Origin of the sequence: Maritalea sp., assembly GCF_051251695.1 — a bacterium.
Taxonomy (GTDB): Bacteria; Pseudomonadota; Alphaproteobacteria; order Rhizobiales; family Devosiaceae; genus Maritalea.
In genome coordinates this window covers 1-57671 of record NZ_JBPOEU010000006.1, presented here as the reverse complement: position 1 = coordinate 57671, position 57671 = coordinate 1, and the positions used below count along the sequence as shown (strand labels likewise).

Below are 57671 nucleotides of genomic sequence, written 5' to 3'. Positions count from 1 at the left end.
ATTGCCAGCGCAGCCCAAAATAGGAAGGACAATAAGACAACGCCCTGCACAATCATTAGCAACGAGATGCGAAAGCCGCTCATTTCGATGGCGAGTTCGTCAAACACAACAACGGTTTGCTGCATAATGCCGAGTGTATAAAAGGCAACAATAACCCAACCCACAACCGCAACAATGCGCGACAATGTTTGGTTTTTGATCATTCTGGAGGCAAATGAAATGACCACCCATGACGTCGCCAGACTAGCAATCACGGTAAGCAAAAATGAGCGACTATCCCAAGTGCTGACGCGCAATATAGATATGCCGAGCCAAAGCAAAAGCACAAATATCACCCACCGCGTGCGCCGCAGCACAACCGCCATCATACGCAACCGACTGCCGTCGAGCGACATGGCACGCACGCGTTCTTCCAGCTTTGGTTCGACTTTTGACGCTAAATATTTGGCCAGAATAAAACAACTTAAGGCCACAGATATTTGTACTGCGCCCCAAAATAGGTGGGTTTGAGTCAAGGACAGGCCAAAGATTTGCAAGAAGTTGTTTAGCATCAGCAAAACCTGGGCAGTCAAAGGGCTAAAATCACTCATGATTTTACGTTACTCATTTCTTGATGTTTCGGCATAATATTCAATTTCATCACGAACCAGTTTAGTGCATAATTGGGTCACAAGACTATCAGTTTTAGGACATTATTGCTTCATGACACATATTGATACGTCCGAAAACAACGATCAGATCGGCTTGCAAAGGTTTTCGCTAACCTTAGATGGCCATGGCCACGCCCACCATGATCAAACGGCTTCCTCACCACATCAGCTGGATCCGCCTAAAAAGGGATCATTTCACTGGGTTCATTTTTTGCGGGACAGTGCTGAAACACGTGCCGACCTGCTATCGATTGTAAAAGACAGTGTGGTTGTAGATGCGCTTACGGCCCTTGAAACGCGACCGCGTTGTACCGTGCACAGCAATGGCGCGCTTTTGATGCTGCGCGGCATCAATATAGAGCATGGGGCTAGGCCAGAAGATATGGTGTCGATCCGCCTTTGGATTACCAGCGACGAAGTTATCAGTGTCGGCCAAAAGCCACTTAGAGCACTAAACGATTTGGTGGCCACTATTTCGCGCGACCAAGCCCCCCGCTCCCCCGGAGATTTGGTTGCAAAGCTTGCGTTGCGGCTTGTGGACGAAGTTGAACCGCTGGTTGCCGATATTAACAGCCAGGTCGATGACCTTGAGGAAGTGGTAATTGACGCTGAGGCCGGGGCATCGCGTGGCCAGCTTGCAGAAATTAGACGCATGTCGATACTTTTACGCCGCTACATGCTGCCACAACGCGATGCACTGACAACATTGCTGATTGAAGACTTGGCATGGCTAAAAGAACGTGATCGCGGCAGATTGCGCGAGGCGGGCGAGCGCGTGAATAGATTGGGAGAAGATTTGGACGCGATCCGAGACCGGGCACAAATCGTTCATGACCAACTGATGGACAAGCGGGCAGAGACAATGAACAAACAAATGTTTGTGCTGTCCATTGTTGCAGCCCTATTTTTGCCGCTGGGTCTGTTGACCGGCCTGTTGGGCATCAATGTGGGTGGAATGCCCGGTGTTGATAGTCCTTGGGCATTCTCCGTTGTTTGCTTTTTGATGGTCGTTATAGGCGGTTTCCAATTTTGGTGGTTCAAAAAAATTGGAATGTTCTAGGGCCTATTTCACCATCAAAGGCTAGTGACCCAGCCCACCCATCAACACGTATTTAATGTCGAGATAGTCATCTAGGCCATAATGGGAACCTTCTCGGCCTAAGCCAGATTGCTTTACGCCGCCGAATGGAGCTTCCACGGCAGAGGTTACCCCTTCATTGACGCCAACAATGCCGCATTCTAAAGCCGCTGCAACGCGCCAAACACGACCAATGTCGCGCGCGAAGAAATAGCCAGCGAGACCAAACTCACTGTCATTCGCTAGCGCAATCACGTCTTCTTCCATTTCAAACTTGATCAGCGGGGCGACGGGGCCAAAAATTTCTTCTTTCAAAACCCGCGCATTCAGCGGCACATCACGCAACACCGTCGGTGCATAATAAAGCCCACCCAACTCGTGACGCTGCGCACCAACAATGGCCGAAGCGCCTTTTTCCAACGCATCACCGACCAGTTCTTCGACTTTGGTCATTGCATTTTGGTTGATGAGCGGTCCTTGAGTTACACCCTCGTCAAAAGCATCGCCCACTTTTAGGGTTTCGACTTTTTTAGCGAACGCTGCTGCGAACTGATCATAAATCCCGGCTTGAATATAAAGCCGATTGGCGCACACACAGGTTTGTCCTGAGTTGCGGAATTTGGAATTGAGCGCACCTTCAACAGCGGCGTCCAAATCTGCGTCATCAAACACAATAAAAGGCGCGTTGCCGCCAAGCTCAAGTGAAAGCCTTTTAACGGTGTCTGCACCATTACGCATAATATGGCGGCCCACATTGGTGGAGCCAGTGAACGACACTTTAGCAATATCAGGATGAGTGGTGAGCACGTCACCAACGTCAGAAGTTTGAGTAGTCGGCAGTATATTGATAACCCCTTTGGGAATACCCGCCTCTTCGGCCAAAACAGCAAGTGCCAGAGCTGACAAGGGCGTTTCAGGTGCCGGCTTGATCACAATCGTACACCCAGCAGCAAGGGCCGGGGCGACTTTTCGCGCAATCATTGCATTGGGGAAATTCCAAGGTGTTATTGCAGCGACGACGCCCACCGGTTGCTTCATAACAACAATTTGCGTATTTGGCCGCGAAGCTGGAATGACATCGCCATAGGCCCGGCGTGCCTCTTCAGCGAACCATTCAATATAGCTTGCCCCATATGTGATTTCGCCCTTAGCCTCTGCAAGGGGTTTGCCTTGCTCTTTGGACAAAAGCGCACCGAGTTGATCGACATTGGCCAAAATCAAATCGTTCCATTTTCGCAAAATATCGCAGCGTTGCTTGGCCGTTTTACCCGACCACATTTTAAATGCTGTTTTTGCGGCGGCGACAGCATTGAGCGCGTCAGCTTTTGTGCAATCTGCAACATCTGCCAAATGCTCAGAATTGGCCGGGTTGAGAACGGCGAAGCTTTTGCCTGAGGACGCCTTGACCCATTGCCCATCAATATAGGCGCCTGTCATTTTGAACTTTGAAGCAATATCCAACATAGAAGAACCTTTCTCAACAATTGAGCCATTTGGGAATAGCTTGCGGAACTGTTGAAAGAAAACCAAGAAGATGAGCAGCGTAGCGCCGCAAAATAGCGCTGTCACGCCCCATCAGATATATTTAAATGAAATATCGATGATCATTTTGAATAGGTCATTCACAAAAAATCATGACCAACTCAATTATTGGTTTGCATTTTATGTTGATGCTACCTGGTTTACCGTCAATTGATATGACAATTGATCCAAGAGCCACCAAGGTTCGTAAACACCTTAATGAAGGAACAGTGGAGTTAAACGATGGACGTAACAAATTCTAGCAGAGTGATAAAAATTGCGACATGGATCACATTCTATGTTGTAACGATTGTTGCCGCCAGCAGCGCCGGTCTTTGGGACATCAAAAGCTATTATGCGCAGCTAACCGCTCCCTCATTCGCACCACCAAATTGGGTTTTTGGACCGGTTTGGAGCGTGCTCTATGTTTTTGTTGCTACCGTTGGATATCGTCTGGTCTTTATGGCAGATGATAGTTTGAAACCCTTGCTCATTGCATTGTGGACATTGCAATTTGCTTTGAACACCATTTGGACACCGGTGTTTTTTGGTGCAAACAATTTGGGTGTGGCACTTATCTACATCCTGTCACTGGACATCGTGACCCTAGCGTCTATTTTGCTTTTGTGGAAGCGGGACCGGATAAGCGCATATTTGGCGATCCCCTATATGGCATGGATCAGTTTTGCTAGCCTGTTGAACGGTTCATATTGGATGTTGAACGGCTAGCCTCGCAAACCAAAAAACTACATTGCCATGTCGCTGATTACCGGATTGCCTACTGCGAGCAACTCCAGTACTTGAGCGGCTGGCATTGGGCGACCGAATAGGTAGCCTTGGCCGATATTGCAACCAAGCTTTTGCATTGTTTTCAGTTGTGCTGCGGTTTCAATTCCCTCGGCAACAATTGTGGTTTCAAGACTCTTGCTGAGTGCAAATAAGCCACGAACAATTTTGCACATTCTTGGACAATCGTTAGACTCTTGAACAAAAAGTTGATCGATCTTGATCTTGTCGAAATCGATCTTTGTCAAACGCGAAAAGCTTGAATAGCCGGTTCCAAAATCATCTAAAGCTATTTGCACGCCTGCTTTTTGCAAATCAATCAAATTCTCCATTGCGGTATCATGGTCTTGAACGAAACAGCTTTCTGTCACCTCGAGTTCAAGGCGATGTGGCGGCAGCCCGCAGTCGCCTATCTGTTTGAGGATGCGCTCGCCCATCAACCGATCTCGCAACTGGGATGCGGACACGTTGAATGAAAGCGTTTTATCGCTAGGCCAATTGCGAGCATCGATGCAAGCTTTGGTCAACAAAGTCTCGGAGAGTTCCAAAATTTGCCCAGATTTTTCAGCAATTTCGATAAACTTGCTCGGCGGTATGAAGGAGCCGTCCTCTTGCTGCCAACGTGCAAGCGCCTCAAAGCCGACGATTTGCTTTGTCTTCATGTCGATATAGGGCTGGTAATGCACCGACAATTCATCATCACGAAGCGCTCTGCGTAGTTTTTGTTCTATAAGCGAGCGCTCGGTCATTGCAAGACCCATGCTCTCACTGAATAACTTGAAACTACCTTTAGACTGCTGTTTTGCTTCGTATAAAGCAGCATCAGCGTTGGTCAATGCAGCTTCAATTGACTGGGCATTATCAGGCATCATTGCAATACCAACAGATACTCCAACTTCCATCTGATTGCTGACGAGTTGGAATGGCTTTGCAATCACATCTAGGATTTTTTGAGCTGCAAGTTCAGCTTCGGCGCGGTTGGCGCCTTCCAACACAATCACAAACTCGTCCCCGCCCAGTCGCACGACAGGGTGATCATCGAACGACCATTTTAGACGGTCTGCTATTTGGACAAGTAACGCATCACCACCTGCATGGCCCAGTAAATCATTTACAGTCTTAAACCCGTCCAAATCGAGCATGAGAACAGCGTGTTGTTGATCTGAGTATTCGAAATTTGAAAATTCTGACCGCTTAGACAACTCAACCAAAAACTGTCGATTGGGGAGTGTCGTTAATGGATCGTGCTGGCCAAGCCAAACAATTTCGTTTTCAGCATTGCCACGCATTTGAACTTCATGCCGAAGGTCCGCGAGGCGGCGCCAAGCAAAAATCAAACTGCCAAAACCGGCTATAATTATTCCCCGGGCAAACTCAGCTAAGTGGTATACTTCCATTTGCCCAAACATTTTGGAAAGCGGGCCCAAAACTTCCCATTGCGCCAAAAAAGCCCAAACCGCGGCAACAATCGTCGTGATCACTAGAGCGTCAAATCCTGCACGACCCAAAACTGGTTCTTTGCCCTTTTTCATCTCGTCGCCTTTTTCTTCTGCCCCAAGCCACCAAAATAGCTTGACCAGCTTAACAATCACGAAAATGCCGATTGCGAGCGCCTCATTTTGTTCAAGATAGTTAAAACTTTATGTATTTTGATGTTTTTGATCGTAAGCGTGTGCTCAACATTAACGCATAGATGCCAAGGTCAAACTGTTAGACTTTCGGGTTGAAATTGTGCCTACAAACAGATCAACTTACAAACCAATCGAATCCAATTCTCACAAAGAATGGCAGTGATAATGTCCAAAGATCTAGCTGAAACCGGCCAGTTTCAAACCTACCTTGCCAAAATGGGCGCTGGTTTGGATGCGTTCGTAAAGTTTGAGAACGGCGACGCCCTAGATCCGGACCGTAACTGGCAGCAAAGCTTGAACGAACCTCTCCCCGAAAAAGGAACCGGGATCGACAATATAGCGCAGCGGTTGGTAAACGAAGTCATCGCCAACGGATCAGCCATTGCTCGACCTGGCTTTACGTCCTTTATTACAACGGGTGGCACAACGGCATCGGCTATCGCATCGGCCGCCGCGTCAATTGCATCCCCACAGCGCTATACACTGAACGCGTTCAACTTTCTGGAAGAACTTTCGCTGAACTGGCTGGCTCAGTTATGTGGGATTTCTCACATGAAGGGGCTATATTCATCCGGCGGCTCAGTTGCCAACTTGGTTGCTTTAGGCGGTGCGCGCCAATGGGCGTTTGAGCAAGTAGGGCACGATGTCGCCGCACATGGTGTTGATCGCAAAACACGGCTTTACGCCAGTGCTGAATGTCACCATACGATACAAAGATCTGCTGGCGTGCTTGGACTGGGGCGCAGATCCGTTCGCTTGATTGAATGCGACGAACAAAAGCGCATGTTGCCGTCTGCGTTAGAAGTGGCCATCGGCGAAGATTTGCAAAATGGGTTTCTGCCCATCGCCGTTGTTGCCAATGCAGGCAGCACAAACACCGGTGCCATCGACCCGATCAAAGAAATTGGCGAGATTGCCCGCGCCAACAAAATTTGGTTTCATGTGGACGGCGCTTACGGCTTGCCAGGCATATTGGATGACCGCATTGCCCCTTTATATGAAGGAATTGAGCTAGCGGATAGTGCGATTGTCGATCCTCACAAATGGCTTGGAGCGTGTGTTGGGATTGCGGCGACTTTTGTGCGGGACCGCGAGATATTGCATCGCGCGTTCACGCAAGAGCCAGCTGACTATTTGGAAGGCTCTGTTGATTATCAAGATGGTGCCAATGGTCCAACCCATTCGATGGATGACTTTGGCGTGCCCTATTTCGATTTTGGGGTTGAGCTGAGTGCCCCGCCCCGTGGTGTTGCCGTTTGGGCAATGCTCAAAGAAATTGGCGTTGATGGCATGCGCCAACGCATCCGCAGACACAATGATATGGCGCAACGCGTTGCAGAGCGCGTGCAGGCAGACGATCGGTTGGAGTTGGTGTTAGAACCAAGCCTTTCAATTTGTTGTTTCCGTTACATTGCCGAGGGGGTCGAAGACCTGAATGTTTTCAACCAACGCATTCACCGGCGGCTTGTGCGGGGGAATGCGTTTATTCCAAGCACCACCAAAGTTGATGGCAAATTGGCGATCCGGCCTTGTTTTGTTGGTGCGCGTAGCGAAACGGGCCAGGAAGATGGGTTGGTTGATGAGGTTTTGCGCCTTGGCGACCAGTTGATGGCAGAGCAAGAATTGTAGGCAGGTGACGAGCGTTAACCTTCGGCAAAGTCGAGAAATTGCGTTTGCTCTAGCAATTGTGATCACAAAAACTGGAAAAGCGGTTGCGCAGCTTTCCAATGGCTTTAAATAGAAGCCAGCAAGCTACTTAATATATGTATTTTTTGCTATATATATTGAGGACTGCGCTAAAATGTGAATAATTGACCTGCGTCATGTTGCCGGATCGGCAGATCGATATAGATTGGCTAGTAAGGAGAGCAGCTTAGTGCTCCCAGCCATTTGAGATAGGGGTATCAATAGATGGATTATCGCGGACTATTTGAGGACGCCATTGATACTTTGCGTCGTGAGAAACGCTACCGGGTATTTGCAGACTTAGAACGCATTGCTGGGCATTTTCCCAAAGCCATTTTCCGCGACCATGCCGACAATGCACGCGAAATCACGATCTGGTGCTCCAACGATTATTTGTGCATGGGGCAGAATCAAAAAGTCATTACGGCCATGCAGGAAACGGCTGGAAAGCTTGGCACTGGGGCTGGCGGTACGCGCAATATTGCTGGAACCAATCGCCCGTTGGTGGAACTCGAACGCTCCCTTGCAGATTTGCACCGTAAGGAAGCCGCGTTGGTTTTCACTTCAGGTTTCGTTTCTAACGAAGCCTCGATCTCAACCATTGCACGTCTTATTCCGGACTGTCTTGTCCTATCTGATCAGCTCAATCACGCATCGATGATCGCTGGTGTGAAACAGTCCGGCATGGAAAAGAAAATTTTCCGACATAATGACATGGCCCACCTGCGCGAATTGCTTGAAGCCGCAGGTAAAGAACGGCCCAAAATGATTGTGTTTGAATCCGTTTATTCAATGGATGGTGATGTGGCGCCCATTGAGCAAATTGCCGATTTGGCTGAAGAATTTAACGCCCTCACTTACATTGATGAAGTTCATGCTGTTGGCATGTACGGGGAACGCGGTGCAGGGATATGCGAACGCGACGGGTTGATGCATCGGATTGATATTATTGAAGGCACCATGGCCAAGGCGTTTGGTGTTATGGGCGGCTATATTACAGCCAACCAACCTATCGTTGATGCAGTGCGGTCTTATGCATCAGAGTTTATTTTCACCACGGCATTGCCCCCTGCCCTTTGTGCAGCGGCGCGTGCTTCGATTGAACATTTGAAAACTTCAAGTGTTGAGCGCGAAGGTCAACAACGGCAGGCACAACGCGCTAAAGAAATTTTGACGGCAGCGGGTTTGCCTGTCATGCCGACCAATACGCATATTGTGCCGGTGATTGTGGGTGACGCGCGACGTTGTAAAGCGGCCAGTGATATGCTTTTGGATAAGCACAATATTTATATTCAACCGATCAATTATCCTACTGTTCCAAAAGACACAGAACGTTTGCGGATTACCCCAACGCCGTTGCATACGGACGAAATGTTGTTTGAATTGCGGGATGCCTTGCTCAGCGTTTGGCAGATTTTGGATCTGCCGATGAATATGGATACTTCACAGCTTACGGCCCAAGCGCTGAATTCTGGTGATTTGGTGTTACCTACCAACGGCGGCTAGGTTTTTGCCGCTGTTATCACGCGCCAGTTTTTGATAATTCAGCCAAGCAATTCATGGCCACATCCACTTTTTCCACCGGAATAAAAAGATGATCATGATGATAACCTGCGACCACGTTGCATGGTACACCAACTTGCGTCAGCCTATCTGAAATAGCCGCCATAAAACCAACTGCCTCAAGCGCCGAATGCACATATAGTGTGATTTTTTGACAGACAAACTCATGCTCAATATTCGCAGCAATTGCGTCTTTTTCGAGCAAGATAAGCGTTATGCCCTCATCTTCGACAAAGCTCATGATGGGCGTCAAATCAATGCCTGCAAATTTGTCTTGAGCGATTGTTGCAAATGCATAGCGTCGAGGTGAAAGCTGTGGGCTCATCCCCTTAATCAAGCTGCTTAAATCATGTATTGCTGAGTTGCTCATCGGGCAATCCCTTTTTGTCGGGTCGTCCCGGTTCAAATAAAAACTGCCAAGTCGTCCCAACAGCAACTCCAGTTTGCGCAAATACGCCCAAAATTTCAAGAAAAAAGGGTGGCCATGGACCACCCTGCATGTTCGTTTTAGCCACACCCTGAAGGGGGAGTTTTTTAGCTTGTGAGGACAATGCGAACAAGATCTGCTGTATTGCGCGCGCCCAGTTTTTCCATCACCCGCGAGCGATGAACCTCTACCGTGCGTGGACTAATGCCCAATTCACGCCCGGCCTCTTTGTTCGACTGACCATTGGTTATGAGCTGAAGCACTTCGCGTTCGCGTGGGGTCAGTTGATTAAAGCCGCGCACTTCAACCGGTCGATGAAATCCGGTTTGAACCGCACCAATATGGACGTCCCGTCGCAGCGCATCACGGACGGCGCGCACCAACCGTTCTGTGTCGATGGGCTTAATGATGACGTCCGACGCTCCCAATTTCATCGCCTCAACCGCACCGCCCACATTATCACTGTCAGACAACATAAAAATGGGTGCGCCCGTGCGCATCGACTTTATGCGTACGACTGTGGGCAATGTGTCCTCGCTATCGACCTTCATATTGATAATGATGACATCGGGTAGGCGTCTGTCTATTTGCGCCAACAATTGGGTGACTGAATTGGATATATGGGTTTGAAAACCTTCTAGCCGGAACAACACGCCCAATGCCTCGCAGGTCCCGTGGTCTGCATCCACAATATGGATAAGACGGTCTTTGTTTAGTGAGTTATGATAATAAATCTCAGCGGTCATATTTGCCCCCAAGAAAACAATTATAAATTGTATTTGTTAGTTCTATTTTTTGGTCGTCGCAGAACATAGTTTAGCCCCTAATATCGCTCAAAATACAAATTCTCCGCTTAAATACGATGCGGATGCACCCTGTGAGTATGATCACTCAGTGCAGTTTCGATAATTGGTCCGACAACCTGCGGATATTCACGTAAATTACATACTTTTACGTACAGGTATCTATGCCTATTTAGGTATCTTTTCCTATTCATAAATGCAACTAAAAATTGTATTTTGGCATAAATTCAACCTAAAGAGGTGTTTTTCAAGGCTTTTTAAACCTACGCTAGCAGCTGCATCTCAACCTCCATAATCAGACAGGCGCTGAAATTGATCTTTGAAAATAGCAGTTTCTTACGTCAAATTGATTCGAGATTGAGGCAATCCGTTGCTGTCGTATGGAATTCCGCCTTGAATTTTCGCTAGTAATTGCGCTGTCCCAAGAGAAAATGTTAGCGCTTAGGTCAGCGCATTAATTTGATAAGGTGTGTGTTGAACTGGAGTGATAGATTGAGCCGACAAGACAATGACCCCGCCCTGCACACCGTGGTTGACCATTTGGGGCAAGGCATTGCGATGTTTGATCGCGATCATCGGCTTGTTTTGTCCAACAATCTTTTTCAACAGCTTTTGGAATTGCCCGACGATTTGGTCCGACCAGCATCTACGCTTGACGATATTATCCGTTTTCTCGTTGTTCGTGGTGATTTTGGCGATGGCGACCACGAAGCACTTGTCGGTGCTCGCCTTGCCCAAATCGACAATAAAAACGTTAGTCTGACAGAACGCCCCGGTCACAAGGGACAATATTTTGAAGTGCGCACTGACCACCTGCCCGAAGGGGGCATGGTGATCAGCTATTCAGACATATCAAGCCGCATTGATGCGGAACGGGAGTTGGCAAAGGTCAACCAATCGCTTGAAGCGCGCGTAAAGGACAGAACACAAGAGCTTACCGCCTTAAACTCTGAACTCGAACGGGCACGCGCAAAAGCTGATGCTGCAAATTTGGGAAAAACGCGGTTTCTCGCCGCTGCGAGCCATGATTTATTACAGCCCTTGAATGCGGCAAGGCTTTATACATCCACAATGATCGAGCGCGCCCATGGCAGCGACCTGGCACGATTGGCGCAAAATATTGACGCTTCTTTAGGGGCCGTTGAAGACATCATGTCCGCACTGCTCGACATTTCCCGCATTGATAGTGGGGCGCTTAAACCTTCCAATTCGACGTTTTCCATTCAAGAATTGTTACGCAAGGTTCGGGTTGAGTTTGAACCGGCAGCGGCGGAAAAAAACATCAAGCTGCGCCTTGTCGGCGCAGATAGCGCTGTACATACTGACAGGCGACTTGTCGCTCGTGTTGTGCAGAACCTTGTTTCCAACGCGATCAAATATACGCCCGAAGGCGGTTCTGTTTTGGTTGGATGTCGCAAACGCGGAAATCGTATCCGTCTGGACATTATCGATAGTGGAATAGGTATTGATAAGGGGCAACAATCTCTGATCTTCAACGAGTTTTCCCGCCTTGAACCCGGCGCACGTATTGCATCTGGCCTTGGCTTGGGCCTTTCGATCGTGCAACGAATTTGTTCGGCGCTTAACTTGCAATTGGAAGTGGAAAGCACTGTTGGCAAGGGGTCTCGGTTTTCGATTTATGCCCGTGAAACTACTAAGGCCGCTGAACCCTATAAAGAACCAGAACATTTCGCACGAACGCTCAACAGCGAGCAGTTTTCAGCCCTGCAAATTCTTTGTGTAGACAATGAAATAGACATATTAGACGCAATGAATGCGCTTTTATCCGGATGGGGGTGCAATGTTCGCACGGCTAAGTCCCTTAAGGCGATTTCCCAATCTTCGATGTTGGAAGGCTGGATACCTGACATTGTTTTGATGGATTACCATCTAGATCAAACCTCTGGTCTGGACGCAATTCAGTGGCTACGGCAAACAATTGGTGGGCACCTGCCCGCAGTTCTGATCACCGCTGACAGAACACCACAAGTGCGCGAGTTGGCCGCCGAACGGGATATTTCTGTTTTGCCAAAACCCGTTAAGCCAGCGGCTCTTCGCGCCCTTATTGGACGCCTGACTTAGGGCGAATGAAACGCTACACTGTCCCTGGGAGCCTGCAAGCGTTCAGTCTTTCCATAGTCCCGCAAAACATTCGCCACCCGCAAGCGATAGCCCTCAAAGACCTTCGATCGGCCTTTTGATTGTGCCAGTCTGTGACTTTGCAGGTTTCGCCAATGGCGCACCGCCTCCTCATCTTCAAAGAATGACAAAGAGAGCATTTTGTTCTCGTCCGTCAGGCTTTGGAAGCGCTCCACGCTGATAAATCCCGGCAGGGTTTCAAGTTCAGCTTTCAACGCGGCAGCAATGTTGAGATAAGTGGCTTTATGTTCTTCTTTCGGCACCACCTCAAAGATCACGGCGATCATGTTGTGAGCTGCTTATGCGGCAGAGATGCACATTTGAGGAATGTTCGCTCTTCGCGCAAAATGAACTTCTCCTTCTGCGCAAATTGATAATTCTCTTTGCCGATTGGATGCTTTGCCAACCGCGCTCGATATTGTTCGTAGGCTGCGAGATCTTTGATCGAATACACACCATAAGCCAACGTAGAAGAACCTTCATGGGGTGCAAAATAGCCGATCAGATCTGCACCGCACTCGGGAATAGCTTTCCCCCAATTTTGGGCATATTGGACAAATTGGGCGTGCTTTGTTGGATCAATTTGATATTGAATAAAACATGTAATCATTTTGGTACCTTTCAAATTCTCCCCGCTTATTCCATATTGAACTACCCTGATGCTTCGGCTATGATCGAACTATGAAAGACGGACCAGATATATCTCGCATTGGCCAACTTATTGGCGATCCAGCACGTGCCAACATTCTTTGCGCATTGATGAGTGGCAAGGCGTTGACCGCGACCGAATTGGCGCAGGAAGCAGGCGTAACGCTGCAAACCACCAGTGGACACCTTGCCAAACTGTTTGATGGTGGATTGGTGCGCCAGCGCAAACAAGGACGGCACCGCTATTACTCGTTGCCCGATGATGATGTGGCTAAAGTGCTGGAAAGCCTGATGCATTTGGCAGCAAGCCGCGGCCATTTGCGCACGCGGACCGGCCCTCGCGACCCACAAATGAGGAATGCACGGGTCTGCTATGACCATTTGGCAGGCGATAAGGGTATCCAGCTTTATGATGGTTTAGTTGCAAATGGTTATTTGCTTGAAAAAGATGACGATCTGGATTTAACCGAAAACGGGCGTGCATTTTTTACCCAATTTGGCATTGACCTCAACGTCATTGGCAACAAGCGACGTCCCCTTTGCCGACAATGTTTGGATTGGAGCGAACGACGCACCCATCTGGCTGGCACATTGGGCAAAGCGATATTGGACCAAATCTATCAACGCAAATGGGCAAAGCGTGAGCCGAGCTCGCGCATTGTCACTTTTAGCGGGCAAGGCCAAAAAGCTTTTAGAGATTGGTGTTCTGTCAACGGCTAGCCTTTAGGCACGGCGTCGATTTGACCTTGTTCCAATTTGGATGCAGCAATTACAGCCTGTGTGCGACTATCAACATTTAGCTTTTGCAAAATCGCGGACACATGGGCCTTTACCGTGGCCTCTGATACGGTCAATTCATATGCGATTTGCTTGTTCATCAAACCATCTGACAACATCATCAACACGCGCAATTGTTGCGGTGTAAGCGTGGCCAGTCGCTTAGTGTAGTCTGCGATTTCGCCATCTTCTTCTTCAAAAGTAAAACCATCTGGCACCCAAATGCCGCCATCCAAAACTGTTTTGATGGAGGAATGGATTGTGTCTGGTCCGACAGATTTTGGTAGAAATCCGGATGCACCAAGATCGATCGAACGGCGAACTGTTGCGCTGTCGTCACTTGCGGAACAAACCATCACCGGCACTTCTGGGAATTGCGCGCGCACAAGCAAAAGACCTGAAAAGCCGCGCACACCGGGCATCGCAAGGTCCAACAGCACCAAGTCGCATTCGCGGTTTTGCCCAAGCAAATTGGTCAGTGTTTCTAAATCGCCTGCCTCTTCAATTGTACAATCAGCGCCGTTTTCGGCTTCAATTGTTTGGCGCAAGGCCGCTCGAAATAACGGGTGATCGTCAGCGATAATGATGCGATTTACAGGCATTTAGCTTCCTATACGGTCATTCTAAATCTGGTGTAGCGCAACAATTGCGGGAGAACAAGTCACGCCACCCTGTTTCAGGCTCGTGACATGCTACTCGTCCAGCGTGGCCTCAGCTTCAACCATACCGGCGATAATTTTTTCAACGCGTTCTAATTCTTGTAGACTAATATCTATGCTCTCACGTCGCTGCTTGAGCAACAGGCGTTGCGATCTGATTTTGGCGAGCGCTTTTCGCATCTGCCTTTCGTTGCCGTCGCGCAATTCATAGCTTTCCAAGAACGCCTGAATTTCGCGGATGGTCATGCCGATTTGTTTGCCGTTTAGAATGAGACGGAGCTTGGTTCTGTCCTTGCTCGAATAAAGACGTTTTTGCCCCACGCGCCGGGGCTTGAGCATTCCTTTGTCCTCATAAAACCGCAAAGCACGATGCGTAATGCCAAAAAAATCGGCCAAATCACCGATTGTATATACGTGTCCACCGCCGACATTCGCTGACATCTCGTTCCTCTATGACGTTGGATTGTTCAATTCGATGATCAAAAACCTGATCGGTCTTTGGCATATTTTGCACCGTTTTGACAGTTATGTGACGAAACTGGGGCGATTATCTTCAATTTGCACAAGGAATTAACAGCTTCTTTACCATGTTCGCTGAATGGTAGGTGCGTTCGAGAACTAGATATCAAGGCGCAGAATTTGTCGCCGATAAGTGGATAGAAAATGCCAAGACGCCGTCCTCAAAATGCCTTAGGGCAACAAGCAAGCCGTTACAACAACGCCCCCCAACCTTGGGACGCGCTAAAGAACGAGCTTGAGGATTTGCTGGGCCAAGTTCAAGACCAGATCACAGAATTTGAAGGCGACAGCCCTTATGAGACGACGCAAAACATTGATGTCGCCCGCTCAATGAGCGGGACCGAACAAATGGAATTGCGTCGGCAAGAAGCATTATTCAATGTTCAGACTGCTGTTAATCGGTTGGGTGGAAAACAAGAAAAGCCCAAAAAGAAGAAGAAAAAGAAAAACCAGAACGCTGTCAGGAACAGCAACAGCAACAAGCTAGACGACGCAATCGCACAAATTCGCGCTTCGACCCAACAGATCGACGCCAGTGAACTTGCTGATGCGCGCCATTTGCGGTCTACTTCTCAGCCATTTAGACGCGAAGCTGCACGGCCTGACCGTCCACCCCAAAATCAGGACCGTCAAACGCAGAATATCGCTGAATTGACAGGGCAAATTGAGGGCCTGCACCGCAGCGTTCGCGATCTGGCTGGCCAGATGCCGGCTGGCGACAGCTTTTCGCGCATTGAAAACCAAATTAGTCAGCTGAGCGCCAATATTGGTGAGCATCAGACCCCACAAGCCGATGCGCTAAGCGATCAACTAGACAATCTACAATATGCACTTGAGCGCCTTGCAGAACTACAGGTTCGGCAAATTGGCCATATCGAACAGCTCAAAACATCAGACACGAACCAAGACAGCCAAGCCGGACAAGAGCGAATTGAAAAAAGCATCCGCGCGATTTATGAAAAGTTTGATACTTTAGAGCAAAGCATTGATCGTCCCAACTCCAGCATTGAAACAATCGCCAAAGGGATTGGCAGCATCGCGCGTGCAGTTGATGGCATGCAAAAACACCATGATCAGGACCAAAGTTACGCTCAAAATCAAGCTATTTTGGCACAAATCGAAAGTGTCTCGCAGCGTCTTTCAGCCATGGATCAAGGGCAAAACGGCAGCTTAACCGGTGATGTTAAACGTGAAATGCAAGGGTTGCGCGGCCAGCTGGTTAACGCACTTGAGCCGCGCTTTACCGCCCTTGAAAGTCGGCTAGATGACTTTGCCACACAAGGTGGACTTCCCAATATCGCTCCGGACCATTCTGATTTGTCTGCTCGGCTTGAGGAAATGGAAGACAGAATAACCCAAGCCATTTCAGGTATTGCTGATATTCAATCTTCAAATTCAGGAAGCGATGGTTCAGACAAAACTGTTTCGGCCCTAAAGGCGATGGAAGCACGATTGAGTGAAACACTCAGCCAAATTCATCGCACGGGATCACAAGTGAGTGCGGGTGATGATGTAACGCCGGTTGCCCTTCAAGCCATGGAACAGCGCATTTCAGACGCGATAGAGCGTTTACATGGGCAGTTGCCGAACGACAGCGCTGATAGATTTGATGGTTTACGCGCCATTGAAAACAAGTTGACAAGCAGCCTAAAACGGCTTGAAACGCTTTCGACCAAATCGATATCTGCACAACCCCCAGCGCTACAAAACCACATTGCGCCAGCCAGAGTTGTTGCGGAACCTGAAATCAAAACGGCGCCAAAGCCAATTCCAACACCTCAAAAAGTTACCGAACCAGCGGTTTCTGACGAGTTGGTCGCGTCGGCAAAACCAAAATTTGTACCGCTTAGTCAGGCGAAAGACACGCCACCCTTGCCAAGATCCTCATTGGCAACTGCACAAGCTGAAACACCTGCGCCGATGCCAGTTGGTCGAGTTGAGCCGGAAGTGAGAACTGCTCGCGAAGAACCCACCCAAGATCGTTCTCGTGAGAGCTTTATTGCAGCCGCGCGACGCGCATCATTGGAACGGTCAAACGAAGCTGAACCCAAACCAAATGGTGGTTTATTGGGGCGTGCTCTTGAGCGCATCAAGGCGGTTAAAACACCCAAACCGGACACCGATGACGCTGAAGCTTTAAACGAAACCACTTCCAAACATGAACCTCAAATTGAGCAGCCTCCGGCAATAAAAGAGCACTCACAGAGCAATGAGCAAGTCGACGAGCGCGCTAAAACGCTTTCAGTAGGGCCTGAACCTGCGCGACCTCAATCACTTGCTAAAGCGCCAAAGCCGCGAAGCACATTTGAATCGGATGATGATGATGACCAAGACACGCAGGAGCTTTTAGACGCACAAGGTCAAGAAAGCTTTCTAACGCGCAACCGCCAACCGATTTTGCTGGCGGCTTCAGTTGTTGTCATTATTGCGATGACCGCAAACTTGGTTTTGGACAAGGGCACAACAGACTCTACCCAAGAAATCCCTACCGGTTTAGAATCTGCGGACGTAAGTGAAGCACCGCGACAAATCAGTCTGACTGAGGTGGAAACAGCATTGAATGGGCAGCAAACCATGCCCAACGAAATGGCTGCGCTTACCGATATGGCAAGTTTGAGTGATCAAGATATCGCTCTAACAGCGCCAACACCGCAAATCGTTGATAGCTCAACAATTACAGCAAGCATTCCGAAGTCCCCTATTTCCGTTTCCATGCCAAATGAAGAAGTCGGGCCAGTTGCATTGCGTGAGGCCGCAGCAAATGGCGACCCCCGCGCTCAATATGAAGTGGCGATGATCTATTCTGAAGGCAAAGCCGTTGCCAAAGATTCTCAAGCTGCTTTCAAATGGTTCGAGCGCGCAGCGGCCAATGGCTATGCGGCAGCGCAATATCGTCTGGGCACGGCATATGAACACGGCATGGGCGTTGAAAGAAATTTAGAGCAAGCCAAATTATGGTATTTGCGCTCTGCTGAAGCAGGCAACCGCATGGGTATGCATAATCTCGCAGCGCTGAACGCCAGTGCGCCTGATGAAGAACGGGATTTCAATGCTGCTGCACGCTGGTTTGAAGAAGCGGCTAAACGCGGCGTTTTAGATAGTCAGTTTAATCTTGGTATGCTCTACGCACGCGGATTAGGTGTCAGCCAAGACTTCGGACTATCGTATAAATGGTTCTCAATCGCGGCCCAAAGTGGCGACAAAGACGCGGCGAAAGCGCGTGATGACGTTGCACGCTCAATCGACGCAGCGCAAATGCAGTCCATAAAACAAGAACTTGAGAAATGGCAGTTTACCCCGATCAATTTGATCGCCAATTACGCCCCGATAGGGACGTGGTCAAAGTCGTTCAATCCCGGTGAAGAAATCGGCGCGCAAAAGATTGTCCTTAATGTGCAGATTGCCCTAAGCAAATTGGGTTTTGATTTGGGCAAGCCGGACGGTGTGATTGGTCCCAAAACCCGTGAAGCGATCCGTCAGTTTGAACGGACCCTTGGAATGGGTGAAAGTGGCAAGATCAACCCGCGTCTTCTTACGGTTTTAAGCAGCCAGCCAGTATAATTCGGCTGGGTGAACGCGCTATTTGGTTTTCTGGGGCTAATAGCCCATTTTCCGCGATTGACAGGGCAATAACTGCGGCCTAAACCCTGATGCAATCGAGCGCAATTAACCGGGATGCTCTGCCGTGCAACTTTATTTGCCCATCGCTGAAATCTCACTCAACATATTCATGTTGATTGGGCTTGGCGGTGCTGTTGGTTTCCTATCCGGTTTGTTTGGCGTTGGTGGCGGTTTTCTGCTCACCCCAATGTTGATTTTTTCTGGTATTCCTGCACCCGTTGCCGTTGCTTCTGTTACAAGTCAGGTTGTTGCGGCTTCAACGTCTGGTGCCCTTTCCTATTGGCGACGTGGTGGCATTGACCTCAAACTGGCTTTTGTCCTTATCCTCTCTGGAATATTTGGCGCGTTCGGCGGCGTCTGGACCTTTGGCATTTTGCGTGCTGCGGGACAATTGGACCTCGTTATCTCATTGGGGTATTTGATTTTTCTTGGTTCCATCGGCGGGCTAATGCTTGTGGAAGCCATCCGCTCGATGGTCAAACACAAAGCCGGTAAAACCATACCGCACAAGCTACCTGGGAAGCACAGTTGGGTCCACGGGCTACCGCTGCGCATGAGGTTCAAACGCTCAAATCTCTATGTCAGTGTTTTGCCTGTCATTATGATTGGCGTTAGCATTGGCTTTTTGGGCTCGCTTCTGGGTATTGGCGGCGGGTTCATTTTGGTGCCCGCATTGATCTATATTTTGAGGGTGCCCGGATCGGTTGTGATTGGTACATCTTTATTGCAGGTGCTGGCTATTATGGCGGCCACAACAATTTTGCATGCGGTCAACAGTCAAACTGTTGATATCATGCTGGCGTTCTCGCTGATGGTGGGTTCGGTCATAGGCGCTCAATTCGGCGCATCTGCGGGACAACATTTACGTGGCGAGCAATTGCGTGCCCTCTTGGCAATCATTGTTTTGGCCGTCGCCATACGATTTGCACTGTCTCTTTTGCTCACTCCATCTGATCCGTTTTCCATGACGGTGTTGTTAGGAAGTGTGACGTGATCGTAAGGGCCTTATTTTCAGCCGTATTTACGTTTTTTCTTGTGGCGGAAGCAAATGCGCAACGGCTGGTGGCTGCCAGCTCAGACCCAGAAATCTCAATCAACTCAACCTTTGCCGGGGAAGAAATCACGTTCTTTGGCAATATTGAAAATGCGTTTGATGGCGACGCCGAACAAGTCACCAATGATTATCACATCGTCATTGCCGTGCGCGGCCCTACATCCACACGGGTTGCCCGACGCAAAACCAATCAGTTTGGTGTTTGGCTGAATGGAGAAGAAGTTGCGTTCAACAACTTCCCTTCGTTCTTTCACCTGATTTCAAATTTGCCTGTTGATCAAATAGCGAACCTTGAAGAATTGTCGGTGAACGGCCTCGCATTTGACAGTGCGCCATTTCTGCAACCCAGAGGAGACGCGGCGAAAATCAGCGAGTTTAGCCAAGAACTTATTCGGCTGATGGAAGAGCAAGACCTTTATAAAAGGATCGACCACGGGGTCATTTTTCACTCCAACACCTTTTATTCGGCGCGGATTGAACTGCCAGCGCATGTACCGAACGGCAACTATATCGCAATCACCCACCTGTTTAAGGATGGGCAACTTAAAGCCAAAAAAGCACAACGCTTTTCTGTTCGCACCGTTGGATTTGAACGATTTCTGTCTTCGTCCGCAAAAGACCATTCATTCCTATATGGGCTTGTGTGCGTTTTACTGGCGATATTTACCGGATGGCTGAGCGGCGTCGCATTTAGGAGGTAACAGACATGTCCAATTTGCCCCTTTTTTGGTCCAGAACCGTTGCGTTTGCTGCATTGGCTGGCTGGATACCATTTCTCCTTGGCTTGTTGTTCACTCTCATACCAGCGATTTCTCCTTTTGAAAGCGTGATGTTTGAACGGGCGTTGGTGGGTTATGGCGCACTGATTTTATCTTTTCTCGGTGGCATCCGCTGGGGCATTCGACTTCAGGGCGGAGCTGGTTCGGAGCTCACCTATATTGTGGGCACGTTTGGCGCGATTGCTGGATTTGTGATGCTGTTAATGCCGGTTAGTGTGGGTCTTGTTTTGCTGACGTTTGGATTTGCTGCCCACGGGATTTGGGACGTCCTTTCCGGCATGCGCGGCCGGGTTCCCCAATCCTATGCACGGTTGCGCGCGGTCTTAACGTGGTTGGTTTGCGTAACGCTCATCCTCATCATCATTGCGAGGTTTTTCTAGTTTGATGCTTAAAAGCGAGATACGAAACGCGGCTATCCGCGATGTTATTGCTTTGCGCGAAATTTACGCGCATTTGCATCCAAATGAACCGCCAGTTTCAGAACCTGCATTTAAAAGCGCGTTGGCACATACGCTTGATGATCCCACCCAACAACTCATCGTGAGTGAACTTGATGGCGTTATCGTGGCTGTTTGCACACTCTACATCATGTCAAATTTAACGCGTGGATGCCGCCCGTTCGGGTTGATCGAAAATGTCGTAACCCACAAAGATCATCGCCGACTTGGTTTTGGCAGACAAGTTCTCGCATCCGCAACAGAACGCGCACGACAAGCAGGTTGCTACAAACTGATGTTGATGACGGGAAGTACAAGACCGGAAACGCTTCATTTCTATGAAGCTTCTGGTTTTAAGCAAAACAAAACCGGGTTTCAGGTTCGCTTTTAGCGCCCAATAAGATGTCTGCGACCTACGAGATAAATTTGATCTTTACCCAACACCGCGACCTGCATTTGACGGCGATCAATCACAGACGAGAATGCTGGATCTAGAACGTTTAAACTGCCTGTGGAAACTCCATAAGCCGGCATAATCATTCTGGTGTGATCATATACAAAACACGCCCTACGGATTGATCTGCCATTAATGCTCACCCTCGCTGCCGGGTGAAGATGCCCGGCAATTTGGTGTTCGATTTTACCTGATGGTTCATGGGACAAAATCAGACCGCCGATGGCGGCGCTTTCACTGCACCGTCCACCAAGTTCATGCTCACTGGGATCATGATTGCCGGCGAGCCAAAGCCAGTCGACAGATTGAGTTAGCCCAGCAAGTAAGTCCGCGTCATGAATATTAAGAGTGGTCGTCCCCTCGTCGCGATGAAAGCTATCCCCCAACGCAATAAGTGATTTGGCACCTGTTGCCTTGATATCACAGGCCAAACGGTTGAGCGTTGCGCCGGTATCGTATGGCGGTAAAAACTGGCGTGATTTGGCATAGGAGGACATTTTTTCCAAATGCAAATCTGCCACCAACAGCGTCTCGATTTCTGGCCAATAAAGCGCCCCGGAAGTCAATGCAAGAAGGCGCTGCCCGGCAAATTCCAGCGCGAAACCATCAAATTGTGACGCTTGTTGATGAGGCTGGGCTTGTTGGTGCAATTGGGTTTGGCTCATTTCAAGTTCATCCGATATTGCACAACACGACCAACTTCAGCAAACCCGCAGGCTTCATGCGCTTTATGCCCATTTATATTTTTGAGATCTGCATCAGACGCCAAATGAGGATAGCCTTGTTCGCGTGCCCAGTGAGCAGCCGTATCAATTAATGCTTTGGCGATGCCTGATTTGCGAAAATCAGATTGAACAAACCACCCTTCAAGATAAGCAACCGGCCCGTCGTAACAGCAGTCAGCATATGATCGTTGGGCAATTTCTGCGAAGCCGACCGCTCGACCCTCCACAATCGCCAAAAAAACAATTTTCAAGTTTGGGTCTTTGCCGCTTAGAAATAGCTTGGCTTCTTTTGCCGCGTCTTCGTCTGTAAAGCCACGAAAAAGCATTTGCCGCATCGCAGCCCATTGTTGCCACTCATCTACTTTCATTTCTCGAATTTCAAATTCAAAATTTGCCAATGACGTCACCTATCTTCCTGAAGCCTCACGCAACAAATCTTCTGCGGCTTCCGCCAACACGCTTTCACGGCCCTCCCCAAAAATCGGCTCCTTGCCAATTTCAAGCATAACAGGAACTGCAAGCGGTGAGATTCGCTCCAAGTCTTTGTGTATTATATGCTGCCGAATACGCTTTAAACAGGTGCTAAGACGTTCAATATCGAGTAATCCCCTTGCCGCATCTCGGCGAGTTGCTTGAATGAGGATATGGTCTGGTTCGTGTTCATATAAAACATTGTAAATCAGATCCGAGGACATGGTGATCTGACGCCCCGACTTTTCCTGGCCAGGATAACGACGTTCAATCAACCCCGAAATAATTGCACAATTGCGAAACGTGCGGCGCATCAGGCTGGATTCATCGAGCCATGTTTCAAGGTCGTCACCCAACATGTCTTCGTCAAACAATTCGTTTAGGGACAAACGCCCGCGTTTGAACTGCGCGCCAATATCAGTAGCGCACCAAATCGCTAAGGCATATTCTGACGCCACGAACCCAAGTGGCTGCGCCCGGTCACGTTCCAATCTTTTGGTAAGTAACATGCCCAGGGTTTGGTGTGCCAAGCGGCCTTCGAACGGATAGCAAACCATGAAATATTTGTCGGCCTTTGGGAATGTTTCAACCAACAAGCTGTCCGTACCCGGAATAGTGGAAACGTCGCGCTGAAGCCTGAGCCAATCGCTGACTTGATTGGGTAGTTTGTTCCAAGTCTCAGGTGTCGCGAGAGTTTTGCGAACCCGTTCCGCCAAGTAAGTCGAAAGCGGAAATTTACCGCCCATATATGCTGGGATCTTCGGGTTCTTGGCAAAGGAGCGCGACACATAGGCTTCGTTATCGCGCATGGCTTCAAACGCCACAATTTCACCGCCAAAAATAAAGGTGTCGCCGGGCATAAGCTGCGTGATGAAGTACTCTTCAATTTCGCCCAGCACGCGCCCACCCCGGCCAATCGGCCCGGTGGTTGCACCGCGTCGTTGTCCTTTGGATCGAACCAGCCGAACTTTGAGCATTGGTTCCTCAACAATTGTGCCCACATTCATGCGATATTGCTGGGCGATCTTTGGGTGAACAATCCGCCACGTATCATCTTCAGTTTTCCGCAATCGGGCGAAACGCTCATAGGCGCGCAACGCATATCCACCAGTTGCCACAAAATCGACGACCCGCTCAAATTGCTCCCACTCCAGTTCGCGATAGGGCCAAGCGCGGGTTATTTCATCGTATAATTGTGTCGCATCAAACGGCGCTGAACAGGCCATGCCCAAAATGTGTTGCGCCAACACATCTAACCCACCGGGCTGAGGGTCTTCGCTATCTTGCGCACGTTCTTTAACCGCTTCCTTGGCAGCTTCACACTCCAACACTTCAAAACGATTAGCCGGCACCAGCATAGCGCGGGAAGGTTCATCTAACCGGTGATTTGAACGCCCTATACGTTGCAACAAGCGCGACGAGCCTTTTGGCGCACCAATTTGTACCACAAGATCGACATCGCCCCAGTCGATGCCCAAATCCAATGTTGACGTACACACCACGGCTTGCAATTTTCCAGCAACCATGGCGGCTTCGACTTTGCGTCTTTGTTCCACGTCAAGCGAGCCGTGATGCAACGCGATGGACAGCCCATCCTCGTTGATTTCCCATAAAGATTGAAACAACATTTCTGCTTGCGAGCGCGTATTGACGAACAGAAGTGTGGTGCCATTTTGTTTGATAACCTCAAGCAGTTCCGGCACTGCATATCGAGCTGAATGCCCGGCCCACGGCACCCGGTCGTCACTCGCCAAAATCTCAACTTCTGGGTCTGCGCCACCTTCGTTTGTGACGAATACCACTTCACGTTCTGGCTTTGGTGTATGGATCCACTCGCGCAACATTTCAGGTTTTGCAACGGTTGCAGACAAAGCTGAGATCTTTAGATCAGGACACAATGTGCCAAGCCGCGCCAAACCCAACGCAAGCAAGTCGCCCCGCTTGGATAATGCCAGCGCGTGAAGTTCGTCCAACACAACACGCCGAAGCGAGCCAAACAGTTTTGGCGCTTCTTTATGCGACAACATCAAGGCCAATTGCTCTGGCGTCGTCATCATGATGTTGGGTGGATCAAACCGTTGAAGTTGCCGACGTGACGATGGGGTATCCCCGGTGCGTGTTTCGACGCGAATGTTAAGACCCATTTCAGAGATTGGGTCCATCAGATTGCGCGCGACATCAACGGCTAATGCTTTTAGCGGCGAAATATAAAGCGTGTGCATACCGTCAAAGGGTTGTTCCGCCAATTCAACAATAGAGGGCAAAAAGCCAGCTAGGGTTTTTCCTGCTCCGGTGGGGGCAATCAACAAGGCAGAACGTCCGACACGGTCCGCTTCAAGCATATCCAATTGATGTTGGCGCGGCACCCAATTACGCTGAACAAACCAATCGCGCACAACATTTGGCAGCCCCCAAGCCTGGGCAAACAAATTTGGGTCGTTCGCATTATTTGTTTTGTCGGTGCTTGTTGATTTGCGCATTGTGCCTATATTTAACCCAGATAACACATATCGCCAGCGAATTTGTTCTGGCGCAGCACAAGCTTGGGGAACAAAATGAGCAAAACTGAACAACGCGACTATGATGACGCACAAGAACCTGAACGCCGGAACTTTTTTGGTGGCAGTCCAAAGAGGGTATTCTTTAAGTTAGTAATCCTGTCTTTGGTGGTTGGGTTTGTTATGCGGGTGATGGACATTACGCCCGGCACAATATTTGGCACGCTTGGCCGCTATGTCGGCGCAACCTTTGCCGACCTTGGTAGCTTTATGGGTGATCTGGGGATTTGGTTCGGCTTTGGCGCCGCCATCGTTTTCCCACTTTACATTCTTATTCGCCTTTGGCGTCGCCTCGTCGCATAAACGAATTCAAATATACCACTTTAGGCTTGCGGGTTTTTGACCCGCAGCTAGACTTTACCTTTAGCGAATCTTTTGGCACGGCGTAATCCTCGCATTGCTATTTCCAAGGGCAAAGTCACATGAGCAAAAAGAGCCATCCGTTCAATGTGGGGCACAAAGATGTTTGGCTCATCGCGCTGCCAACAGCTGTTGCCTTTGTCACAGAGCCTCTTGTTGGCATAGCGGACACAACCATTGTGGGCCGCTTAGGCGAAGTCGACCTGCTCGGTGGACTGTTGATTGGCGGTTTGGTTTTTGACTTCGTCGCCGCCATTTTCTATTTCCTTAGACTGTCAACTACAGGCCTGACCGCTCAGGCCTTTGGTGCCCGCGATGAGGCGGCACAGGCTGCACATCTCGTACGGGCGTTGACAGTTGGTTTTGCCGCCGGACTGCTCGTGTTGGCGCTAATGGTGCCGATTGCGGAATTTGCTAGCTTCGCGTACGGCGCAAGCGAAGATGTGGTGACCGCATTTAAGACCTACTTTTATATTCGGGTGCTTGCCGCTCCATTTGTTTTGATGAATTTCGCGCTTGTTGGTTGGTTTTTGGGGCGTGGGCAAAGCTTTGTCGCGCTGATCCTTCAATTGATCTTAAACATATCCAACATCGGCCTCTCCATCGCCTTCGCATTTGGCCTAGATATGGGGATCGAAGGTGTCGCTTGGGGCACCGTTGCGGCCCAAATCATCATGTTGGTGATTGGATTTATTTGGGCCATCGTGCAACTGGGTGGGCATAGAAGCCTTTTGCGCAAACTATCCGATGCCGACCTGATGAATGTTGTTCAAATAAAGCGGCTGCTGGGTTTAAGCGGCGACATTCTTATTCGTTCGGTTTTGCTGAGTGCCGTCTTTTCGTTTTTTGCTTCGCAGGGCGCACGGGCCGGAGATGACATTCTCGCCGCCAATGGAATTCTGTTGCATTTCATGATGGTTGCCGCCTTCTTTTTGGACGGCCTTGCAGCGGCGTCAGAACAGCTATGTGGCAAAGCTATAGGCGCGAGATGGCGACCTGCTTTTGTGAGTGCAATCAAGCTCTCGTCCCTCTGGGGTTTCATTCTTTCTGGCATGTTGACGATCCTATTCATTGTGACGGGCCCCACCATTATTGACTTCATGTCGACTAGCGAAGTGGTGCGCCAAACGGCTAGGGACTATCTATTGGTTGCCGCCATCGCGCCCGTTTTTGGTGTTTTGGCGTTCGTATTGGATGGCGTATTTGCTGGCGCGACAATGGGCTCTGACATGCGCAACGGTATGATTGTTTCAACGATAATCTTTGCGATTGTCTGGGCAGTATTAACACCAATATTGGGCATTGCGGGTCTGTGGTGGGCGTTGCACAGTTTCTTTATTGGTAGAAGTTTGGTTTTCTTGGGCCTATTAAAACTGCGCATGCCTGACCTTTTTGCAAAGGTCGATGCGGGAGCTTAAAAGTCGTGAACATCTGGTCATCTACATATGCCCATCGATCTAATTCGCTAACTCGATTGCTAATTTTGGGTGTTAATTCCGCTTGAAGCAGGCTCCAATCGCTTTTACGTTGTCTTCATAAGGTGTCTTAGACATTCGTTTAGGGCGCAAAGGAGGATAAGATGAAACTCGAACAGCTAGCGCTCATTTTGGTTATTTTGGCGGCGATTGCGTATTTCGGCTTGATGTTTTTTGGCATCTTTTCGTCCGGCGCACCTGTCTGGCCGTTTATCATTTTAGCCGTAATTGGTCTGGGATTGTTGGGGCGTGTGATTTACCAACGCATGACCAATGAAGAAGACAATTATTATGAAAAGAATATCAAGGAGTAATCATTGTGATTGTGACAACGGGAATTGATGTCGCTGAGGGCGAAATTGTACGAACGATAGGCATCGTGCGCGGCAATACAATCCGGGCCAAACATGTGGGAACTGACATTATTGCAGGCCTGCGCAATTTGGTCGGCGGTGAGGTGAGCGAATATACAAAACTGATGGCCGAGGCACGCGAGCAAGCATACGACCGTATGGTGGCCGACGCAAAGCGGGTGGGTGCCGACGCTGTGATCGGGGTCAACTTCACCACTTCGATGATTACTCAAGGAGCCGCCGAAATATTGGCCTATGGCACAGCGGTTGAATTGAAGAAATAGATATCGATCATGCCAAAAATTGACATCCCAGATTGGGCTGACCACGCAGGTGCCGCCCACCCGATTTCCGGCCAAGATGATGGCCCCTATAGCGAGATCGTTTTGGGCAAACTGGCCGGGCTTTCACAACTCGGTTTGCGCCTTGAACGACTGCCTCCGGGTTCAAGCTCGTCTCACCGCCATTGGCACGAAAATGAAGATGAATTTTTGATGATGCTGGAGGGCGAATTGGTATTGGTCGAGGATCACGAAACCCTGCTTAAAGCAGGCGACTTTGCGGCTTGGCAATCTGGTTCCCCCATTGCCCATTGCTTGCAAAATCGCAGCCAACAAGATGCCACATATTTGATAGTGGGGGCAAATTCAGACCGCGACATCGTGCATTATCCGGATCACGACGTGGTCTTGCATCGTAATAACGGGATGCGCACATTCACACGAGCCGACGGCACACCAATCAAAACTAAACCCGTTAAAGGAAGCTAGTTCTGGTAGGCTAATTCGATTTGAAATGCTTTGACAATTTCAGGTGTTGGCCTTGGTAATTTGAACCAAGGTTGGCACCATAAAGATTGTCAGGGCGCTCGGCCATGCGTTCGTAAATCAGACGGCCGATGGTTTGCCCATGCTCCACCAAAAACGGCACTTCGCGAGATCGCACTTCCAATACAGCGCGACTTCCAGCACCTGCGGCGCTTGCGTGGCCAAAGCCGGGATCAAAGAAACCGGCATAATGCACACGAAACTCGCCGACGAGCGGATCAAATGGCACCATTTCAGCGGCATAATCAGGTGGCACATGCACCGCTTCGCGCGACACTAGAATATAGAATTCGTCAGGATCAAGGATAAGCTCACCGCCGCCGCGATCATACAACGGGTCCCAGAAGTCCAATATTTCGAGCGCAGCTTTCTTATCCACATCAACAACCGCCGTGTGGCGTTTTGAGCGATAACCAATCAGCCCGCCGCGATCACCGCCCTTTAGATCAATAGAGAGCGCGACGCCATTGTCCACCGGCGCGTTTTGATCAAACACCAATGTTTCTTTGGCGTGCAGGGCCTGATGTTCAGCCACATTTAGGCGCGTATCACCTTCACGAAAACGGATTTGACTAAGGCGAGAGCCTTGGCGCACCAGCACCGGAAATGTGCGTGGGCTCACTTCTAAATAAAGTTGACCCTGATAACCGGCGGGAACTGTATCAAATGCCCTGCCCTGATCAGTAATCACGCGGGTAAAAATATCTAGGCGGCCTGTCGAGCTTTTTGGATTTGTTGTTGCGCTGACGCCGTCTGGCAAATCAAGGCTTTCCAAAAGTGGTACGATATAGACGCACCCCCGTTCCAGAACGGCGCCAACAGACAAGTCAATTTCGTGGAGTTTTAGCGCGTTGATCCGTTCATGCACGGAGCTGCCCGGCCCCGGCAAAAAGCTAGCGCGCACTCGATAGGCGATGTTGCCCAACCGCAGATCTAAACTTGCTGGTTGCACCTGATCGTCATCAAACGCTATTGAAGTTTTGATGCCACCCAACGCATTTAGGTCTGCAATCATTCTCGCAGAAAAGATGCCGCTTACGCCCGCCATAGGTCTTAAATTCCACTCACTCAAGTCTCTTGCAAGTTTCTTGCAAGTTTCATGCAAATTTCTTGACCATTCTCTAGCAACATTGACGCCACGGTGCAATTGGCGTTACATCATCACTTGAATGGTGGTGATTTGGCCGGTCTGATTGCAGCCACCCTAAACAAATTGCTAAAGTCGACCATTTTGCCGGCCAAGGGGTCGGCATTTTTGTTTGGAGTACACAAATGGCTGATGCAAAAAACCCGTTGGCGGATACAAAAAATCACCGTGCCGCCACCCAGATGGTTCATGGCGGGTCTGTGCGCAGCCAATTTGGGGAAACATCCGAAGCGCTCTATTTGAACTCGGGATTTGTCTACGAAACATCAGCCGCGGCTGAAGCCCGTTTCAAAGGCGAAGATGACGGGCACATCTATTCACGTTTCTCAAATCCATCTTACGACATGTTTCAAGACCGGATGTGTTTGCTGGAAGGCGCTGAAGCCGCGCGGGGCACTGCGACTGGCATGGCGGCTGTTACCACAGCTGTAATGAGCCAAGTACGCGCTGGTGATCACGTGGTTGCATCACGCGCTCTATTTGGCGGCTGCCGATTTGTGGTTGAAGACTACTTGCCGCGTTGGGGGGTCCAGTCGAGCATTGTGGATGGTCGTGATCCTGAAAACTTTGCAAGAGCCATGCAGCCCAACACCAAAGCCATTTTCATTGAAACACCAACAAACCCAACATTGGAGTTGGTAGATATTGCGGCTGTTGCTGAAATTGCACATGCGCATGGCGCAGTTTTGATTGTTGATAACGTATTCGCAACGCCTTTGTTTCAGAAGCCACTAGAGCTTGGCGCTGACTTGGTTACCTATTCGGCGACCAAGCATATTGATGGGCAAGGCCGGTGCATGGGTGGCGTAATCTTAGGCTCAAAAGAGCTTATTGAAGCGGACATCCACACTATCATCCGCCAAACCGGGCCGACCATAAGCCCCTTCAACGCGTGGGTAATGCTAAAAGGGTTGGAGACACTAGCGGTTCGGGTTGAGCGTATGACCCAATCAGCGCATCAGTTGGCTAACTTTTTGGCAGACCATCCAAAAGTCGACAAAGTGTTCTATCCGCATCACAAATCACATCCGCAATACGAGCTGGGCAAAAAGCAGATGAGCAGCGGCTCCACCATGCTTGCATTTGAGATTAAAGGCGACCAGCAGGAAGCTTTTGATGTGGCGGATGCGCTAAGCGTGGTCAAGATTTCAAATAATTTGGGCGATGCAAAGTCAATCATTACACACCCTGCGACCACCACGCACCAGCGCTTTTCGGACGAACAGCAGCTGGAAGCTGGGATAACGCGGAAACTGCTTCGACTGTCTGTCGGGTTGGAAGACGAACAAGATTTGATTGAAGATTTCGCATTTGCTTTGGATCAGATTTAGAGCACACCAGTGAGTGACGATTTAGGGTTTACATTCCGCGCCCGGAAAAACGGCGAAGTAAAAATCAACCATAATGGGCGGTTGGCAACGACTTTGCGAGGTGACGCAGCCTCAGACTTCATCGAAGAAATGAGTGATTGCGCGTTTATTGACCAACAACAGGTGATGGCCCGCATAACTGGCAACTACAAACGAGGCAATGAGCGGTTGGCGAAAAGCCATCCGCGCAACAGCTGAGCGACTAACTCGCTAGGCGTTGGCATCATCATTTTGTAAATGGCCGAATTCCTTGTAAGCCAGCCAGATGCGTGAGATTGCGGTGTAAAAACAAGCTGCGGCAAACAAATAGGCCAGCACGGCAAAATGCTGTGGCCAAATGCACAGTACAACGAAAAATCCTATTGTTTCTGTACCTTCAAGCAGGCCCGTCGAAAAATATAAAGATTTTGATCCGCGTTGCTCAGTCGTCAGCTTGTGCTTTTCCGCCAAAATCGCATAGCCCAAAAACGTGCCCCCATTAAAGTAAAAGGACAGCAGTAGCACTGCTCCAGCAACGCCATTTGCGGCTGGATCAAGGATCACAAAAGCGACGGGAATAGCGCCGTAAAAGAAAAAATCCGCAACTATATCCCAATAGCCACCGAAATCCGTTTTTTGAGTTGCCCGTGCGACAGCCCCGTCTAATCCGTCCGCAACGCGAGAAATCAGCAATAGCCAAAGGCCAGCGCTCTCGTTACCCAACGCAATGAAAATAGCAGCCACTAAACCAATAATCAGACCAGCCAGCGTAACAGAATTTGCAGTAACTCCGGTTTTTGCGATCTGCGCACCAACCAAATTTAGGGGCCCATCGATGATTTTGCGGGCGTATCCGTCAAGCATATTTAATCCTAAGTTCGATTGGTGTTCAGCATAACATATTGTGACAAATCATATTGGTCATTTTTAAGTGAGCAAAACTTGTGCTAGGGCTTAATTTGAGCATTGGACACAAGGATCAAACCCACCGCTTATGGAAATTCGTCCCGTATTAATGATCATCGGTGCGCTGACCGCGACGCTTGGATGCTCGATGTTTTTGCCCGCAATTGCCGACGCGTTGGTCGGCAACCCCGACTGGATTGTGTTCGTTACCGCTGGGCTGATCACCACATTTATGGGTGCAGGTACATGGGCCGCAACGTTTGGCCGAGAACAATCGCTCAACGTGCGCCAAGCCTTTTTGATGACTGCGCTTGTTTGGGTTGTTCTGGCGTTTTTCGCCGCACTCCCCTTCTATTGGGCTGGGCTTGAGCTCAGCTACACAGATTCATTTTTCGAAGCTATTTCGGGCCTTACCACCACTGGATCTACCGTGATGACGGGCTTGGACAGCCTGCCGCCGGGCATTTTGTTATGGCGCGGGTTGTTGCAATGGTATGGTGGGCTTGGGATCATTGTGATGGCCATCGCGGTGTTACCCATGCTGCAAATTGGTGGCATGCAAATGTTTCGCGCAGAAGCATTTGATACGACGGACAAAATATTGCCCAAAGCTGCCCAAATCGCGGCAAGCATGACCTCAGTTTACATCGTTTTGACGATGATCTGTGCCATTTCATACTGGGCGGCTGGCATGCCTTTGTTTGATGCATTGGTGCATTCTATGACCACCGTGGCGACCGGCGGACTTTCCACTCGGGACGGATCAATCGGTTCATATGAAAGCTTTGCTATCGACTATATTGCCATCGCTTTTATGATTTTGGGCGCGCTGCCGTTTTTGCTTTATGTTCGATTTTTGCAAGGCGACCGAAAGAGCATTTTCAACGATTCTCAGATCCGTGCATTTTTCGGCACATTGGCCTGTTTTGTCATCGCCGCTGTTGCCATCCAGTATTTTAGCAACATCACCCAAGGTGAAGAAGCGTTGCGGCACGCCATATTCTCAGTGGTGTCGGTTATGACCGGCACTGGCTATGCCACCACTGATTATGGCACTTGGGGACATCAAGCCACGGCACTATTTTTCATTCTGATGTTTATTGGTGGTTGCGCGGGGTCGACATCGTGCGGGATTAAAATCTTTAGGTTTCAAGTTTTGTTTTTAGATCTCAAACAACATATTCGCGAAATCCTTTACCCCTCTGGTATTTTCGTAAAACGGTACAATGGCACCATTTTGACCGATGATGTTTCTGCGTCAGTGATGAGTTTTGTGTTCCTTTACATCGCGGCGTTTATGTTTTTGGCCCTATTACTCAGCTTTACCGGGCTGGACACGCTAACTGCCTTTTCGGGCGCAGCGACGGCCATATCAAATGTAGGACCGGGGCTTGGGGATACAATCGGCCCATCAGGCAACTTTGCGCCGCTGCCAGACATCTCAAAATGGCTTTTGTCCGCCGGAATGATTGTTGGTCGGCTGGAAATATTCACCGTTATTGTATTGTTCCTACCGCGTTTTTGGAAGAGCTAAAGGGCTCACCCCTCAAGCTCAGGGCCGCGTGGGACGGTATGGTGATCACCGCGAAGTAATCCTCGGAAACTTGGTGCGCCTTTGCGTAAAAACAGCCAACTAAAGAATGCACCGATATCGGCTCCAATGCCGATGAAGGAAGGCACGAGGAAAAGTACGAGCGTTGTCGCCAATCCTAATCCGAACACAATTGTGATGGCCATAGGGATCAAGAACTGCGCTTGCAAACTTGTTTCAAACAACAGGGGAGTTAGACCACCGATTGTTGTGAGTGAGGTCAGCAGAACGGCGCGCAAGCGATCTCGCGCGGCACCTGTTGCAGCCCGTTCCAGACTATCCCCCTCTTCGATCCGTTCTTGCAAACGGGAGACGAAAACAATCGAGTCGTTCACCAAGATACCAGCTAGCCCCAAAAGTCCCATCACAGAAATTACGGTCAGGTTATACCCCATCAAATAATGGCCCCAGATAGCCCCCACTACGCCAAACGGGATGATCAACATCACCGCAAGAGGCGCGAAATATGAGGCGAATATCCAAGAGATAATGACATACATGATCCCCAAAGCGATCAAACCGCCGAGTTGCAGATCACCAAAGGCTGCGTTTTGCTCGGCCTGTGTGCCGCCAAAACTATAGTCAACACCATATTTTGCAGCAATTGAGCCCATATGATCCGCTTCCAGCCGTTCGATAACTTCGGAACCCTGCAATATTGTGCTGTCCGTATCAGCTCGCACACTCACAACAGTTTTGCCTTCTTCGCGGTTTATCCGATTGAAGCCCTGACGATCACTAAACGAAACCACTTCGGCCAACGGCACAAAATTTCCAGCGTCTGAGCGGACCCACAAATCACGTAGGGCGGCAGTGCCAGCTGTGTTTGATTGTTGCTCAACGCGGATAGAGATTTCCTCTTCCTCTTCTGCAACTCGACGGGCAAGCCGTCCTTCAAACGTATCGCGAATTTGGGAGCCTAAACTGTCAAGAGAGAAGCCAAGAGCGCGGCCACGTGGCGTCAATTCTATAACCAACTCAGGTTTGCCATAACGCAACGTGTCAGAAATCGCCTGCACCCCATCAAAGCCTTCAAGGATGGCCTGCAATTCTTCTGAAGCTTGTTTCAGAACGACTGTTTCTGCACCGGAAAACTGAACATCAATGGCACGGCCCGGAGGGCCACCGCGCGGTTCACGCACTGAAAGACGGTCAACACCCGCAATGGTTGGCACATTCTCACGAATGGCCCGTCCAATTTCATTGGTCCGGATTGAGCGAGCTTCGGCTGGCGTCAAAAATACAGAAAGATTGGCACGGCCATTTTCCATATCCAAATATGCAAATGTTGTTACGATCAGCTGCTCGCCATCAGGGGTTAGATCGGCTTCAACTTTACGCACTGCAGTGTCGAGTTGTGTCACCAACTCGTACATGGATTCTTGAGGAACGCCGGGTTGGAAGAAGGCACTAACATTGACGGTTTCACCCTCAACAGTTGGGAAAAACTCAAACGCCAATTTGCCCGAGGGAATGAGCGCCCCACCCGTGATCGCCAGCGCAACAGTTGCGGCAACCGTGGCGTAGCGCCATTTATAGGTAATGTCTGCAAGGGTGCCAAAAATTTTCTCTTTGAAAAAATCAAACCCATTGTCAAAATTCCGGCGGAACCAACCTGGTGCTTTACGCTCACGTGGCAACGCATGGGAAAGGTGACCAGGAAGAACCAAGAAACATTCGATCAATGAGGCGATCAAAACCGCGATCACCACCATGGGCAGCGCGGAAAGGATTTGCCCAATGACATCGCCGACCAAAAGAATAGGGCCGAACGCGGCCATAGTGGTTAAACTGGCAGCGATAACTGGAGCCGCCATTCGGCCAGCACCCGCAATCGCGGCCTCCTGCCGACTATCGCCCATGGCATAGCGGGTGGCAGTGTGTTCACCCACCACAATCGCGTCATCAACAATAATCCCCAGCGTTAGCAACAGCGCAAACATTGAAATCATATTGATTGTTTGCCCGGTGAAATACATCACGCCAAGTGTGCCCAATATGGAAACGGGAATACCAACAGCAACCCAAAATGCGATGCGGAAATCCAGAAAGATAAACAGAACAACCAGCACTAAAAGAAGTCCGGTAACGCCGTTCTTGACCAACAGACCAAGCCGATCTTCGACCAATTCAGCCGCTGCATTAAACACTTCAATTTGCAGCGAGGCTGGCAATTCTTCTTTTAAGGTCGTGAGATAGGTATTCATTTTTTCAAAGCTCTCAATCGTATCTGCCGTAGCAGAACGAGAGACAGACAACTGGATTGCCCGCTGACCGCGCATAAAGCCTACGGATTGATCATTGTCATAACCATCCTCGATCGTTGCGACATCGCCAAGTAGAAGCTTTTCCCCGGTAGGTGAGGTTCGAATTTCCAAATTCGCAAGCTCGTTAATGTTGACATCTTTTGCGATGGCACGGATTTGAGCTTCAAAATCACCGTCCAGCGTACCTGACGGTTTATCAACGGTGTTGACAGAAATCGTACGCGACAGATCAGCAGTTGTTAGGCCTAATTGACGCAGTTTCGCATCGTCAACGAGCACCCGAATTTCCCGTGCGCGGTATCCTGTAAAGGTAACACGATCAACGCCAGCATCTAACAAGCCATCGCGGATGTCTCGCGCATATTTACGCAATGTCGCTTCGGGGAATGGACCGGAAATGCCTAAATCCGCAATAGGGTCGAAAAATTTTGGCCGATCAACCTCGGGTGTATCAGCGTCGACGGGCAAATTAGTGATCGCGGCTACAGCCTCTTCAACCTGCGCTTCTGCCGTGCGCATATCCGTGTCGCGTTCAAATTCTAACGTTATGGAGCCGCCACCTTCGCGAGCCGTGGACTCCATGGATTTCACGCCATCCAAAAAACGCACCGTCGGTTCAATAACTTGCAGCAAGTTCTTGCGGATATCGTCCGCGCTTGCGCCAGACCAACTTGTCGAGATTGAGATCACACCAACTTCTAAAGACGGAAAGAATTGCCGATTGAGTTTGGACATGCCCCAAACACCGAAAAGAATGATCAACACCATCAAAAGATTGGCCGCGTTCTTGTGACGAACAAATATTTCCAACAGGTTTCTGGCGCGTTTACTTGCCATCTTAGTTACTCTCCTGCGTCGTCAAGTCCTGATCGACATTATCGGCTTCAACAGGTGCTTGACCCTCGCCATTGCCGCTACCATTATTTTGGCGTTGGCCGCGTTCGCGCGCTGGGCGATCGCCGCTTTGCCTACGTTCTGCATTTTCATCACGTTGACGATTTGGCCGTGCAAACGGCGTTGGTTCGCCTTCATTGACGATGGCCACCCCTTCACCAGCTTGCGCGATGCGGCTGGTAATTATGGGCGTGGCCGCGTCGAACTGAGCTCTTGCGAGAAGGTACTGGCCATCTCGTGCGATAATTTCGACGTCGCGGCGGGACATGCGCCCATCATCATCAATGTATATATATTGATTGTCATAAATCGCTGTTTCAGGCAGGCGCAACATATTTTCAAACTTGAGACCCGGCACTTCGATCTTCACGAACGTTCCCGGTCGCAACTGCGCTGACTTTTCAGCGTCAACTCTTGCGAAAATCTCCACGCCGCCTTTTGACGCATCGATTTGGGCACCCGTACGTGAAATTTGAGCATTGGCAATAATCGGTTGCGGTTCAACTTCCCACTTCACGACAACGTTTCGTCCGATTAATCCATCGTCCAAAAGTTGACCATATTGTTGGTCCGACATGGTGAAACGAACGTCGATTGCGGAAGTTTCATAAAGACTGATCAAAACCTCATTGTTGGAGATGACCCGACCAAGCTCAATGTTGTTAGCGGTTACAATGCCATCAAATGGGGCAAATATCTTTGTGTCTTCAAGGTTGCGTTCGGCGCGCTCGACCTGCCATTCACTTCGCTCAAGCGCTGCCTGTTGGCGATCGAGCTGGGCCTGCTGAATGATGATGTTGCTTTCACGCTGTAACAAAGCTTGTTCGCGTTGAGAAACCAATAGTTCACGGTCGTCCAGCGATTTTTCGGTTATCGAGCCGGCTTCAAACAGCGATTTTGCGCGTTCCAAATCCCGCTTAGACAAATCCAGTTGACTGCGCACAAAATCAAGGTTCGCATTTTCAAGCGACAAACGTTCTTTGGCTTCAGTAAGGCCGAACTTGGCTTCAGCCAAACTTGCTTTTGCTTCTGTCAGCGCCCCGCCATATGTAAAGTCGTCGATTGACGCCAACAATGTGCCTTTTGCAACAGCGTTGCCGACCGCTAAGCCTTCGGCCAAATTAACAACCTTTCCTGCAACTTGGCTGCGAATATCGAGTTTGGTTGCGGCTTGCAATTCGCCAAAATATGTCAAGTTGGGCTGGAAATCGCCAAATTCAGCTGGAATAGATTGAACGGTGAATGTGCGTTCACGCGGCTGACGTTCTGGCGGTTCGGGACGGTCTGAAATCATGGCGCGGGCGTAAAAAACCGCACCCACAATAATGGCTATCGCAAATAGAAAGCGAAATAGTATGCCGAAAATCGAAAACCGTCGGCGTTTTGGTTTTTCTACAGTTTTTACGTCTTCAGAGATTTCGCCGGTTTTGTGAAGCATCTAATTGGCCCGCCCATGTCGCCATTTCCAATTTTTCAGAGCGTAATCGCGAGTTGCGAATACAACAACTTAATCTTTGGAAAGGTTTGGTCTTATTGTATAATAAGAGTTACGGGCGAGCCGCGCCATTAGATCATTATTCGTTTATGCCAAACATGCTTGGATTAAAATAATAGGGCGTTGAACAAAACTCGCAGACAACTTCAATCTCGTCGTCCTTGACCATGGATTGGCGATCTTCGTCAGAAAACTGAGACAACATCAATTCAATTTTGTCTGCATCACAGCCACATTTTTCGACCATGTCCATGGGTTCAAAAACCCGCACGCCTTGCTCATGAAACAGACGAAACAATAATCGCTCAGATGAAACTTCAGGATCGACAAGTTCGTGATCATCAACGGTTCCGACAAGAGCCGTAGCTTCTACCCAGCCATTGTCCACCTCAAATGAGGTGTCATTTGTATCCTGATTTTCAAAATCACCATCGCCAGGTAGATCGGCCATTGTGCGCTCGCCATGGGCGGGCATATGCTGCACAAGCAAACCGCCAGCACGCCATTTAGGCTGTGTTTGGCCCTTGTTCTGAACTTCTGCTACAGCCAATCGGACCAAAGTTGGGATTTGTTCGGACTGTTGGAAGTATTTGTGCGCGACATCCTCAAGACCAGAACCATCCAGTTCAACAATGCCTTGATATCGTTCGGTATGCTCACCTTGGTCGATGGTCATCGCCAAGCTGCCCTTGCCCAACAATTCGGCTGGTGCAAGTTTGCCTTCGCTCGCCGCTTTAGACAAAGCCGCCTCGTCAAAACGTGCATAACCGCGCAAACCGTTGGGCGTTTGCAAGTCAACAACGATTAGATTGACCGGACCATCCGTTTGGGTTTGCAGAATAAAGCGGCCCGCAAACTTTAACGACGACCCCACGAGTGAAGCCAAGACAATTGCCTCGCCCAAAAGGCGTGCAACAGGCGTCGGATATTTGTGGCGTCGCAAAATAACGTCCAGTGCGCCTTCAAGGCGCGCTGTACGGCCGCGAATATCCAGCGTTTCAACAGCAAATGGCAAAATTGTATCGTCACCACTTTCGGGACGATCAAGGCCAACGGCCTCCATAAAACTCTCGCTCATTAAAGCTCCTCAATTCCAAAGACCCACGCCAAAATCGCTTTTTGTGCATGCAGTCTATTTTCCGCTTCGTCAAACACCACAGATTGAGGGCCATCCATAACTTGGCTGGTCACTTCATCGCCACGGTGGGCTGGCAGGCAGTGCATAAACAAAGCATCTGGTTTCGCTTGTGCCATCAGTTTTTCTGTTACCCTAAAGGGTGCCAAATTTTCACGACGGATGTTCGCATCTAAGTCGCCCATGGAAACCCATGTGTCTGTGATAACCAAATCAACGTCTTTGATCGCTTCGTTTGGATCGCGCGTAACTGAAATCCGTCCGTTGGCTTGAGCGATGTCTGCCTGCATGCCTTGATCTGGGCTATATTGTTCAGGACAAGCAATAGTCAAGGTGCAGCCAAAAATATCTGCTGCATGGATCCATGAGGCCAACACATTGTTGCTGTCCCCAAGCCAAGCGATTTTGATGCCCTCGACCGACCCACGATGTTCCTCAAACGTCATGATATCCGCCATAATTTGGCAGGGATGTGACATGCGAGTGAGGCCATTGATAACGGGTATTGAACCTGCACCGGCCAGCTCGAGCAAATCATCGTGATTGAGCAAACGGATCATGATCGCATCGACATAACGCGACATTACCCGTGCTGTGTCTGCAATGGTTTCGTCGCGAGATAGTTGCATTTCTTGGCCGGTGAGCATTAGAGTTTCCCCACCAAGTTGGCGCATACCCACATCGAACGAGACGCGCGTGCGCGTGCTTTCTCGGTCAAATATCATCGCTAGAATTTTGTCTTGCAAAATGGGTGTTTTTTCACCCGCCTTTTGCTTTGCCTTTAGGGCATAGGCGAGTTCAAGCATTTTACGCAATTGTGTTTTTGAATAATCCTTGATATCCAAAAAATGTCTTACAGCCGCTGTCATAACGACGTCCTTCTTCAAAACTGAAATGGGTGTATTTTTGGGCGCTAAACGGTTTTGCTGGCCAAAGACTTTAGACCAGCGTCCAATCGTCGGACCGCCTCATCTATTTCGTCTTTGGTGACAATGAGCGGTGGCAAAAGGCGCACGACATTGTCGCCAGCGCCAACCGTTAAAATCTTCGCGTCACGCATTGCCGCAACAACTTCACCAACAGGCGGTTTGACTTTTAGACCAACCATTAGACCCTTTACACGAATTTCTTCGATCAAGTCGGGGTATTTTTGCGCCAATTGTTGCAAGCTCCAACTTAGGTGGTTGCCCATCTGTGTGACATGTTCGAGGAAACCATCTTCGCTGACCCGATCGAACACCGCGTTCCCAACAGTACATGCGAGCGGATTGCCCCCATAGGTGCTGCCGTGAGTTCCCGGCACCATAGCGCTGCCAACTTCTTTTGTTGCCAAACATGCGCCCAGTGGAAAGCCACCACCAATGCCTTTGGCCAATGCCATAATGTCTGGTTGGATTCCGGCCCATTCATAGGCAAACATCTTTCCGGTCCGCGCGTAACCGCATTGGATTTCGTCCAAGATAAGCAAAATACCGTGTTCATCGCAAAGCGCGCGCACTTCGCGCAAAAATTCATTGCTCAGTATATTTATGCCACTTTCACCCTGAATAGGCTCAAACAGGATGGCTGCGGTATTTGGTGTCACCGCAGCCTTTATAGCTTCGATGCTACCGCATTCAACTTGAATAAACCCTGCGGCCTTGGGGCCAAATCCTTCAAGGTAAGTTGGATTGCCGCCTGCAGCGATGGTGCCAAGCGTACGGCCGTGAAACGCACCTTCAAGGGTGATAATTTCATAACGGTCTTTTTCGCCCTTATCGTAGAAATAACGGCGGGCGGTTTTTAACGCGCACTCCACAGCCTCAGCGCCCGAATTGGTGAAAAACACCATATCTGCGAAACTGACATCTGTAAGACGTTGGGCAAGTTTTTCTTGCTCTGGAATAGTGAACACATTGCCCACATGCCAAAGTTTTTCAGCTTGATCCTTAAGTGCCCCGACAACATGCGGGTCTGCATGACCGACTATATTGACGGCAATGCCACCGGCGAAGTCGAAATAATCATCGCCGTCTTTGGTGAATAGTCGGACGCCTTCGCCTTTTTCAAAAGCGATATCAGAGCGGGCGTAATTCTTGTAAAGAGCCGACATTTTTCTTCCTACGGGACCAAATATGAGTGTTTGGGGTTCTAAAGTTCTCATTTTGAGAAGCAATAAGACGCGCCCGCTTATCACGATGCACGTCTTTACAGGATTGTTTATGCCTTTTGTTGGCCCAATTTGTCAATCTGACGGAAATTGGTGACATATTGGTGACCAATTACAAAAAATTAGCAATATTTTAAGAGGATAAGTTTTTGTCCCCCTTGTCATAGATTCGGCCAATCCGGTAAAGTGCATAGCTGTAGGGGCACGATATGTCGTGTGGCGGACCTACCTTAACATACGATGGATGGTATTTTTGCCAAAAGCTCCTTTTTTGGCAGGGTATAGGATTCTATCTGGCCCTAATTGCGGAGGATCTTCATGGCGTGGACTGATGAACGCGTAGCTACTTTGAAAAAACTATGGATGGAAGGTCTTAGCGCAAGCCAAATTGCTGGAGAACTCGGTGAAGGTGTTACACGTAACGCTGTTATCGGAAAAGTTCACCGTCTTAAATTGTCTGGCCGCGCAAAACCTGCACCCTCAGCACCTCGTGCGCGTAAACCAAGAGCGACGTCGACTGCATCCACCCCCAGACGACCTTCGGGCGGTTCTGTTAGTGGTACAACATCTAGCGCACCTAGACGTCGTACAGTACATGCACCTGTTTCTGGCGCGAATGCGTTGCAGATGTCAGCGGAAACTGATGCAAATGTTGAACTAGCCATTGCTCAAGAGTCTGAGATCTTTATTCCAGTTGAAGAACGCGTCACGCTTTTGCAACTCAATGAAGTCACGTGCAAATGGCCAATTGGCGATCCACTAAATGATGATTTTCATTTTTGTGGTCGAGATTCAGATGAGGGAAAACCTTATTGCGAATTTCACTCCAAACGTGCTTACCATCAATTGGATCGTCGTCGGAAAAGCTAAGCGCTATCCACGGTTTGAACTAACAACAAGGCCGTCCATTGGACGGCTTTTTTGTGGACGGATGGGCCTATCATTTTTTTGTGCAAATACCCGCCGATTGAATTTCTCCACGTTGATACATAGATAGAGGCGTTGGAACGATAGGTTCAATTTTGAAGTGTACCACTTGTACTTTTAGGCAGTGGAAGCTCCCAAGAGTGAAAGGCGACATCTTGACAAATATTAGCTACCCCAAACACCCGACGCGCCACGGATATATGTCTGAAAAAATTCAGAGCGCCTATATTCAATCGGCGGTTGAAAAGAAGCTATTGCCCAAGGACGCCCATCGGATAGCGCAAATTGTGTCGTTGAACGCATCCAGTGATGCGTCTAAACCCATCCAATTTTGGCAACTGTTTTCAGTTCTTGGCCAAAGCGCAATTGTAAATATTGTCGAGAACTTTTACGAACGCGTGTTTGCAGATGAGGATTGGTTTACATCCGTTTTTGCGCGGGTCGGTGGCATCAACCATCACATCAACACCCAAGCTGCAATGTGGATCGACGTGATGGGCGGCGGACCATATTATCATGGTGCGGAATTTCGGCTCAGCTTTCATCACACTCACAACGCCATTCAATTGATGAACGACAAAGGGGCACGGCGTTGGTCGCAGCTCATGCTGGAAACATTAAATAGTTCAACAGATCAGATGACCGACGACCCGCGTGTTAGGCTGAGCGTCAACACGTTTCTCGCCCATTTTATGCGTAAATATTCTGAGGAATTCAACTTCAAAAATCAAAGCTTTTTCGGAGAAACAAATCCCCCCTTCAAGCAGAAAATGAACTTCCTGAAGATGTCTCAAGGCGACGTAGAAGCATTGACAGAAGACGAACTCAGAGAGGCTCTGTTCGAAAACGGTGTCGATGTGTCAAAGTATGTTGATAAATCCGCCCTTGTCAGCAAAGCGCTTATGATCTGACTTAACAACAAGGCCGCCCATTGGACGGCTTTTTTGGTTGTCTGGGTATCGACTATGTCTGCCGAAGAAAAAACACTTCGGGATTTACGAAATAGTTTTCGTCGCATACCGTTGGGTCATGACAGACCATAAATCTCAAGCTTTTGCCAAAGAGTTCGAACTACTTTATCGCGAAATCTATGCCCGTTCAGTTCGGCGCGTACGTGATAAACGTCATCGGCTATCACCCACAACCGTTGGCTTCTTAAGCCACCTGGCGATGACCGGCCCTATGACACTTTCTGAGTTATCAGTACATTTTGACCGTGCTCAGTCAACTCTTAGCGAGATGGTCGAGCATCTCTGCGCAAAAGCCTATATCGAAAGGCAAAGAGAACCTAATGACGGCCGCAGATTTCTGATTTGGCTGACAAAGGAGGGGCAGCTCGCGTTACGGGAGGCCCAAACTGTTCTCGACTTAAATCAGCTAGCATCCGCTGGCGAACTGCTTTCTCAAAAAGACCAAACTGCGCTGATCAGCTTACTAGGCGCATTGCACTCAAATCTTTCCAAGCAATCTAACAATGAGGAACCAAACAATGGATGAGAAATGCCAAAGTTGCGGAATGCCGATGGAAACAGGGATATATTGCCAGCATTGTGTCGATGAGGACGGCCAGTTACAAGACTTTGACACACGTTTCGAGCGCATGGTTGGCTGGCAGGTCAACAAAGGAAGCCCTCGCGCTCAAGCAGAAGCCGAGACACTTGAATATATGGCGACAATGCCAGCTTGGGCAGATCACCCTCGTGTTAAACAATCTTGAATTTCAAAACCCCGGCGCTGCTTATTTTTTGGGCAGCGCGATGCCCCCAGTCCATTATGCAGACGTGGCAAACTTTTCGTCAAATGAATAACCAGCACCGCGTACTGTGCGAATGGGGTCTTTGGATTTTCCGCGATTGATTGCTTTGCGCAAACGGCCCACATGCACATCAACGGTGCGTTCATCAACATATACGTCATGCCCCCAAACGCCATCCAACAGTTGCTCGCGACTATATACGCGGCCAGGGCTTTGCATGAGATATTCAAGCAAACGATATTCGGTTGGGCCAAGATGTACTTCTTTGCCCAACCGACGAACCCTATGAGTTTCGCGATCTAGCTCAATATCGCCAGACTTCAAGCTATTGGACATAAGGGTGGGGTTCGCGCGACGCAAATGAGCTTTCACCCGGGCCAGCAATTCGGGAACCGAAAATGGCTTCACGACATAATCGTCTGCGCCAGTTGCAAGACCACGCACACGCTCTTCTTCTTCACCACGCGCCGTCATCATAATGATGGGCACCCGGGACGTTTCTTCGTGCGAACGCCAACGCCGGCACAATTCAATTCCAGACAGCCCTGGCAACATCCAATCCAACAGGATCAAATCTGGCAGTTCTTCTTGCAATTGCAAGGTCGCCTCATCGCCACTTTCAACTGCGGCAACACGGTAGCCTTCTGCTTCCAAATTATAGCGAAGCATAACCGCTAGGTCGGCCTCGTCCTCAACGATTAAAATGAAGGGAGCCATAATCGATATTCCATTTAGAATTGAAGCAAGCCTTAGAACAACGCTCTAAAACGCTAATTCAGCTGCACTTTGCCAGATTCAACATCGTAATAGAGGTTTTCGCCGGTCTTGAGATAATAGGCGGCCTCCGCGATATTGGTGGCATGATCACCGGCGCGTTCGAGGTTTTTGGCACAAAACAAAAGGTGCGCACAGTCTGTAATGTTGCGCGGATCTTCCATCATATAGGTCAAAAATTCCCGGAATAGAGAGACATACAAAGCGTCCACTTCGTCGTCGCGGCGGCAAACATCCAGCGCAATTTCGGCATCTCGCGTTGTAAAGCTATCGATGGAGCGCTTAATTTGGCTCAATGTCAGGTCCGACATGTGCCGGATGCCATTGTAAAGCTGCTTGGAAATGCGTTGGCTATCAATATGTTTTACGCGACGGGCCAAGTTTTTCGCGATATCCCCTACCCGCTCCAAATCAGTTGCAACATGAATTGCAGAAACGATATGACGCAAATCTCCAGCCATAGGCTGTCGGCGAGCGATCATTGAAACCGCTTTCTCATCGATATAGCGCTGCATATCATCAACGGCTTTATCGCCCTTTGATGTTTGTTTTGCTAGATCGTGGTCGACCCGGATTAGCGCTTGAGTTGCATTCGAAATCGCAACTTCTACCATGCCGCCCATTTCAGAAATCGCACGGGTCAGTTCTGTAAGCTCTTCTTCGTAAGAAGATACAATATGTTCGTTCGTTGCGTTGGCCATTTTCTTGCCCTTTCGCCGCTAATTTAACCGATCCGACCCGTGATATAATCTTGGGTTTTCTTATGATGCGGATTTGTAAAAATCTGCTCCGTCGGACCTTCCTCGATCAATTTTCCGAGGTGAAAAAATGCTGTTTTTTGACTCACCCGCGCAGCTTGCTGCATAGAGTGGGTCACAATTACGATGGTAAAGTTTTCACGCAACTCGTCGATCAATTCTTCAATAATCGCGGTCGCGATCGGATCAAGTGCGGAACAAGGTTCATCCATCAAAAGAACCTCAGGTTTTGTTGCAATCGCACGCGCAATACAAACCCGTTGTTGTTGACCGCCAGAAAGGCCAGTACCTGGCTGGTCCAAGCGGTCTTTAACTTCTTCCCAAAGTCCTGCACGACGAAGTGAAGATGTTACCAACTCATCAAGCTCGTCTTTTGAGCGGGTCATGCCATGAATACGAGGGCCATAAGCCACATTCTCATAGATCGATTTCGGGAACGGGTTTGGTTTTTGAAAAACCATTCCAACCCGCGCACGCAACTCTACCACATCGATAGATTTGTCATAAATGTCTTGGTCTTCAAGATTGATTTGACCAGACACTTTACAAATATCGATGGTGTCGTTCATGCGATTTAGGCAACGCAAAAAAGTTGACTTGCCGCAACCAGATGGGCCGATCAACGAGATCACTTGGTTGGCAACAATGTCCAGATCAACGTCAAAAAGGGCCTGTTTTTCACCATAGTGAACACAGACATTTCTGCCGGCCATCTTGATGGTCTCATCGCCTGTTTGCACATTTGGCTGCAAGATATCGGTCGCTACACTCATTTCGAACCTCTAAAATTAAGGGCAAACACTGGCTTTACCAGCGACGCTCAAATCGTTTACGCAGCACAACTGCAATGGCGTTCATGGCAATCAAAAACGCCAGCAGCACCATAATGGCTGCCGATGTACGTTGTTGAAATGCCGGTTCTGGAAAGTCTGCCCACATGAAGATCTGCACAGGTAGAACAGTTGATGGGTCGCTAAATGTCGTTGGCACATCCACCACAAACGCCACCATACCGATCATCAAAAGCGGTGCGGTTTCACCAAGCGCTTGGGCCATACCAATGATCGTGCCGGTCAGAATACCGGGCATGGCTAACGGCAAAACATGGTGTGTTACGGTTTGCAAACGTGAAGCGCCAATGCCCAACGCCGCTTCCCGAATAGAAGGCGGTACTGCACGCAACGCCGCCCGAGAGGCAATGATGATTGTGGGCAATGTCATGAGAGCCAACACCATACCGCCAACATAGGGGGCAGATCGATCAAGATGGAAATAGTTGAGGAACACCGCGAGGCCAAGCAAACCAAACACAATCGAAGGCACCGCAGCCAAATTGTTGATGTTGACTTCAATCAAAGTCGTCCATCGGTTCTTTGGCGCAAACTCTTCAAGGTAAATTGCAGCAGCAACACCAAGCGGGAACGAAAGGGCCAGCGTTATGATAAGGGTCAATGCGGAACCGATTGCCGCGCCCAAAACACCCGCCATTTCTGGCTCTCGGCTAGCGCCGCGTGTGAAAAAGATTGAGTTAAAACCGGAGCGCACATAGCCCAAATCAACGAGCTTGTCGGTCCATACTATCTCTTGGTCTGAAAATTTTCGGTTGGATTCGACAACATCCATTGTCCGCAATTTCCACGTACCCGACGCCAACTCAGTTAAATCCTCTTGAACCGGGAAATAGGCCGTCGCAGTAGCTGTATTTGTGGTGACAGATGTTAGTTTCAACACGCCTTGTGCAAGATAAATCAAACCGGACGGCATGGTGTCGGTAAGTGTTTCACCCAAGCCTTTATTCGCCACACGTTCGTCCAAAGCCGCTGCTTGGTCTTGCAGTCTTTCGATACGTTTTAGCAGCACACCCAAATTGGTTTCTGTTTTCGCAAGTGTCTTTTCCAGACGATCTTTAGTGGTGAGATCATCCGTATTTGGAATGCGTTCTTGTAGCGCACTAATATCGCCTTCTAGTTTGCTCTGGGACCGAAGCGCACCGGCTTGTTCCACACGAAGGGTCGCCGCTTGCGACGCGAGTGCAATTTTTGCAGCGCCAAGCAAATCGGCAAATGCTGGACCATCTGCTATTAAACGATATCCATCATCTTGCGCTTCAATTTTTAAATCGCTTGCCCCATCTGTATAGACGCTATCGGTGATTTGCCCTTTTAGATAAAGATCAGCAAAATCCGAAATTGGTACTTCAAGACGCTCGCCCGTACCGACAACAGCGGGATTATCCAAAACCTGTTGGCGCAGATAAACGGAAGACCCCGAAGATAAGATGCCGCCTAATGCGCGCTTACCGTTTCGAGATGTAACTTCTGGAAACTCTGAGCGGATCGCATCTCGAATAATGCTGTCATAATCAGCATCTTTCAAAGCTCTCTCATCTGATCCATCAGTGCCTAAACGCGCTGCGGTGACCTCAAATGGCATGCTGACGAAATTAAACGTGAACGCTGGCAATCCTTGGGAAACCACAGAGGATAAAAGCAAAAGCAAGAACGCAACAGACACACCGATTGCGGCACGCCCTATCCATTTGAAGTTGCCTTCAGTCCGATAACGTTTTGCCAAGCGCTCGCGCGCTTCGTTTGAGGTGTGAACAGATGTAAATTGTTGCACGGCGCTGCCTGTCATATCAGTCATATTGCTCTCGATATTTCTGGATGACGCGCAGGGCGACAATGTTTAGCATCAAAGTTACGCAGAACAACACAAGGCCAAGGGCGAATGCGGCGAGTGTTTTCGCGCTGTCGAATTCTTGATCGCCGACCAACAGGGTTACGATTTGCACGGTAACTGTCGTCACGGCTTCGAGCGGGTTCGCTGTTAAATTTGCGGACAGGCCAGCGGCCATCACCACAATCATGGTTTCACCAATCGCGCGTGAAATTGCCAGCATCAAAGCGGACACAATGCCGGGCAATGCCGCAGGCAAAATGACCCGGCGAATTGTTTCGGACTTCGTCGCGCCCAAGCCAGCGGAGCCATCCCGCAAGCTCTGCGGAACCGCATTGATCACATCGTCAGATAGAGACGACACGAATGGGATGATCATAATGCCCATCACCAACCCAGCGGCCAACGCACTTTCTGAGGAAACGGACAAGCCGATTGATTCCCCGGATTGGCGAAGAAATGGCGCTACTGTAAGAGCGGCGAAAAACCCGTAAACAACAGTTGGAATACCCGCCAAAATCTCAAGCATTGGCTTAGCGATGGCACGCACACGCGGGCTCGCGTAATCAGAGAGATAAATCGCTGACATTAAGCCGATTGGCGCAGCGACCAAAATTGCGATGGTCGTGATCAGTAGTGTACCGGCGAAAATGGGGATCGCGCCAAAAACCTCAGAATTTCGGTCTGTCGCTTCTGATCCAACACCTTCAAATGCACTTTGGGGGCTCCAATGGGTGCCAAACAAAAAGTCAAAGAACGGCACTTTTTGGAAAAAATTGATGCTCTCAAAAATCAATGACAAGACAATGCCGATTGTTGTGAGAATGGCGACACCAGATGCTGCAACCAGGGCGATTGAGACTGCGCCTTCAACAAACTGGCGGGCACGCAAATCGGTGCGAATACGACGCCAGCCCAAATAGCCGCCGCCAAGTACAAGAACAGCGAGCACAAGTTGGACAAACAGAACGGCGCTTGAATAAAATGAACGGTAGGCCTCGATCGCCATCAGTTCCAAATTTGAAACATCGCCAATATTTTGACTTTGGGAGAAGCCGTATGCACGGCGTAAAAATGCGCCTTGTTCGAGTTCGCTGAGCGCTGTGAATTCCTGTCCTAAACCCGAAGCGACGGAAGCGTCAGCAAAATATTTAGATGAGAAGACCCAAACCAGCAAAACAGCAGCTGCGGGCAGCATCCCTAGAATAAGCAACATACCGCCATGAAAACTAGGGTTTGAATGGAGAAGAGTTGCGTTGCCATTGGTCACCGCGACGGCGCGGCTGCGTCCAGCGTAAAATAAACCGCTTCCGGCAACAATGACGACAAGTAGTGTAAGCCAAATTTGCACGTCACATTCCCCAATTCGTTCACTCTCATCGAGCATAAACACCGCCCCGAGTAAAGCCGGGGCGGCGCGGTATTTAAAAGATGTTTACATCTTTTGAGCAGCTACTAGACCTTCAGCATCTGCTTTGAATTTTGCGCGATCAGCCGCTGGAAGCGGGATCAAGCCTTTTTCAGTAAGGTAACCTTCGTCACCCCAAGCATTGTCATTGGTGAACTCGCCAACATATTCCATGATGCCAGGTACAACGCCTACATGTTCTTTTTTCACGTAGAAGTATAGTGAGCGCGAAACAGGATAGTCGCCACCAGCAATTGCTTCGAATGTTGGATCAACACCATCAACCACTGCGCCTTTGATTTTGTCAGCGTTTTGGTCAAGGAATGAAAAACCGAAGATACCGAAAGCAGATGGATTAGCTTCAAGCTTTTGAACGATCAAGTTGTCGTTTTCACCAGCGTCGATGAATGAGCCATCTTCACGGATTTGCGAACATGCATCTTCTTCGATGCCTTCTTGGCAAGCTTTTTCCATCACAAGTTCAACAAACGCATCGCGTGTGCCAGATGTTGGTGGTGGGCCCAACACTTCGATTGTTTCAGCTGGAAGAGAAGGATCAATTTCTGACCAAGTTGTATATGGGTTCGCAACAACTGCGCCATCAACAACAACGTTTTTAGCCAACGCCATGAAGATTTGTTCGCGCGAGATGTTCAAAGAAGCGCCAGATTTTGAGTTCGCAAGAACGATACCGTCAAAACCAACTTTAACCTCAACAGGTGTTACGCCGTTGGCGCCACATTTGTCGATTTCTTTATTCTTAATGCGACGAGAAGCATTAGTGATGTCTGGCGTACCTTCGCCAACCCCCTCACAGAAAAGCTTCAAGCCACCGCCTGAACCAGTTGATTCAACAACTGGTGTAGCGAAATCTGATGTTTGGCCGAAACGCTCAGCAACTGCTGTAGCGAAAGGAAATACTGTTGATGAACCAACAATTGAGATTTGGTCGCGTGCTTGCGCACCTGTTGCTACCAACGTGCTTGCAACAAGAATAGCTGCAGTACTTGCAAAATGGGCGAATTTCATGATGTCTGCCTTTCAAAGCTCACATTCGAAACGTCAAATAAACCGCCGGTTATTCCACCTCGTCTTGCAACATTTTGCTGACTTGGCTGACCGGACTGGGCGCACAATATGGCCGCGACCCAATTGTTTTATGTCACTTAAATGACAATTAGATGACAGATTAAGTCATTGAATTAATTGAATAAAACTTCATGCTAGCTGTGGACAAACAGATTCTGTGTTACATTTTGTCATGGAAGGCATACGCTGACGACAGTTCCCTCTCCAACAACGGAGCTGATGAGAAGTTCACCGCGGTGGCGTCCAATAATGTGCTTCACGATAGCCAGACCAAGGCCTGTACCCTTTTTGCGACGAGAAGTTTCTGCATCCACACGATAGAATCGCTCTGTCAGCCGTGGAACATGTTCCGCTGGAATGCCTTGACCTTTATCCGCCACTTCAACAAGCACGCTTTGGTTCGGTTTTGTCGTGCAGTCGCTGATCGTCACATTTACAACTTTGCCGGTCGCTCCATATTTGATCGCGTTTTCAACTAAGTTGGTCATGACCTGCATTAATTCGTTGCGATCACCTGTTACCTGATTTTGCTCCAGTTGGTTGTCAAACTGAACTTCCACATGTGATTCTTGGGCTTGGGGTTGCAGCAATTCGATTGCTTCTCTGGTGATCGCTGCGATATCGACTTTTGAAGTTGGCCTCATATGTTGGCGCAGTTCAATTCTAGACAAAGACAACAGATCATCGATCAGGCGCGACATACGTTCAGCTTGGGCGTGCATAATGCCCATAAACTTTTCACGGGCGACTTCATCATTGGCTGCGGGGCCGCGCAATGTATCCAAAAAGCCAATGAGCGAAGTAAGCGGGGTCCGCAGCTCATGGCTGGCGTTGGCGACAAAGTCAGCACGCATTTGATCATGCTTTCTTTGATTGGTCTCATTGACGATGGTTACCACCAACAGCTCAGACCGCTTGGTGGGTCCAACATTTGGTTTTTTGGGCTCAAGTGGCGTAACCGAAATGCGATACCAATTGTCCGAAGGGATAGATTGATGAAACTCCCCTGTAACGCGTTCATCGTTTGAAATGGCTTGATCAACGGCATTGAGCAAAGCGGGATTACGCAATGAAAACGCGAGCGGGTCGCCAACCGTTGATGCCGGAAATTCGCCAGCTGCGGCATTATTGCGATAACGCAAAATGGCGCGACGATCGACAATAACGCAAGGATCTGAGACCGTGTCTGCAAAACGCTTGATTGAGGTATCCGGCCAAATGTTGATTTTTTGCGCCATGGGTAACTCATTGCGCCTAGTGCGCGCCCGACGTGGCACAGCGATGGCCGCAAGAAAAATAAGCAAACAAGCCAGCAATGCATCGATGCCGGTTAGTCTGTTGGTGAAGTAAAGACCCGCAAATACAAGAATGGATGTAGCAAGCACCCAACGCGCTGCATAAAAGCGGTCGCGCCAGCCCCTTGGGTTACGATATTCTTCAGCTAAATTTAAATCAGATTCCATATCGATCATTGCTTTATGTAAGGTTGGTTGCCAGCCATATCATATTTGAAGCGACATTTGGTACTGGCTAATTATGAAGCTTAAAAGACTATGGTTTGACCTCATCGTTCAAATCAGAACACAATCAACCAACTAAGATGACATTCTTGAGGAAAGACATAGCGTAATGGGCGATAAAATAGCGGCATTTGACCTAGACAATCCCAAGCTCCCAAAAGAGATCGACAAAGATGCGTTTCAAAGTGGCAATTTCCCGTACGAAAAGAAGCTAGACCGCGACACCTACGAAGAAACACTATTGGCGCTGCAAATCGAGTTGGTAAAATTGCAAACGCACCTGCAAACAACAGATGGCCGGGTCTCCATGCTGTTTGAAGGTCGCGATGCGGCAGGCAAAGGCGGTTCAATCCGGCGTTACCTCAACTATTTGAACCCAAGACATAACCGCACGATTGCTCTTTCAAAACCAACTGAAAGAGAACAGGGGCAGTGGTATTTTCAACGATATGCCAAACATTTGCCAACTGCGGGTGAGCAAATCCTTTATGATCGTTCTTGGTATAATCGCGCAGTCGTTGAGCCTGTTATGGGCTTTTGCACTGCGGAACAGACTGAACGGTTTTTGAGTGAAGCGCCCCATTTTGAGCGTATGATTGTGGATGAAGGCATCCACTTCTTCAAATTTTGGCTCAATATCGGGCAGGAGATGCAATTGAAACGGTTTCATGACCGCCGTCATAACCCGCTCAAGCAATGGAAACTAAGCCCGGTCGATCACAAAGCACTCGGCATGTGGGATCAATACACAACTGCACGAAATCAGATGTTGATACGTACCGACACAGAGCACGCGCCCTGGACCATCATCCGTTCCAACGACAAACGCCGGGCGCGGATCGCAATTATCCAAAAGGTATTGTCGGCTATTGAATATAAGGGACGCGATGACAAGTTGGTTTTAGAAACCGACCCCGAAATTATGCAGACCGCGTCCACATTTTTAAAACACCACCGGGCCGATGAATAGGCCCGGCGATATGTTCTAATTAGGCCAGGTTATCGAGAGAAAACCGGTTGTCGGAGATCACGACAATCGGTGAACCGTTCGGCACCCGCTCAAAGAGATCAATAATGTCATGGTTGGTTAGGCGGATACAACCAGAAGAAGCCGCTGTGCCAATAGACCACCATTCAGGTGAACCATGGATGCGATAAAGCGTGTCGCGACCATTTTGAAAAATATAAAGTGCGCGCGCGCCCAATGGGTTGTCCAAACCCGGAGGTTGGCCTTTTGCCCATTTTTCAAGTTCAGGTGTCCGCTCGATCATTTCGCGTGGTGGTGTCCAAGTAGGCCAACGGCGCTTGAGTTGCACAGTTGCGCGGCCAGACCATGTAAAGCCTTGTTTGCCGACGCCGATGCCAACACGCAATGCCTTGTTGTCTTGCATGGTCAGATATAGGAACCGATTGGGTGTATCCACCACAAGAGTGCCCGGTACTTCGCCAAATGGATCATCAACGATTTGACGCCAAAATTGGCGGTCAATGCGATTGCCAGGGATAGCTGGAATTGTGAACTCGCCATCATCAATCGCCGCATAGCGCATTAAATCAGCACGTTGTTGGTCGCGGAACGACGCAGCGCGCACGCCCGCAGAACCTGATACCCCACATGCAGCAAGAACTGAGGTGGCAGCGGCAGTTGTGCCCAAGGCCAAAAATTTACGACGGTCGAATTTCTTGATCATACTCACTCTAACGAAAAGGCGGAGCAAAACGCTCCATTTCCAACGAACAATGCGTGTTTACATGAAGTTTATTTCAAAAAACACTGCGAATTTGCCACACTTGAAGAAAAGTGAACGCGTTGCGCACACATTTGCGTGAAGTTACGAATAGTCTGCGGGCACAATGCCGCCAATTCTATCCGTTATGTCTCCGGCAGCGACTTTTACATGTTGCGCTAAATCGTTAACACGCTGCGTCGTTACCCGAACGGTAGGTCCCGAAATCGAAACCGCAAAAATAGGTTCGCCAAATTCATCAAAAATTGGCGCGCCAATACATCTTAGCCCATCCGATTGCTCTTCATCATCCATTGCAAATCCAAGCGCCCTCACCTGCATCAGATCCTTTTTCAAGGCGCTCGCATTTTGATGAGACTTTGATGTCAGTGCAGGATAGTCAATGTTCGCCAGAATATCGGCTTGTTCTTGTTGACTCATAAACGCCAAAATGGACTTGCCCACCGCACTTGCATGCAAAGGCCCGCGCGCACCAAGGGGAACCGCCATGCGCATGGCCTCTTCGCACTCAATTTGCCCGACGAAAGTGAGCGAACGGTTTCTGATCACAGCGAGGTTGGAAGTTTCACCTGTCTGGCGAACAAGTTGGCGCATCATTTCGCGGGCAGTCGCGATGTGATCGCGACGCCTCAGATATCCTGCACCAACGCGAAAAGCCGCCACGCCGACAAACCATTTGTTGCTTTCAGTCTCGAAGCTAACAAAGTCAAGCGCTTGTAGGCTTGAGAGTAAGCGATGAGCCGTTGAAGGTGCCAACTCTGCCAACGGCGCAAGCTCCGATAGTGGCAATCCATCGGAATACTCAGACAACAGCTGCAGCAGTCCAAGCGCCCGATTAAGTGATTGAACGCTGCCCTTGCCTACCTTGCTAGAAAGCTGCTTTTCCATCAGTTACGCGGATGCTTTTGCCTGTTTGCGGCGTGCGTGCAAAATTGGCTCTGTGTAACCGGAAGGCTGATTTACACCCTTAAAGACAAGGTCACACGCTGCAGCGAATGCGATTGAGGCATCAAAATTTGCAGCCATTGGTCTATAGTTCGAGTCATTTGCATTTTGCGCATCAACAATTTTCGCCATTTTCTTCATGGCCGCCATTACTTGATCTTCACTGACAAGACCATGTTCCAACCAATTGGCGATGTGCTGGGACGAAATCCGCAATGTTGCACGATCTTCCATTAAGCCAACATCATGAATATCGGGCACTTTTGAACAGCCAACACCATGCTCGACCCAGCGTACGACATACCCAAGAATGCCCTGGGCATTGTTTTCTAGTTCCGCAGTTACCTCATCCGAAGAGAGGTTCTTACCGCCCATTAGTGGAGGCGTTAGAATGTCGGTCAAGCTTGCCTTCGGGCGGGTTGCCAGTTCTTTTTGGCGATCAAATACGTTGAGTTGATGGTAGTGCATCGCATGAAGCGTCGCAGCGGTTGGCGACGGCACCCAGGCGCAGTTGGCACCCGCTTCAAGATGCTCTATTTTTGCCGCGACCATTTTAGCCATTTCGTCCGGCATGGCCCACATGCCCTTGCCGATTTGCGCGTTGCCAGAAAAACCTGTTTCCAGTCCGGTATCCACATTCCAATCCTCGTATGCAGACAACCATGGTTCGGCTTTTATGGCTGCCTTGGGCAATACCGGCCCTGCTTTCATCGACGTATGAATTTCATCGCCTGTGCGATCAAGGAACCCCGTGTTGATGAAAACAATCCGGTCCTTTACCGCGCGGATACATTCTTTTAGGTTCACCGTTGTGCGACGTTCTTCGTCCATCACACCGATTTTGATCGTGTTTCGATCAAGCCCAAGAGCATCCTCAACCATATTGAATAGGTCGTTAGCCAGCTTCACTTCATCTGGCCCATGCATTTTTGGTTTCACGATGTAGATGGAACCATGGCGCGAATTGCGGATGCCGCTGTCTTTCTTCAGGTCATGCATAGCGCAAAGCACCGTGATGAGAGCGTCGAGCATACCTTCTGGGACTTCATTCCCGTCCTGATCCAAAACCGCATCAATCGTCATTAAATGTCCGACATTGCGAACCAACAACAAACTACGTCCCGCCAAAGAAATGGATTGCCCGCTAGATCCGGCAAATTCCAAATCTGGATTAAGCGCGCGCACCATTTTCTTGCTGCCCTTCATAAATTCGGACGTCAGATTTGCTTTCATCAAACCAAGCCAATTGCCATAAACAATTGCTTTATCTTCGGCGTCCACTGCGGCGACGGAGTCTTCACAATCTTGGATCGCTGTGAGTGCAGATTCGACATTAATGTCCTTAACGCCAGCACCGCTTTGGCTGCCAATTGGATCTGATTTATCTATTATGATTTCAAAGTGAAGCCCGTTATTTTTAATCAGAATGCTGCGCGCGCCATCAATGTCGCGGGTGCCGACAAATTGTTCTGGTTTTACCAGTTCGACAGATTGCCCATTGCTCAGCTTTGCCGTTAGCGAAGCGCCAGATGTCTCGTAATCTGTTACGTCCTTATGGCTAGCGCCTTGCAGTGGAGCAGCTTCGTCTAGAAATTTGACAGCTTGAGCAATCACCGCGTCGCCGCGCATCGCATTGTATGCTTTGCCTGCGGCTAATTCCCCATCGGTTGGAACAACGTCTGTTCCGTATAGCGCATCATAAAGACTGCCCCATCGGGCGTTTGCTGCGTTTAATGCAAAGCGCGCATTCATCACTGGCACCACCAATTGGGGACCGGCGAGGCTGGCGATTTCTGGATCGACATTTTGGGTTTGAATGGAGAAGTCTGCGCCCTCTTCAACCAAATAGCCGATATCTTTCAAAAAGGCTTTATATTCATCTTGGTCGATTTGCTGCCCTGCATGATCAACATGCCATTTATCGATTTTGCTCTGCAGTTCTTCACGAAGTGCCAACAGATCGCGGTTGCGCGGACCAAGGGTGTTGATGATCTTGTCAAACGCATCCCAAATTTGCTCCGGCTTGAAGTCCAAACCATCAAGCACATCATTGGACACCAAATCAGCAAGTTGCTGCGCGACTTTAAGACGGCCAAATTGAATGTAGTTTTGTGACATGATCATACTCCTTGTTATTTGCCCGAGAGCATAAACAAATCACACATCAAGTCAAGAAAGTGGAATGCCATTCCGCATTGCGGAATTACACAGAGGGGCGTGTAAGAATAAAAGTGGCCACAGCAGTAAGCACAAAGAACTGAATAAGCAAAATATGGGAAGGCAAACCGAACAAAAAGCTTATCGCGAAGACGACCAGCATAGATGCAATGGCGATTCGTTTGACGCCAGATGCAATCGCGCCGTGTTCGTTCCACGCTTTAATTGGTGGGCCAAACTGGGGATGCTCCACCAGCCAATTGTGAAGCCTTTTTGAACTGCGCGCAAAACAGAACACCGCCAAAAGCATAAACGGTGTTGTGGGCAATAGGGGCAAAAATGCCCCAACAAAACCCAGGCCCACACAGAGCAAACCAGCGCTAAGCCATAATGTACGTTTGAATGATTTCACAATTTTCATGCCCCCTTGTTCAACACAAATAGAACGTTGTGAAGCAAATTCAATTGGGGCTTGCAAATGGATTTTAATATGATTATAAAAATCATGTTAAAATAATGATGCCACCTACCTAGATGACATCATCCTGAGCTCACTCCCCCTTTCCTTCGTGAGCTTGGATATAGTGCCCGGCCATTGGTCGGGCACTTTTGTTTGCTCATATGCCCAAAATGCAAAAAGGGCGACCACATGGCCGCCCCGTTCTTAATTCGCGTTAGGCAAGTACTCTTAAAACTCTTGCCACTCCTCATCAGTTGCAACCGCTGCATTACCTTTTGACAGGTAAGATTTTGCGGCCGTCGTCACTTTTTGCTGCAATGCCTTAATGCCTGTTACTGGCTTTTCTGCGCGAACTGGGGATTGGGTGGGTCGGCTCTGTGTTTGAGGCCGTTCGGCATGAGTTGGCGAACCCGATCCTGTCGTCACAAACACATCAACAATCCGGTCCAGCTCTGCGGCTTGACCTTCGGTTTGTTCAATCGCTGCGTTGGTTTCTTCAACCAATGCCGCATTGTG

54 protein-coding genes, 1 pseudogene and 1 riboswitch (1 of these 56 running past the window's edge) are annotated in these 57671 nt (G+C 49.2%); of the genes and pseudogenes, 24 read left to right on the top strand and 31 right to left on the bottom strand.

Annotated elements, in window-relative coordinates; genetic code table 11:
- A protein-coding gene (locus ACSHWX_RS04700) for a mechanosensitive ion channel family protein (RefSeq protein WP_435667034.1) crosses the window boundary here: on the bottom strand, nucleotides 1-590 show its 5' portion. Its footprint begins 769 nt before the window's first position; 590 of the gene's 1359 nt are visible here — the first part of the coding sequence; it begins with the start codon at nucleotides 588-590; its stop codon lies off the left edge, out of view.
- Between the two features lie 112 nt (nucleotides 591-702).
- Between ACSHWX_RS04700 and ACSHWX_RS04695 the strand changes: the two genes are divergently transcribed.
- Entirely contained in the window at nucleotides 703-1710 is a 1008-nt protein-coding gene (locus ACSHWX_RS04695; RefSeq protein WP_435667033.1) for a zinc transporter ZntB, read from the top strand.
- 21 nt (nucleotides 1711-1731) lie between these two features.
- On the opposite strand, the gene ACSHWX_RS04690 is transcribed toward ACSHWX_RS04695, so the two are convergent.
- Nucleotides 1732-3192 (bottom strand): NAD-dependent succinate-semialdehyde dehydrogenase, encoded by a 1461-nt coding sequence (locus tag ACSHWX_RS04690; RefSeq protein ID WP_435667129.1) that lies wholly within the window; start codon nucleotides 3190-3192, stop codon nucleotides 1732-1734.
- Nucleotides 3193-3492: 300 nt separating this feature from the next.
- Here ACSHWX_RS04690 and ACSHWX_RS04685 point away from each other — a divergent pair, with 300 nt between their 5' ends.
- Nucleotides 3493-3978, top strand: coding sequence for a TspO/MBR family protein (locus ACSHWX_RS04685; protein ID WP_435667032.1), 486 nt, complete (start codon nucleotides 3493-3495; stop codon nucleotides 3976-3978).
- A 17-nt stretch (nucleotides 3979-3995) separates the two neighbouring features.
- On the opposite strand, the gene ACSHWX_RS04680 is transcribed toward ACSHWX_RS04685, so the two are convergent.
- A complete protein-coding gene (locus ACSHWX_RS04680) occupies nucleotides 3996-5627 on the bottom strand; it encodes a putative bifunctional diguanylate cyclase/phosphodiesterase (protein WP_435667031.1) in 1632 nt (543 codons plus the stop codon).
- 204 nt (nucleotides 5628-5831) lie between these two features.
- On the opposite strand from ACSHWX_RS04680, the gene ACSHWX_RS04675 reads away from it, so the two are divergent.
- Both ACSHWX_RS04675 and hemA read left to right on the top strand, forming a co-directional pair.
- Nucleotides 5832-7295 carry a pyridoxal phosphate-dependent decarboxylase family protein gene (locus tag ACSHWX_RS04675; protein ID WP_435667030.1) on the top strand — a complete coding sequence of 488 codons (1464 nt, stop codon included), beginning with the start codon at nucleotides 5832-5834 and terminating at the stop codon, nucleotides 7293-7295.
- 282 nt (nucleotides 7296-7577) lie between these two features.
- A complete protein-coding gene (hemA, locus tag ACSHWX_RS04670; protein WP_435667029.1) occupies nucleotides 7578-8858 on the top strand; it encodes a 5-aminolevulinate synthase in 1281 nt (426 codons plus the stop codon).
- 16 nt (nucleotides 8859-8874) lie between these two features.
- On the opposite strand, the gene ACSHWX_RS04665 is transcribed toward hemA, so the two are convergent.
- Nucleotides 8875-9285, bottom strand: a complete 411-nt coding sequence (locus ACSHWX_RS04665; RefSeq protein ID WP_435667028.1) for an ACT domain-containing protein — start codon at nucleotides 9283-9285, stop codon at nucleotides 8875-8877.
- A gap of 164 nt (nucleotides 9286-9449) precedes the next feature.
- Nucleotides 9450-10088, bottom strand: a complete 639-nt coding sequence (locus tag ACSHWX_RS04660; RefSeq protein ID WP_435667027.1) for a response regulator transcription factor — start codon at nucleotides 10086-10088, stop codon at nucleotides 9450-9452.
- Nucleotides 10089-10637: 549 nt separating this feature from the next.
- On the opposite strand from ACSHWX_RS04660, the gene ACSHWX_RS04655 reads away from it, so the two are divergent.
- The gene (locus ACSHWX_RS04655) at nucleotides 10638-12227 is read left to right on the top strand and encodes a hybrid sensor histidine kinase/response regulator (RefSeq protein ID WP_435667026.1); all 1590 of its coding nucleotides are present in this window, start codon (nucleotides 10638-10640) and stop codon (nucleotides 12225-12227) included.
- Here the strand turns inward: ACSHWX_RS04655 and ACSHWX_RS04650 are convergent.
- Both ACSHWX_RS04650 and ACSHWX_RS04645 read right to left on the bottom strand, forming a co-directional pair.
- Entirely contained in the window at nucleotides 12224-12571 is a 348-nt protein-coding gene (locus tag ACSHWX_RS04650) for an antibiotic biosynthesis monooxygenase family protein (protein ID WP_435667025.1), read from the bottom strand. The genes ACSHWX_RS04655 and ACSHWX_RS04650 overlap by 4 nt on opposite strands.
- On the bottom strand, nucleotides 12568-12894 hold the full coding sequence (locus ACSHWX_RS04645) for an NIPSNAP family protein (protein ID WP_435667024.1): 327 nt from the start codon (nucleotides 12892-12894) through the stop codon (nucleotides 12568-12570). Before ACSHWX_RS04645 ends, ACSHWX_RS04650 begins: the two co-directional genes overlap by 4 nt.
- A gap of 71 nt (nucleotides 12895-12965) precedes the next feature.
- Here ACSHWX_RS04645 and ACSHWX_RS04640 point away from each other — a divergent pair, with 71 nt between their 5' ends.
- Nucleotides 12966-13652 carry an ArsR/SmtB family transcription factor gene (locus ACSHWX_RS04640; protein ID WP_435667023.1) on the top strand — a complete coding sequence of 229 codons (687 nt, stop codon included), beginning with the start codon at nucleotides 12966-12968 and terminating at the stop codon, nucleotides 13650-13652.
- Here ACSHWX_RS04640 and ACSHWX_RS04635 read toward each other — a convergent pair.
- Nucleotides 13649-14311, bottom strand: coding sequence for a response regulator (locus ACSHWX_RS04635; protein ID WP_435667022.1), 663 nt, complete (start codon nucleotides 14309-14311; stop codon nucleotides 13649-13651). The genes ACSHWX_RS04640 and ACSHWX_RS04635 overlap by 4 nt on opposite strands.
- Nucleotides 14312-14401: 90 nt before the next feature.
- Complete coding sequence (locus tag ACSHWX_RS04630; protein WP_435667021.1) at nucleotides 14402-14809, bottom strand: MerR family transcriptional regulator; 408 nt, start codon at nucleotides 14807-14809, stop codon at nucleotides 14402-14404.
- A gap of 222 nt (nucleotides 14810-15031) precedes the next feature.
- Between ACSHWX_RS04630 and ACSHWX_RS04625 the strand changes: the two genes are divergently transcribed.
- The 5 genes from ACSHWX_RS04625 to ACSHWX_RS04605 all read left to right on the top strand — a co-directional run bounded on the left by ACSHWX_RS04625 (nucleotide 15032) and on the right by ACSHWX_RS04605 (nucleotide 21169).
- On the top strand, nucleotides 15032-18448 hold the full coding sequence (locus ACSHWX_RS04625; RefSeq protein ID WP_435667020.1) for a peptidoglycan-binding protein: 3417 nt from the start codon (nucleotides 15032-15034) through the stop codon (nucleotides 18446-18448).
- A gap of 124 nt (nucleotides 18449-18572) precedes the next feature.
- Nucleotides 18573-19502, top strand: a complete 930-nt coding sequence (locus ACSHWX_RS04620) for a sulfite exporter TauE/SafE family protein (RefSeq protein WP_435667019.1) — start codon at nucleotides 18573-18575, stop codon at nucleotides 19500-19502.
- Nucleotides 19499-20263 carry a TIGR02186 family protein gene (locus ACSHWX_RS04615; RefSeq protein WP_435667018.1) on the top strand — a complete coding sequence of 255 codons (765 nt, stop codon included), beginning with the start codon at nucleotides 19499-19501 and terminating at the stop codon, nucleotides 20261-20263. Before ACSHWX_RS04620 ends, ACSHWX_RS04615 begins: the two co-directional genes overlap by 4 nt.
- 5 nt (nucleotides 20264-20268) lie before the next feature.
- On the top strand, nucleotides 20269-20721 hold the full coding sequence (locus tag ACSHWX_RS04610; RefSeq protein WP_435667017.1) for a DUF3429 domain-containing protein: 453 nt from the start codon (nucleotides 20269-20271) through the stop codon (nucleotides 20719-20721).
- A 4-nt stretch (nucleotides 20722-20725) separates the two neighbouring features.
- Nucleotides 20726-21169 (top strand): GNAT family N-acetyltransferase, encoded by a 444-nt coding sequence (locus ACSHWX_RS04605; RefSeq protein WP_435667016.1) that lies wholly within the window; start codon nucleotides 20726-20728, stop codon nucleotides 21167-21169.
- On the opposite strand, the gene pdeM is transcribed toward ACSHWX_RS04605, so the two are convergent.
- Genes pdeM through ACSHWX_RS04590 form a run of 3 tightly spaced genes read right to left on the bottom strand, consistent with a single transcriptional unit; the run spans nucleotide 21166 to nucleotide 24908 of the window.
- Complete coding sequence (gene pdeM / locus ACSHWX_RS04600) at nucleotides 21166-21897, bottom strand: ligase-associated DNA damage response endonuclease PdeM (protein WP_435667015.1); 732 nt, start codon at nucleotides 21895-21897, stop codon at nucleotides 21166-21168. The genes ACSHWX_RS04605 and pdeM overlap by 4 nt on opposite strands.
- Nucleotides 21894-22355: an N-acetyltransferase family protein gene (locus ACSHWX_RS04595; RefSeq protein WP_435667014.1), complete on the bottom strand. Its 462-nt coding sequence runs from the start codon at nucleotides 22353-22355 to the stop codon at nucleotides 21894-21896. Before ACSHWX_RS04595 ends, pdeM begins: the two co-directional genes overlap by 4 nt.
- Nucleotides 22356-22364: 9 nt before the next feature.
- Nucleotides 22365-24908 (bottom strand): ligase-associated DNA damage response DEXH box helicase, encoded by a 2544-nt coding sequence (locus ACSHWX_RS04590; RefSeq protein WP_435667013.1) that lies wholly within the window; start codon nucleotides 24906-24908, stop codon nucleotides 22365-22367.
- Between the two features lie 75 nt (nucleotides 24909-24983).
- On the opposite strand from ACSHWX_RS04590, the gene ACSHWX_RS04585 reads away from it, so the two are divergent.
- The 5 genes from ACSHWX_RS04585 (at nucleotide 24984) to ACSHWX_RS04565 (ending at nucleotide 27944) form a co-directional block, all read left to right on the top strand.
- Nucleotides 24984-25289, top strand: a complete 306-nt coding sequence (locus ACSHWX_RS04585; protein ID WP_435667012.1) for a DUF6460 domain-containing protein — start codon at nucleotides 24984-24986, stop codon at nucleotides 25287-25289.
- Between the two features lie 119 nt (nucleotides 25290-25408).
- Entirely contained in the window at nucleotides 25409-26764 is a 1356-nt protein-coding gene (locus ACSHWX_RS04580; RefSeq protein WP_435667011.1) for an MATE family efflux transporter, read from the top strand.
- 161 nt (nucleotides 26765-26925) lie between these two features.
- Nucleotides 26926-27135: a hypothetical protein gene (locus ACSHWX_RS04575; RefSeq protein WP_435667010.1), complete on the top strand. Its 210-nt coding sequence runs from the start codon at nucleotides 26926-26928 to the stop codon at nucleotides 27133-27135.
- A gap of 5 nt (nucleotides 27136-27140) precedes the next feature.
- A complete protein-coding gene (locus tag ACSHWX_RS04570) occupies nucleotides 27141-27458 on the top strand; it encodes a YbjQ family protein (RefSeq protein WP_435667009.1) in 318 nt (105 codons plus the stop codon).
- A 9-nt stretch (nucleotides 27459-27467) separates the two neighbouring features.
- Entirely contained in the window at nucleotides 27468-27944 is a 477-nt protein-coding gene (locus ACSHWX_RS04565) for a cupin domain-containing protein (RefSeq protein ID WP_435667008.1), read from the top strand.
- 10 nt (nucleotides 27945-27954) lie between these two features.
- Here the strand turns inward: ACSHWX_RS04565 and ACSHWX_RS04560 are convergent, their stop codons facing one another.
- Nucleotides 27955-29049, bottom strand: coding sequence for a 2'-deoxycytidine 5'-triphosphate deaminase (locus ACSHWX_RS04560; protein ID WP_435667007.1), 1095 nt, complete (start codon nucleotides 29047-29049; stop codon nucleotides 27955-27957).
- A 114-nt stretch (nucleotides 29050-29163) separates the two neighbouring features.
- Nucleotides 29164-29242, top strand: a riboswitch (SAM riboswitch).
- 31 nt (nucleotides 29243-29273) lie between these two features.
- Between ACSHWX_RS04560 and metZ the strand changes: the two genes are divergently transcribed.
- Together metZ and ACSHWX_RS04550 are read left to right on the top strand one after the other, a co-directional pair.
- The gene (metZ, locus tag ACSHWX_RS04555) at nucleotides 29274-30479 is read left to right on the top strand and encodes an O-succinylhomoserine sulfhydrylase (protein WP_435667006.1); all 1206 of its coding nucleotides are present in this window, start codon (nucleotides 29274-29276) and stop codon (nucleotides 30477-30479) included.
- Nucleotides 30480-30488: 9 nt separating this feature from the next.
- Nucleotides 30489-30716 carry a hypothetical protein gene (locus ACSHWX_RS04550; protein WP_435667005.1) on the top strand — a complete coding sequence of 76 codons (228 nt, stop codon included), beginning with the start codon at nucleotides 30489-30491 and terminating at the stop codon, nucleotides 30714-30716.
- Nucleotides 30717-30728: 12 nt separating this feature from the next.
- Here the strand turns inward: ACSHWX_RS04550 and ACSHWX_RS04545 are convergent, their stop codons facing one another.
- The gene (locus ACSHWX_RS04545) at nucleotides 30729-31361 is read right to left on the bottom strand and encodes a CDP-alcohol phosphatidyltransferase family protein (protein WP_435667004.1); all 633 of its coding nucleotides are present in this window, start codon (nucleotides 31359-31361) and stop codon (nucleotides 30729-30731) included.
- Nucleotides 31362-31491: 130 nt separating this feature from the next.
- Here ACSHWX_RS04545 and ACSHWX_RS04540 point away from each other — a divergent pair, with 130 nt between their 5' ends.
- Complete coding sequence (locus ACSHWX_RS04540) at nucleotides 31492-32937, top strand: TrkH family potassium uptake protein (RefSeq protein WP_435667003.1); 1446 nt, start codon at nucleotides 31492-31494, stop codon at nucleotides 32935-32937.
- 5 nt (nucleotides 32938-32942) lie between these two features.
- On the opposite strand, the gene ACSHWX_RS04535 is transcribed toward ACSHWX_RS04540, so the two are convergent.
- The 5 genes from ACSHWX_RS04535 to ACSHWX_RS04515 all read right to left on the bottom strand — a co-directional run bounded on the left by ACSHWX_RS04535 (nucleotide 32943) and on the right by ACSHWX_RS04515 (nucleotide 40877).
- Nucleotides 32943-36098: an efflux RND transporter permease subunit gene (locus tag ACSHWX_RS04535; protein ID WP_435667002.1), complete on the bottom strand. Its 3156-nt coding sequence runs from the start codon at nucleotides 36096-36098 to the stop codon at nucleotides 32943-32945.
- Nucleotide 36099: 1 nt separating this feature from the next.
- Nucleotides 36100-37593, bottom strand: coding sequence for an efflux RND transporter periplasmic adaptor subunit (locus ACSHWX_RS04530; RefSeq protein ID WP_435667001.1), 1494 nt, complete (start codon nucleotides 37591-37593; stop codon nucleotides 36100-36102).
- A 136-nt stretch (nucleotides 37594-37729) separates the two neighbouring features.
- Nucleotides 37730-38728, bottom strand: coding sequence for an Hsp33 family molecular chaperone (locus ACSHWX_RS04525; protein ID WP_435667000.1), 999 nt, complete (start codon nucleotides 38726-38728; stop codon nucleotides 37730-37732).
- Nucleotides 38728-39654: an ornithine carbamoyltransferase gene (gene argF / locus ACSHWX_RS04520; RefSeq protein ID WP_435666999.1), complete on the bottom strand. Its 927-nt coding sequence runs from the start codon at nucleotides 39652-39654 to the stop codon at nucleotides 38728-38730. Before argF ends, ACSHWX_RS04525 begins: the two co-directional genes overlap by 1 nt.
- 44 nt (nucleotides 39655-39698) lie before the next feature.
- On the bottom strand, nucleotides 39699-40877 hold the full coding sequence (locus ACSHWX_RS04515; protein WP_435666998.1) for an aspartate aminotransferase family protein: 1179 nt from the start codon (nucleotides 40875-40877) through the stop codon (nucleotides 39699-39701).
- 375 nt (nucleotides 40878-41252) lie between these two features.
- Here ACSHWX_RS04515 and ACSHWX_RS04510 point away from each other — a divergent pair, with 375 nt between their 5' ends.
- From ACSHWX_RS04510 to ACSHWX_RS04495, 4 genes are all read left to right on the top strand, one after another.
- Entirely contained in the window at nucleotides 41253-41804 is a 552-nt protein-coding gene (locus ACSHWX_RS04510) for a GcrA family cell cycle regulator (protein WP_435666997.1), read from the top strand.
- A 212-nt stretch (nucleotides 41805-42016) separates the two neighbouring features.
- Nucleotides 42017-42772, top strand: a complete 756-nt coding sequence (locus tag ACSHWX_RS04505) for a hypothetical protein (RefSeq protein WP_435666996.1) — start codon at nucleotides 42017-42019, stop codon at nucleotides 42770-42772.
- Between the two features lie 118 nt (nucleotides 42773-42890).
- Complete coding sequence (locus ACSHWX_RS04500; protein WP_435666995.1) at nucleotides 42891-43358, top strand: MarR family winged helix-turn-helix transcriptional regulator; 468 nt, start codon at nucleotides 42891-42893, stop codon at nucleotides 43356-43358.
- Complete coding sequence (locus ACSHWX_RS04495) at nucleotides 43351-43578, top strand: hypothetical protein (RefSeq protein WP_435666994.1); 228 nt, start codon at nucleotides 43351-43353, stop codon at nucleotides 43576-43578. The genes ACSHWX_RS04500 and ACSHWX_RS04495 overlap by 8 nt, the downstream gene beginning before the upstream one ends.
- Before the next feature lie 54 nt (nucleotides 43579-43632).
- Here ACSHWX_RS04495 and phoB read toward each other — a convergent pair whose 3' ends face one another.
- The 7 genes from phoB to ACSHWX_RS04460 form a co-directional block, all read right to left on the bottom strand.
- Nucleotides 43633-44334 carry a phosphate regulon transcriptional regulator PhoB gene (gene phoB / locus ACSHWX_RS04490; RefSeq protein WP_435666993.1) on the bottom strand — a complete coding sequence of 234 codons (702 nt, stop codon included), beginning with the start codon at nucleotides 44332-44334 and terminating at the stop codon, nucleotides 43633-43635.
- A gap of 53 nt (nucleotides 44335-44387) precedes the next feature.
- Nucleotides 44388-45092, bottom strand: a complete 705-nt coding sequence (phoU, locus tag ACSHWX_RS04485) for a phosphate signaling complex protein PhoU (protein WP_435666992.1) — start codon at nucleotides 45090-45092, stop codon at nucleotides 44388-44390.
- A gap of 23 nt (nucleotides 45093-45115) precedes the next feature.
- Nucleotides 45116-45922 carry a phosphate ABC transporter ATP-binding protein PstB gene (pstB, locus tag ACSHWX_RS04480; protein WP_435666991.1) on the bottom strand — a complete coding sequence of 269 codons (807 nt, stop codon included), beginning with the start codon at nucleotides 45920-45922 and terminating at the stop codon, nucleotides 45116-45118.
- A 34-nt stretch (nucleotides 45923-45956) separates the two neighbouring features.
- Nucleotides 45957-47795, bottom strand: coding sequence for a phosphate ABC transporter permease PstA (gene pstA / locus ACSHWX_RS04475; protein WP_435666990.1), 1839 nt, complete (start codon nucleotides 47793-47795; stop codon nucleotides 45957-45959).
- Nucleotides 47788-49215 carry a phosphate ABC transporter permease subunit PstC gene (pstC, locus tag ACSHWX_RS04470; RefSeq protein ID WP_435666989.1) on the bottom strand — a complete coding sequence of 476 codons (1428 nt, stop codon included), beginning with the start codon at nucleotides 49213-49215 and terminating at the stop codon, nucleotides 47788-47790. The genes pstA and pstC overlap by 8 nt, the downstream gene beginning before the upstream one ends.
- 48 nt (nucleotides 49216-49263) lie before the next feature.
- The gene (locus tag ACSHWX_RS04465; protein WP_435666988.1) at nucleotides 49264-50265 is read right to left on the bottom strand and encodes a PstS family phosphate ABC transporter substrate-binding protein; all 1002 of its coding nucleotides are present in this window, start codon (nucleotides 50263-50265) and stop codon (nucleotides 49264-49266) included.
- Between the two features lie 230 nt (nucleotides 50266-50495).
- The gene (locus ACSHWX_RS04460; protein WP_435666987.1) at nucleotides 50496-51788 is read right to left on the bottom strand and encodes a sensor histidine kinase; all 1293 of its coding nucleotides are present in this window, start codon (nucleotides 51786-51788) and stop codon (nucleotides 50496-50498) included.
- 166 nt (nucleotides 51789-51954) lie between these two features.
- On the opposite strand from ACSHWX_RS04460, the gene ppk2 reads away from it, so the two are divergent.
- Nucleotides 51955-52815: a polyphosphate kinase 2 gene (gene ppk2 / locus ACSHWX_RS04455; protein WP_435666986.1), complete on the top strand. Its 861-nt coding sequence runs from the start codon at nucleotides 51955-51957 to the stop codon at nucleotides 52813-52815.
- 19 nt (nucleotides 52816-52834) lie between these two features.
- On the opposite strand, the gene ACSHWX_RS04450 is transcribed toward ppk2, so the two are convergent.
- The 5 genes and pseudogenes from ACSHWX_RS04450 to ACSHWX_RS04430 all read right to left on the bottom strand — a co-directional run.
- Nucleotides 52835-53536, bottom strand: coding sequence for a L,D-transpeptidase (locus ACSHWX_RS04450; protein WP_435666985.1), 702 nt, complete (start codon nucleotides 53534-53536; stop codon nucleotides 52835-52837).
- Nucleotides 53537-53677: 141 nt separating this feature from the next.
- Nucleotides 53678-54481 (bottom strand): IclR family transcriptional regulator, encoded by an 804-nt coding sequence (locus ACSHWX_RS04445; protein ID WP_435666984.1) that lies wholly within the window; start codon nucleotides 54479-54481, stop codon nucleotides 53678-53680.
- 3 nt (nucleotides 54482-54484) lie between these two features.
- A complete protein-coding gene (locus ACSHWX_RS04440) occupies nucleotides 54485-56656 on the bottom strand; it encodes a malate synthase G (protein ID WP_435666983.1) in 2172 nt (723 codons plus the stop codon).
- A gap of 85 nt (nucleotides 56657-56741) precedes the next feature.
- Nucleotides 56742-57107, bottom strand: coding sequence for a YbaN family protein (locus ACSHWX_RS04435; RefSeq protein ID WP_435666982.1), 366 nt, complete (start codon nucleotides 57105-57107; stop codon nucleotides 56742-56744).
- A gap of 276 nt (nucleotides 57108-57383) precedes the next feature.
- Nucleotides 57384-57671: pseudogene (locus tag ACSHWX_RS04430) on the bottom strand (hypothetical protein); the annotation flags it as partial.

Coding starts and splice junctions, on each gene's coding strand:
- ACSHWX_RS04695 (WP_435667033.1), top strand. CDS start 703: ATGACACATATTGATACGTCCGAAAACAACGATCAGATCGGCTTGCAA.
- ACSHWX_RS04690 (WP_435667129.1), bottom strand. CDS start 3,192: ATGTTGGATATTGCTTCAAAGTTCAAAATGACAGGCGCCTATATTGAT.
- ACSHWX_RS04685 (WP_435667032.1), top strand. CDS start 3,493: ATGGACGTAACAAATTCTAGCAGAGTGATAAAAATTGCGACATGGATC.
- ACSHWX_RS04675 (WP_435667030.1), top strand. CDS start 5,832: ATGTCCAAAGATCTAGCTGAAACCGGCCAGTTTCAAACCTACCTTGCC.
- hemA (WP_435667029.1), top strand. CDS start 7,578: ATGGATTATCGCGGACTATTTGAGGACGCCATTGATACTTTGCGTCGT.
- ACSHWX_RS04665 (WP_435667028.1), bottom strand. CDS start 9,285: ATGAGCAACTCAGCAATACATGATTTAAGCAGCTTGATTAAGGGGATG.
- ACSHWX_RS04660 (WP_435667027.1), bottom strand. CDS start 10,088: ATGACCGCTGAGATTTATTATCATAACTCACTAAACAAAGACCGTCTT.
- ACSHWX_RS04650 (WP_435667025.1), bottom strand. CDS start 12,571: ATGATCGCCGTGATCTTTGAGGTGGTGCCGAAAGAAGAACATAAAGCC.
- ACSHWX_RS04645 (WP_435667024.1), bottom strand. CDS start 12,894: ATGATTACATGTTTTATTCAATATCAAATTGATCCAACAAAGCACGCC.
- ACSHWX_RS04640 (WP_435667023.1), top strand. CDS start 12,966: ATGAAAGACGGACCAGATATATCTCGCATTGGCCAACTTATTGGCGAT.
- ACSHWX_RS04635 (WP_435667022.1), bottom strand. CDS start 14,311: ATGCCTGTAAATCGCATCATTATCGCTGACGATCACCCGTTATTTCGA.
- ACSHWX_RS04630 (WP_435667021.1), bottom strand. CDS start 14,809: ATGTCAGCGAATGTCGGCGGTGGACACGTATATACAATCGGTGATTTG.
- ACSHWX_RS04625 (WP_435667020.1), top strand. CDS start 15,032: ATGCCAAGACGCCGTCCTCAAAATGCCTTAGGGCAACAAGCAAGCCGT.
- ACSHWX_RS04610 (WP_435667017.1), top strand. CDS start 20,269: ATGTCCAATTTGCCCCTTTTTTGGTCCAGAACCGTTGCGTTTGCTGCA.
- ACSHWX_RS04605 (WP_435667016.1), top strand. CDS start 20,726: ATGCTTAAAAGCGAGATACGAAACGCGGCTATCCGCGATGTTATTGCT.
- pdeM (WP_435667015.1), bottom strand. CDS start 21,897: ATGAGCCAAACCCAATTGCACCAACAAGCCCAGCCTCATCAACAAGCG.
- ACSHWX_RS04590 (WP_435667013.1), bottom strand. CDS start 24,908: ATGCGCAAATCAACAAGCACCGACAAAACAAATAATGCGAACGACCCA.
- ACSHWX_RS04585 (WP_435667012.1), top strand. CDS start 24,984: ATGAGCAAAACTGAACAACGCGACTATGATGACGCACAAGAACCTGAA.
- ACSHWX_RS04580 (WP_435667011.1), top strand. CDS start 25,409: ATGAGCAAAAAGAGCCATCCGTTCAATGTGGGGCACAAAGATGTTTGG.
- ACSHWX_RS04575 (WP_435667010.1), top strand. CDS start 26,926: ATGAAACTCGAACAGCTAGCGCTCATTTTGGTTATTTTGGCGGCGATT.
- ACSHWX_RS04565 (WP_435667008.1), top strand. CDS start 27,468: ATGCCAAAAATTGACATCCCAGATTGGGCTGACCACGCAGGTGCCGCC.
- ACSHWX_RS04560 (WP_435667007.1), bottom strand. CDS start 29,049: ATGGCGGGCGTAAGCGGCATCTTTTCTGCGAGAATGATTGCAGACCTA.
- metZ (WP_435667006.1), top strand. CDS start 29,274: ATGGCTGATGCAAAAAACCCGTTGGCGGATACAAAAAATCACCGTGCC.
- ACSHWX_RS04545 (WP_435667004.1), bottom strand. CDS start 31,361: ATGCTTGACGGATACGCCCGCAAAATCATCGATGGGCCCCTAAATTTG.
- ACSHWX_RS04540 (WP_435667003.1), top strand. CDS start 31,492: ATGGAAATTCGTCCCGTATTAATGATCATCGGTGCGCTGACCGCGACG.
- ACSHWX_RS04535 (WP_435667002.1), bottom strand. CDS start 36,098: ATGGCAAGTAAACGCGCCAGAAACCTGTTGGAAATATTTGTTCGTCAC.
- ACSHWX_RS04530 (WP_435667001.1), bottom strand. CDS start 37,593: ATGCTTCACAAAACCGGCGAAATCTCTGAAGACGTAAAAACTGTAGAA.
- ACSHWX_RS04525 (WP_435667000.1), bottom strand. CDS start 38,728: ATGAGCGAGAGTTTTATGGAGGCCGTTGGCCTTGATCGTCCCGAAAGT.
- argF (WP_435666999.1), bottom strand. CDS start 39,654: ATGACAGCGGCTGTAAGACATTTTTTGGATATCAAGGATTATTCAAAA.
- ACSHWX_RS04515 (WP_435666998.1), bottom strand. CDS start 40,877: ATGTCGGCTCTTTACAAGAATTACGCCCGCTCTGATATCGCTTTTGAA.
- ACSHWX_RS04510 (WP_435666997.1), top strand. CDS start 41,253: ATGGCGTGGACTGATGAACGCGTAGCTACTTTGAAAAAACTATGGATG.
- ACSHWX_RS04500 (WP_435666995.1), top strand. CDS start 42,891: ATGACAGACCATAAATCTCAAGCTTTTGCCAAAGAGTTCGAACTACTT.
- ACSHWX_RS04495 (WP_435666994.1), top strand. CDS start 43,351: ATGGATGAGAAATGCCAAAGTTGCGGAATGCCGATGGAAACAGGGATA.
- phoB (WP_435666993.1), bottom strand. CDS start 44,334: ATGGCTCCCTTCATTTTAATCGTTGAGGACGAGGCCGACCTAGCGGTT.
- phoU (WP_435666992.1), bottom strand. CDS start 45,092: ATGGCCAACGCAACGAACGAACATATTGTATCTTCTTACGAAGAAGAG.
- pstB (WP_435666991.1), bottom strand. CDS start 45,922: ATGAGTGTAGCGACCGATATCTTGCAGCCAAATGTGCAAACAGGCGAT.
- pstA (WP_435666990.1), bottom strand. CDS start 47,795: ATGACTGATATGACAGGCAGCGCCGTGCAACAATTTACATCTGTTCAC.
- pstC (WP_435666989.1), bottom strand. CDS start 49,215: ATGCTCGATGAGAGTGAACGAATTGGGGAATGTGACGTGCAAATTTGG.
- ACSHWX_RS04465 (WP_435666988.1), bottom strand. CDS start 50,265: ATGAAATTCGCCCATTTTGCAAGTACTGCAGCTATTCTTGTTGCAAGC.
- ACSHWX_RS04460 (WP_435666987.1), bottom strand. CDS start 51,788: ATGGAATCTGATTTAAATTTAGCTGAAGAATATCGTAACCCAAGGGGC.
- ppk2 (WP_435666986.1), top strand. CDS start 51,955: ATGGGCGATAAAATAGCGGCATTTGACCTAGACAATCCCAAGCTCCCA.
- ACSHWX_RS04450 (WP_435666985.1), bottom strand. CDS start 53,536: ATGATCAAGAAATTCGACCGTCGTAAATTTTTGGCCTTGGGCACAACT.
- ACSHWX_RS04445 (WP_435666984.1), bottom strand. CDS start 54,481: ATGGAAAAGCAGCTTTCTAGCAAGGTAGGCAAGGGCAGCGTTCAATCA.
- ACSHWX_RS04440 (WP_435666983.1), bottom strand. CDS start 56,656: ATGTCACAAAACTACATTCAATTTGGCCGTCTTAAAGTCGCGCAGCAA.